Genomic DNA, 55,467 nt, shown 5'->3' on the forward strand with positions numbered 1-55,467 from the left:
TGGGCGACGTAGCCGATCCGTTCGCCGTCGTCGAAACGGTCGGCGCGCTCGCCGAACAGGTGGGCCGTGCCCGTGTCCGGTTCGAGCAGTCCGACCATCAGCTGCATCAGCGTCGACTTCCCCGAGCCGTTCGGCCCCACGATGGCGACGTACTCGCCCGGGTCGACGGTCAGCGACACGGCCTCGACGACTGGCGTCGCCGTGTAGCCGAAGGTGACGCCCGCGAGGTCGATCACCGGCACGGCGTCGGCGTCCCGGGTCATACCGGCTCGAAGTTCCGCCACCGTTCGACCCAGCCCGCCGACGGGGCCGCGTCCTCGGGACGCTCGTTGCCGAGGACGATGTCGAACGTGGGCATGTTGATGTTGTACGCGATCTCCTCGTATCCCCAGTCCTCCGCGACCCACTCCTCGCGAACGCCGGCGTACGGCGTCACGGGGAAGTACGACTCCACGGCCGTCTCGCGGACGAGTTGCTGGGCCGGGCGCTGGGATTCGAAGACGCCGTTGGCGATGTAGCGGATGTCGTTCTCGCGGATGACGCGCGCCGCCTCGCGAATGTCGGCGGGCTTGACGTCACCGCTCGCCGCGAGGTTCGTCACGAGCGGCCGCATCCGCACCCCGTAGCGCACGCCGACGTACTGGAAGGCGTTGTGCGCGGCCAGCTGGACGATGTCGCGGTCGGCGCGGTCGAAGATGGCCTCGTAGTCCGCGTCGATGCGGTCGAGGACGTCGGCGGTGTACGCCCCGGCGTTGTCGCGGAAGGTGTCGGCGTACTCCGGCACCAGTTCGGCGAACCCCTCGGCGATGTTGTCGACGGAGCGCTTCGCGCGCTGGGGATCCAGCCAGAAGTGCGGGTCCTTCCCCCGCTGGGAACCGACGCCCTCCTCGTCGCGGTCGAGCGTCGCGGCGAGGTCGACCAGTTCGACGCCCTCCCGGGCGTTGATGAGTGCCGTCTCGACGTCGTCGCCCTCGATCGTTTCGATTGCTCGGTCGGCCCAAGGTTGGAAGTCCGCCCCGACGTGGACGAACGCGTCCGCTTCGATGATCCGCTGGGTGATACTGGCGTTCGGCTCCCAGCCGTGCCCGTGCAGTCCCGTCGGGACGAGGTTCTCCACCGTCAGCGGGGTCCCGTCGGCGACCTGCCGGCCGAAATCGAAGAACGTGAAAAACGAGGCCACCGCGACCGGGCCGTCGCTCCCGGCGTCGCCGTCTCCCCCCGACGGGTCCGGAGCGCTCGGCAGCGCCGTACACCCGGCTATCCCCGCAAGCGCCGCCGCACCGCCGGCACGAAGCGCGTCCCGTCGCGTCACCGCTCGCTCGCTACGTGTATCGAGTGACATAGGTTATCATCGAATCCATGGATTAGATGTGTCTAATTCTATGGTTGGCCCACTCGTATTTGTAGGTTGTGGTGCCAGCCCCCTGGTGGGACGCCTCGCGGCTCCGCTCCGGCGCGTCGGCGGCGGCTCCCGGCGTTCCGTCGCCGTTCGCGAGGGTTAGTCGTCGAACGCGTCTGCGAGCGTCTCGTGGACCCCGACGACCATCGTCGGCACGATCAGCATGAACAGGTGTTCCTCCAGCGGGATGCCGAGCAGATCGATCCCCGTCCGCATCGGGATGGCGAAGACGCCGACGGTGAGGGTGTACCAGTCCCAGACGTAGGCGACGGGGTAGAGCACGGCGACGGTCCGCGCGGCGGCACGGACCGCGTCGGCGCGAACCACCAGCGCGACGGCGACGACCCCCCACAGCACCTCCGTCGCGAGGTAGGTGTAGGGGCCGAGCGCCGTGACGTCGGGCCCCGCGAGGCCGGCGAGGGGACGGAGCCAGACGGCGACGACGAGGAGGGCGAAAAAGAGGTAGGAGGCCCGCACGAGCAGCATGGTCGCGGTTTCGGGGTCGGCCCGGCGGGCGAACAGCGCGACGGCGACGAAGGGGACGACGGCGAACGCGGAGCCACGCGGGACGACGCCGGTCGCCGAGAGCGCGAGGACGGCGACCATCCCCGCACCCATGAGCGTGCCGGCGACGGTCCGCGCCCCGTCGCGGCCGAGGACGACCGCCACGGTTCGCTTGTCGACCGAGCGGTCGTAGTCGTAGTCGGTCGCGTCGTCGACGACCTTGATCCCGGCGAGGACGACGACGAAGACGGCGGCGAAGGCGACGACGGCCGTCGAGAGGGTGCGGGTCTGGACGTAGTACCCGCCGAGGAGGGCGAAGCCGATGCCGACCGGGTAGCCGAGGGTCGCACCGAGGGGGCTGGTGTCGAGTTGCGGCGCGTGGAGGACGGCGACCAGCCACCCGGGCAGGGCGAGGGCGGCGGCGACGGGGTCGACGCGGACGACGAGGGCGGCGACGCCGGCGAAGAAGGCGGCGCTCGACCCGAGGATCGCGAGGTGACAGCCGCGTCGGGTCAGCGGGTGGTCGTCGTCCTCGCCGCGGCGGTGGAAGTCGACGAGGCCGTCCTTGACGTGGGCGGTGTAGAGCGCGGTGAAGGCGACGGCGAGGTGGAGGAGGGCGAGTCGGGGGAGTTCGAATCCACCGAAGACGGCGCCGAACCCGGAGGCGGCGAGCGGCGGGGCCATGAACACGGGGTGGACCTGCGAGGCGACGGCGCCGACGGCCGCTCGCGGGCCGGAACCGTGTCGGGAGATGGACATGATACGCTCGTACGTACCACACCCACATATACTGCCGGCCGCGACGTTTTACGTGACAGCGGCGACGACGTCCGGGCGTGGCCGGAACCCCCCATCACGCGCTCGGCGATCCGCTCCTGACGGGAGCGGTCGCGACGGCGGTGGCCACCGTCGTCACCGGCGTGGCCTGCCGGTCGCGTCGGGCGGACGCCCGGGCGGCCGCGCTCCGCGGCGGGGTAGCGTACGGGGTCGGGTTCCTGCTCCTGTGGGCGGGGGTCCGCCTCCTGTTCTGGCGGTTCGCGGTCGACCCGCGCGACTCGCCGCTCGTCGCGGTCCTGATCGTCGGGGGCGCGACGCTCGCGCTCGCGGTCCAGGGTGGCCTGCCCCTGTTCCTCCACGCGAGCCGGGGGTTGTGGACGCCCGTCGCCTGGCTGTTCGGGGCGAGCTGGGTCTGTGCGTACACCTTCCTGCGGGTCGGGGGCGAGGCCGGGGCCTTCTTCCTGCTCGCGCTCTGGACGCTCGCCGTCGTTCCGGGCGCGCTTTTGGGCCTCGCGGCCCTCTGTGGCCTGGAACTCGGCGGCCGACGGGTCCGACGGGGCGGGTGGCCGTGGTCGTGAGCGGTGACGAGGAGCGCACCGCTTATGCCGACCGGCGAGCACCGACCGTTCATGACGACCGCACGGGAACGGCAGGGGCCGCTCGACGGGCTACGGGTGGTCGACTGCTCGGGCATGATCGCCGGCGGGTTCGCCACGACACAGCTCGCGGACTTCGGCGCCGACGTCATCAAGGTGGAACATCCGGAAGGGAACGATCCGCTTCGGGAGTGGCCACCTTACGACGAGGGCGTGTCGCTCTGGTGGAAGTCGATCGGCCGGAACAAACGCTGCGTGACGCTGGATCTGAGCACCGCCGAGGGGAGCGCCCTCCTGCTCGACTTGCTCGCCGACGCCGACGTGCTCTTCGAGAACTTCCGGCCGGGGACGATGGAGAAGTGGGGGCTCGGTCCCGAGCGACTGCACGAGGAGAACCCGGGACTGATCGTCGTCCGGCAGTCGGGGTACGGACAGACGGGACCGAAGTCGGACAAGCCCGGGTTCGGGACCGTCGCCGAGGGCATCTCGAACTGGGCGCACGTCAACGGCTTCCCGGACAGCAAGCCACTCTTGCCGCCGATCAGTCTCGCGGACCTCACCGCCGCGAACTGCGCCGTCCAAGGCGTCATGTTCGCGGTCTTCGAGCGTGACGTGGGTCGATCGGGGGGTAGCGGCGAGGGGCAGGTGATCGACATGAGCCTCTACGAGCCCCTCTTCAGGCTCTTCCTCTCGGAGGTGGAGGCGTACGACCGGCTGGGCGAGGTCCGGGAACGGATCGGGAACCACCACGAGAGCGCGGCGCCGCGAAACGTCTACGAGACGGCCGACGGCTACATGACCCTCTCGGCGTCGGCGCAGTCCATCTTCGAGAACGTTGCCGCGGCCATCGACCGGCCGGACCTCGTCGACGACCCGCGCTTTGCCGACAACGAGGCCCGCGTCGAGCACGCGGACGAACTCGACGAGGTGATCGAGTCCTGGACCCGGGAGCGCTCGACCGAGGCGGCCATCGCGGAGATGGAGGCCGCGGACGCCATCGTGGGGCCCGTCTACGACATGGCCGACATCTTCGAGGACGAGCAGTACGCGGCTAGGGGGAACATCGTGGAGGTCGAGGACGAGGATCTGGGATCGCTGAAGACCGCGGCACCCGTCCCACGGTTCACCCGGACGCCCGGCACGGTCGAACACGCCGGACCGAGACACGGGCAGCACAACGACGAGGTGTACCTGTCCGAACTCGGGCTCGACGAGTCGGAGTACGACCGCCTCCGCGACGCGGGCGTGATCTGATGCCGGTCTCGCTCCGCGACGTGACGATCAGGGAGGGCGCACAGATGCCCGGCCGGGAGTACGCCGTCGACGACCGGGTGACCGCCGGGCGGGCGCTCGACCGGCTGGGCGTCGACGCCGTCCAGGCCGGCTTCCCCGCCGTCGGCGAGACGGATCGGGCGGCGATCCGCCGACTCGCCGCCGCGGGCGACGTGACGGCCGACGTCGTCGGTATCGCCCGCGCGAGGGTCGCCGACGTCGAGGCCGCCCTCGACGCCGAGGCCGACGTGATCGAGGTGTTCGTCCCCACGTCCGAACGTCAACTCGAACACGTCCTCGGGACGTCCCGCGCCGAGGCGATGGAGATGGCGAGCGAGGCGCTCGACCGGGCCCGCGAGGGCGGGGCCGCGGTCCACCTCACGCTCGTCGACGGCTTCCGGACCGATCCCGAACACCTCGCGGCGACCGTCGACGCCGTCCCGTCGGTGCCGACGGTCACCGTCGCGGACACGGTGGGCGCGCGGACGCCGGACCGGGTGCGGGCGGTGGTGACCGACCTCCTGGACCGCGGGGTCGACGGGGACCGTCTGGGCGTCCACTTCCACGACGACCTCGGGGTGGCGACGGCGAACACGCTCGCGGCCGTCGACGCGGGCGCGACGACGGCCGACGTGAGCGTCGCGTCGCTGGGCGAGCGGGCGGGCAACGCGGCGCTGGAACAGGTGGTTATCGCCGACGAGGTGGACGGCACCGGCGACTGCGCGGCCGCCGTCGACGGGGCCGAACTCGTCCCCGCGTGTGAGGCGGTGCTCGACGCGCTCGGCGAGTCGGTCGACCCGCGGACGCCCGTCCTCGGCGCGGACGTGACGACCCACGAGTCGGGTATCCACACGGCGGCGATGCTGCGGGATCCGGGGACCTTCGAGCCGTTCGATCCCGCCGACTTCGGCGGCGAGCGACGCCTCGTCTTCGGCCCGGGGAGCGGCCGCGGGAGCGCCCGCGCGCTCTTAACGGAGGCGGGGATCGATCCGACCGACGAGCGGGTCGAGCGGCTGCTCGGCCTGCTGGCCGACCGCGGGCCGATGAACGCCGACGCGGCCGCGACGCTCGTCGCGGAGGCGTTCGATCCGTGACGTGACGTGTGAGCGCGGCTCACGGAACGGATTTAGGACGCCGGACCCTTTCGAGTCCATGAACTACGATACCGCCCTCGACCGGGCCTACGACACGTTGCCGGAGCGGACACGCGAGGCGGGCGACCGCCTACAGGTGCCGGATCCGGAGGGCCAGACCGACGGCGCCTTCACCCGGCTGACGAACCTCGGCGACATCGCGGCGGCGCTGGGTCGCGAGCCGGAACACCTCCACCGCTCGATCCAGCGCGAACTCGGGACCAACGGTCAGTTCGACGGCGACCGGGCGCGGTACAACGGCTCCTTCACCGTCGACGACTTCGACGCCGCCGTCGACGCCTACGTCACCGAGTACGTCACCTGCTCGGAGTGTGGCCTGCCGGACACCAACCTCGTCCGCGAGGACGGCGTCGACATGCTCCGCTGTACGGCCTGTGGGGCGTTCCGACCGGTCGCCAAGCGGCCGAAACAGAGCGCCGACGCGGGTCAGCCGACCCTGGAGGAAGGGAAAACCTACCAGCTCCAGATCACGGGCACGGGCCGGAAGGGCGACGGCGTGGCCGAACGCGGCAAGTACACCATCTTCGTCCCCGGCGCCCAGGAGGGGCAGGTCGTCGAGGCGTACATCGACAACATCAGCGGGACGCTCGCGTTCGCGCAGCTGGCCTGACGTTCACACGAATCGAAACGCATAGCCCGGCGGCCGGCGTCGTCGGCCCATGCGACTGGCACGCATCTCCACCCCGCACGGTACGCTCACCGGCGAGTACGTGGACGGCGTCGTCCACGCCGACGGCGACAGCTACGCCGTCGGCGAGGACGCACACCTGATGGCGCCCTGTGACCCGACGGCCGTCTTCTGTACCGGCCGGAACTTCGGAGCGAAGATCGACCAGATGGGCGAGGGCGACCGGCCGGATCGCCCGGACTGGTTCGTCAAGCCGCCCCACGCGCTCCACCCGCCGGAGCAGCCGATCGAGTATCCCGACTGGGTGGACTCGTTCACCTACGCGGGCGAGTTGGCGGCCGTGATCGACGAGCGGTGTCACGACCTCTCGGTCGGCGACGTCGACGACGCCCTGCGGGGGTATACGATCCTGAACGACCTCGACGCCTACGAGCAGGACCGGCGGACGGCCCGGAAGGCGTTCGACGGGTCGGCACCGCTCGGGCCGTGGATCGAGACCGACGTCGACCTCGACGGGATGGCGATGGAGACGGTCATCTCGGGGGAGCGACGGCAGTCGGCGACGACCGACGAGATGCTCTTCTCGCCGCCGGAGATCATCGCCTTCCTCTCGGAGCGGTACACGTTCCGCCCGGGCGACGTCATCTCCTTCGGCAGTCCCGCCAACCCGGGGCTGATCGAGCGTGGCGACACGGTCGAGATCACCTACGAGGGCGTCGGGACGCTGCGAAACACGGTCGCGTAGGCCGTAACGCCTTTCGCCGCCGGGGACGCCGGAGGCACATGGCCGAACGTCTCGACCTATCGGACGGGTTCGACGTCCACGACTACCGGTCGCGGCTGAAACTCCACACCCAGGACGGATCGTCGATGTACCTCGAAAACCGGGAGGGGCTCGGCTGTCCCGCCTGTGGCCGCGCGTTCGACCGCCTGTTCGTCTCCGAGGACGACCGGGTCACCTTCGGCAACCCGCCGGACGCGCCGTTCTGTCTCGCGCGGACGCCCGAGAAGCTGTTGCTGTTGACTCACTAGCCGGGACGGAACCGAAAAGCGTGAAGGGGTACGGCCTGAATCGGTCGAACGATGTACGAGGATGTTCTGGTCCCGACGGACGGGAGCGAGTCGATGGACGCGGTGGTCGAACACGCCGCCGACATCGCGGCACGACGAGACGCGACGGTCCACGTGCTGTACGTGATCGACGACCGCTCGTTCCTGACGCTACAGGACGGGATGAAGTCGGACGTCGAGGACGAACTCCGGGCCGAGGGCGAGACGGCGACCACGTCGGTCACGGACCGACTGGAGCGCGACGGCCTCGCGGTCCGGACGGAGATCAGGAAGGGCAACCCCGCCGACGAGGTGCTCGCCTACGCCGACGAGGCGGGGATCGACCTCGTCGTGATGGGGACCCACGGGGCCGACTACCAGCGGAACATGCTCGGCAGCGTCTCACAGAAGGTCGTGACGATGTCCGACGTGCCGGTGCTCACCGTCAACATCGGCGAGCGGACCTAGTCCTCTGGCTCGAAGTCGAGCGCGACGGAGTTGATGCAGTAGCGCTTCCCGGTGGGGTCGGGGCCGTCCTCGAAGACGTGGCCGAGGTGGCCGCCACAGGTGGCACACAGCACCTCGGTCCGCCGCATCCCGTGCCGGGTGTCCGTCTCCAGCTCCACGCCGCCGGCGGCGGCGTCACCAGACGTTGTCTGGTTGCCCGTCGAGCCGTGATCGACGGCGTCACCAGACGTTGTCTGGTTGCCCGTCGAGCCGTGATCGGCGGCGTCACCAGACGTTGTCTGGTTGCCCGTCGAATCGCGTTCGACGGCGTCGTAGAAGCTCGGCCAGCCGGTGCCGGAGCCGAACTTGGTGTCCGAATCGAAGAGGGTGGCGCCACAGCCCGCACAGGCGTAGACGCCGTCCGCCTTGCGGTCGAGGTGGTCGCCGCTGAACTTGGGTTCGGTTCCACGCTCGCGCAGGACGTGGTATTCGTCCTCGTCGAGGCGCTCGCGCCACTCTTCGTCGGACAGATCGGTCGCGTCATCGGTCATGGAACCCGCTAGGGGAGCCAGACACATAGCCTCGGCGCCCCCGGACGTAGCGATCAGGCCCCGCCCCGGGTCGGGACGCCCTCGACGTCGAGCAGGTCGGTCAGCCCGCCGAGTTCGTAGGTCGGCTCGGCCGACAGATCGTACGACTCGCGGTGGGGGCGGCGGACGAAGGCGGCGTCGAGGCCGGCGGCCCGCGCCGCGAGCACGTCGGACTCGCTGTCGCCGACGAACAGGGCCGTCTCGACGTCGAGGTCGGCGAGCGCTCGACGGAGGTAGTAGGGTTCGGGCTTCTTGCGGTCCAGACTGCGGACCGTCGGGGCGCGTCCGTAGGCCGTCTCGAAGAGGTCGCGCGTGGCGAAGAAGTCGTGCATGAACTCGACGGTATCCTGCTGGTTCGAGCTGACGATACCGCGGGGGGCGTCGATGGCGCGGACGGCATCGAAGTCGTCGTAGAGCGTCGCCCGGCCGTCGCGGAGCGCCGCCCGCTGGGCGTGCGAGGAGTGGTAGTCGCGGGCGCGCCAGAACCGCTCGGGGTCGAGGTCGTACTGCTCGCACACCGTCGCGAGGAGGTCGGGCGTGACGCCGACCGCGAGTCGGTCGACGTCGTCGGGGTCGGGGTCGGGGACGCCGAGGGCGTCGAAGGCCTCCCACGTGGCCCGCCGGAGGACCGAACGACCGATCGGTTCCACGAGGACGCCGTCGTTGTCGAACAGGACCGCCTCGTAACCCATACGACGACGTAGGGGCCGGCGACGAAAAACGTTTCACCGGCGGCGTGCCGCGGGGTTTAATCCGTTCGCCCACGATGTCCGCGTCGATGGTCGACAACCGCGTCGGACGGCGGACGCTCCTCGGCGTCGGCGTCGGGCTCCTGTCGTCGCTCGCCGGCTGCTCGGGGTTGTTCATCGAACCGGAGCCGACGACGACGACCACGCCCGACGGCACACGGACCCGGACGGGGACGCCGACGCCGACGCCCACGGCCGCCGACACGGCCGGGTCGACGGCGAGGGCCACGTCGACCGCCGCCCCCCTGCCGAACGACATCATCGAGGTGCGGAACCACACGCTCGCCGTCCGACGGAGTCCGCTGGAGACGGTCGCGTTCGTCGACTACCGGTTCGACGTGGAGAACGTCGGCGGCCGAACGATCAGGGACGTCGAGTTCCGGGTCGACGTCCGGTACGAACACGAGGACGTCTCCCGGATCGTCGCCACGGACGTCCACCGGTTCGTGTTCGATCCGCGGGCGGAGACCGACGACGAGGGGGACGTCGGCCTCCAGGTCGACGAAACCCGCCGGATCCGCGAGACGGTCCGGTTCGAACGCGACGGGCGGGACGAGGACTGGATGGACACCGAGCGGTACGACCTCGAACTCGCGGTCCGCCGGATTCGGTACCGCTGAGTGACCTCCAGAAGATACTTACTGTGGAATGTGATACCTTTTCACGATGGGGAGGGAGTCACGACGACGACGGGCGATCCGGCGAGCGGTCGTCGGACTCGTCGTCTGTAGCCTCCTGTTCACCGCGGGCGTCGGGAGCGGCGGCGCGGCCGCACAGGGCGCCGACGGCCCCGTCTTCGCCGACGCGGTGACGACGGAACCGCGTGGCGACGTGGCTCGACTCTCGATGCGGATCGGTGACCACGACCGGGTGACGCTGATGGTGCGCGCCCCCGACGGGGCGTACGACACGCGGGTCCGCGCCACCGACGCGGACGGCGACGGGCGGGTGACGGTGTCGCTCAACACGTTCCGGGCCGGCTGGACGGCGGACGAGTCGGCCGCGTACGCCGTCGGCTCCGAGGACCGCCTCACGTCGGTCAGACGCCGCACCGACCGCCTCGACGGGCCGTTGCCCTCGGGCCGGTACAACCTCGTCGCGGTCGCGGGGACCGACAGCACGTCCGCGACGCTGGTCGTGGAGCCGAACGGGGTCGGATCGGCGACGGCGGCGACCGTGCCGCGGGACCGACTCGACGGCGACGCCGCCACCGTTCCCGGGACGGAACGAGTCGAGACGGGGCGTGTCGCGGTCGGCGATCACGCCGTCGTCGCGATCAACGCCAGCGGCCTCGGTGGCGTCCTGGCGTCGACCCGACCACCCGGGCGGAACCTCGTCTATCCGACCGACAGCACGCCGGGCGCGTCGACGACCCACACCGTCGGGATCGACGCCGACCGGTCGGTCGACCCGGAGACGGTCACCGTCGAGTACGCGACCGGCGCACCGCGGGGGTTCGATCACGTCGGGACCGACCACATCCGTCACCTCGGGATCGACGTGGACGGCGACGGCATCGTCGAGAGGGACCTCGAGTCCGCCGTCACGGCGGTCGAGACGACCGACGACGCCCTGCGGATCGACCTGGCGACCGACGCCACCCTCGCCGCGAACGAGACGCTGCTCGTGCAGTACCGGGCGACGAACCCGTCGGGGGCGGGGCCCCACGAGGTCCGCGCCTCGGTCGACGGGACCGTCGAGCGCGAGGGGCAGGTGGTGTACGGTGTCGCGGGTCGCGGCACGCTGGGATACGGGGTCGACCTCGGCCTGACCGCCGCGGGCGACCGGACGGTCGTCGATCCGCTCGCCGCCGTCGACTACCACTACGCGGACGGTCGCCTGTACGCGCTCGTGAACACGTCGACGCTCTCGGTGGGCGAGCGGTACGGCGTCGGCCTGATCCGGTGGGGTGTGAGTCCGCTGGCCACGGAGACGGGGGCGGCCGCGGCGAGCGTCGAACTCACGGAACGGCGGGCGACGGTCGTGACGCCGAGCGCCGACGACCCCCCCATCGCGGGCGGCGAGACGGTCGTCCGCGCCGAGACGACGCTCGCACCCACCACCGAGGTGGTCGTCGAGGTGGCCGGGACGGGGCCGGACGCGTTCCTGTTCCAGCGGCCCACGCGCGTCGGCCCCGACCGACGCCTCGCGGCGACGTTCGAGTTGCCGCCGACCGCCGAGGGACGGCCGATCACGATCCGAATCGTCGACGACGGGCGGGTCGTGGGCGAGCGGCGGGCGACCGCCGAGGCGAATCGTTAAGTCGATCGGTTCCCGACACCCGCTATCCCGGCACCAGCCGGCATCGTATCCATGCTCCCTCTCGCCGGCGTCGCGTTCGGCATCGCACTCCTCATCGGCACGGGCGCGTACGCCGTGGCCAGGGTCGACGCCGTCGACAGTCGGCGAGCGCTCGTCGGCGGCGTCGCCCTGCTGGCCGTGGGCGGTGCGCTCGCGGTGGCGGTGCCCGCCGCCCCCGGCGCCGGCGCCGGCACCGCGGACGGGACGGACGCGAGCGCGAACGCGAGCGGGGATCCGTTGACGACCGTCGAGGGACGGGCGGCGGACCCGCTGACGGCGACGGGGAGCGTGAACGCGACGGCGACAGCCACCGTCGTCGCCGCCGCGTCGGGCGACCGGATCACCTACCGCACGGCGTCCGGAAGTCGCCGGACGGTTCGCCTCGCCGGCGTCGACGCACCGGGGGTCGGGGGCGACGCTCCCGAGCGGTTCGACGGCGTCGTGACCGGAAGTCGGGGCCGGACGTGTCTCGCCGACCACGGGCGGCGGGCGCTGGTGTCGTTGCGGACGCTCGTGGGCGAGTCGGTGACCGTCGAGGCCGTCACGGACCGGCCGGCCGGCCCCGTCGCGGTCCTACACGCGGACGGGCGATCGATCAACCGCCGGGTCGTCGAGCGCGGTCACGCACGGGCCACCGACGACCGGTACGCCGACGCGGAGGAGGCCGCACGGAGCGCGAAGCGGGGTCTCTGGTCGTGTGGCGTCGTCACCAACGACCGCCCGCTCCGAGGACCCAACGCCACGGGGGTTCGGATCGCCGCGGTGCGCCCGAACCCGCCCGGCGACGACGCCGACTCGCTGGCCGAGGAGTACGTCGTCGTCGAGAACGCCGGTCGGACGACGGTCGATCTCTCGGACTGGCACCTCGCCGACGACGACGGCAACCGGTATTTCTTCTTCGACGGCCGGGAACTCCGCCCGGGCGAGCGGCTGGTGCTCCACGTCGGCGCCGGACGGAACCGGGAGGGCCACCTGTACTGGGACGCCACGACCCCGGTGCTCGACAACGACCACGAGTCGCTGCGGCTCGTCGATGGCGACACTGACCGAGTGGTCAAATTCTCCTACTGAGCGAACTGCGACGAGCGGCGCTCTCCGTCGTCTCAAACGCTGAAAAACCCTGTTTCCGTTTAACTACGTTTTCGTTTTATTCTGGTAATCGTCATCGTTATCATCGGCCGACCGCAGGTGCGACCATGAGACGGATCACGATCCTGGCGGTCGTCGGCCTGCTGGTGGTCGCACCGGTAGTCCCCGGCACCGCGTCGAGCGTCGTCACGGGAAACCCGGAGTTGAGTTACAGCGTCGCCGACGACACGTTCGGGCCGAACGAGGAGGCCAGGCTCACCGTCGTCGCCACCAACGACGGGAACATCGAGGACGGCGGCGTCGGCCGCTTCGAGGACCAGGTTCAGACCGCACGGAGCGTCCAGATGGACGTGCAAGAGGGACGGATAAACGCGCCGATCGAGGTGAAGTCGGGGACGGTGACGGCCGGGAGCATCGGGCCGGGCGGCGCCGCCGAGTTCGGCTTCGACCTGGAGATCGGTGACGCCGAACCGGGGAGCTACACCGTCCCGGTCGAGGTCACCTACCGCCACGCCCGGGCGGTGATCTACGAGGGATCGGTGTCGGCGCCGAGCGAGACCGAGTACGTCTGGCTCGACAAGGAGCGGACGGTCGACCTGACGATCCGGATCGAGGAGACGTCCACGTTCGACATCGTCTCGGAGGGATCGAACGAGCTGTTCGCCGGCGACACCGGCTCGATGGCGTTCACGATCGAAAACACCGGGAGCCAGACGGCACGGAACGCGACGATCCGACTCTTTTCCCGGGCCTCGGGGCTCTACTTCGGGAGTCCCGCCGCTCCGTCGGCGGAGAACGGAGTGTTCGTCGAGAGCCTGGCGCCGGGCGAGACCGAGCGCGTGTCGGTTCAGGTGGGCGCGACCGACGACCTCTCGCCGGGGAACTACCCGGTCGATGCCGTCGTCGCCTACCGTGACGAGAGCGACATCGGGCGTGAGTCGGATACGCTGACCGCCGGGGTGCGGGTCCGTCCCGAGCGCACCTTCTCGATGGAGGGGCTGAAGACGCGGAACTTCCGGGTCGACGAGTCCGAGGCACGGATCTCGGGACGGATCGTCAACACGGGTCCCGCCGTCGCGCGGAACGTGGTCGTCAGGATGAGCGGTCAGGGTATCGTGGCGCCGACGAACGGCGAGACGGCGGTCGGGACGCTCGACCCCGGCGAGTCCGCGCCGGTGAACTTCACGGCGGCCATCCCCAGCGAAGCCGAACCCGGCTCGAACTCCTTTGCCTTCGAGGTGGAGTACGAGAACGCCGACGGCGACGTGCGGACGGCCGCGAACCCGCTCCGCAAGACGCTGGCCATCGGCGCCGAGCGCGACCGGTTCGAGGTGACGGACGTCGAGACGTCGGTGACCCCGGGCGGGACGGCACGCCTCAGCGCGGACGTGCGCTACGTCGGTGACGACCCCATCTCGGCGGTCAACGCCAAACTGTTCACGAGCGACCCGCTCTCGTCGTCCGACGACGGGGCCTACCTCGGGACGATGCAGCCGGGCGACACCACCACGGCCACGTTCCGGATCAGCGCGACGAGCGACGCCCTCCCCAAGCAGTACGCCGCGTCGATCGAGGTCCGGTACGACGAATCGGACGGCGACACCGAGTTCACGGACGGCATAGCCATCGGCGTCGGCGTCGAGGAACCGTCCGGCGGCCCGCCGGTCGTCCCCATCGCCCTGGGCGTGGTCCTGCTGCTCGTGATCGGCGGCGGCGTGTGGTACCGCCGACGATGAACGGAACGTCGACGGTCGCGACCGCGAGCACCGAAGGCCGTCGACGGTCGGAGGTGGACTGAGATGGACGCGCTGCGATCGGTGTTCCGCACGATCGGTCACGAGATTCAGGCCCATCCGGTCGCCACGCTCCTGATCGCGGCCGTGTTGCTGTTCGCCGCGCTCGGCGGTGCGGCACAGATCACGAGCGTCACCGGGGATCAGGCGTTCACCGGCGACAACCCCACCCTGGAGACGTACAACGACGCGTTCGACCGGGGCTCGATCTCGGTGTTGCTCCGGGGTGAGACGACCGATCCGGCGACGCTCAGAGCAGTCGCCAGGTTCGACGACCGGATGTCGAGCGTGGCGGACGTCGCCTACGTCACCAGTCCGGCGGACCCCGTCAGGGAGGAGTACGGGCGCATCCCCGACTCGCAGGCGAAGATCGAACGCGTCCTCGGCTCCCCCGACGTCACGTTCGTGCGGGTGGTGTTCGAACCCGGCCTCACACAGCCCGAGGAGCGCCCCATCTACACGGAGGCGCTGGCCGCCGAGGAGTGGGCGCGCTTCCCCGCCGGCGTCGACGTGATCATCACCGGTTCCGCGGCCTTCTCGGCCCAACTATCGGAGCTCATCGGCCAGAGCACGAACCAGTTGCTCGGCCTGGCGGTGGGGCTGATGATCGTCGCCCTCTTTTTCCTCTTCCGGGGCGTGCGGTTGCGGCTTCTCCCCATCGTCGCGGTGTTCACGGGCGTGCTCTACACGTTCGGCGCCATCGGGTACGCGGGCATCCCCAACTCGACGCTGACGAGTTCCGTGTTCCCCATCCTGATCGGCCTCGGCATCGACTACTCCGTGCAGTTCCACGAACGCTACGAGGAGGAGTTGGAGTCGGCACCGCCACGCGAGGCGCTACCGCAAGCGCTGTCAGGTATCGGCCCGCCGGTGTTCGTCGCGATGCTCGCCGCCGCCCTCGGGTTCGGGGCGACCTGGATCTCGACGGTCGGAACGCCCGCGTTCGTCTGGTTCGCCCAGACCTCGATGTTCGGGGTCCTGCTCACGTTCCTCGCGGGCATCCTGGTCCTGCTCCCGATCCTGACGCTGTACGCGCGGTTCCGCCGGCGCGGCGTCGGCGAACTCGACCACCACGACTTCGACGGCGACGGCGACGGTGACGGCGACGGCGACGGTGACGGGCCGGAGGGGGGAACGACCGACCCGACCGACCCGACCGACTCCGACCGGGTCGGTGCCTTCGGCCGGATGCTCGGGCGGACCTCCCGGACGCTCGCGGCCAACCCGGGTATCGTCCTCCTCGTCGCGCTGCTGTTGATGGGCGCCGGCTTCCAGGCCGGCCAGGGGCTCGACACCCTCGCCGATACCGAGGAGTTCGTCCCGCAGGACCTGCCGGCGTACGTCGACCTCCAGCAGTTTCGCTCCCAGACCGGCGGGGGGTCCGCCGTGCAGTACGACGTGCTCGTCACGGGGGGCGAACTCACCCATCCGGAGGTGTTACACTGGATGCAACGCTTCGAGCGGGTGGCCGTTGGCGCGCCACTGATCGAGGGTATCGACTCGCCGGCGACGCTCGTCGCGGAGCACAACGGGGGGGAGATCCCCGAGACGCAGGCGGGCGTCGAGCGGGTCCTGTCGACGGTGCCCGAACGCGAGCGGGCCCAGTATTACAACGACGGCGTAGCCCACATCACGGTCATCGGCGCCCAGGACATGTCGACCGACCAGACGCTCTCGTTCATCTCGAACGTCCAGGACGCGATCCGGTTCAGCAACCCGCCGCCGGGCGTCGATGCGACCCTCACGGGGACGGCGGCGATCACGCCGCCGTCGGTCGTCGAGCAGATCGAGAGCCGGAACGTGACGACGGGGCTCGGGGTCCTGTTCGTCTTCGGCCTCCTGCTGGCGTACTACCGGAACCTCGTGAAAGCGGTCGCCCCGCTGGTGCCGATGCTCTTCGTCATCGGGTGGCAGAACCTCTACATGGCGGCGCTGGACATCCCCGTCTCGCCGCTGGGTGCCTCCCTCGGCGCCATGACCGTCGGGATCGGCGCCGAGTACACCATCATCGTGATGGAGCGGTACTACGAGGAGAAAACGCAGGTGGGCGTGAGCAAACTCGACGCCGTCGAGACGGCCGCCACCCGCGTCGGCAAGGCCATCTCCGTCTCGGGGATGACCACCGTGTTCGGGTTCTCGGCGCTGACGCTGTCGCCGTTCCCCATCCTCGCCGACTTCGGCTACCTGACCGTCGGCGTCATCTTCCTGACGCTCGTGGCCGCGCTGGCGACGCTCCCGCCGACGCTGATCGTCCTCGACGGCCTCGCGGAGCGGCTCTCGCCCCTGCTGGGCGGCCGCGGGACCGATCCCGAGCCACAGGGGAACGCCTAACTGGGCGGGTGTCGAACCGACACCTATGCCTACCGCACCCGCGGATTCGGAGTACGGAACGACGCTGGTCCCGACGGTCACGCCCTTCTCGGACGGCTCGGTCGATGCCGAGGCGGTGGCGGATCTCTCGGAGTTCGTCCTGTCGAACGGGGCCGACGGCCTCATCCCCTGTGGGACGACCGGCGAGTTCGCCAGCCTCTCGCTCGACGAGTACGAGACGGTCGTCTCCGCGAGTGTCGACGCCGCCGACGGCGCGCCGGTCCTCCCCGGTGCCGGTCACACCAGCGTCGCCGGCACGCTCGAACGGATCGACATCGCGGCCGACTGCGGTGCCGACGCCGTCCTCGTCGTCCTGCCGTACTTCCACGGCGAGAACGGTGCGGGCGGCAACGAACGGTTCGTCCGCGCGGTCCTCGCGGAGACGGAACTGCCCCTGATTCTCTACAACATTCCCTCCTGTGTCGGCCAGACGATCGACGCCGATCTGATCGAGGCGGTCGCGGACCACCCGGACCTCGCGGGGATGAAAGACACCAGCGGCGACCTGACACACCTTCTGGAGATCATCCGCCGGACGGGCGAGGACTTCCACCTGTTCCAGGGCTGGGACAGCCAGCTCGTTCCCGCCATCTCGATGGGCGCCACCGGCGGGATCAACGCGGTGACGAACTACTTCCCCGGCATGATGGCGGAGACGATCGACGCGGCGGCGAACGACCTCGACCGTGCGCGCGACCTCCAGTTGGACCACATCGCGCCCCTGTTCAACGCCTCCCTCGAGTTCGGCTTCGCGCCGACGACGAAGACGATCCTGGTCGAACGGGGCGTCATCGACGACGACGCGGTGCGACCGCCGCTGGTCGAACTGGACGACGACCAGAAGGCGGCGGTGCGTGACGTCCTCGATGCCACCCGCGGCGTCGCCGCCGAGTAGAGCCGCGAGGCTTATCCTTCCACCCGCCGAACGTGGCGTGTGAGCCAGACGACGATCCGAATCGATCCACACGTCCACTCGTCGGCCTCCTACGACGGCCACGACCCCGTCGAGTTGCTACTGGAGCAGGCGGCCGAAATCGGCCTGGATGGGATCGTCGTCACCGATCACGACGTGATCCACGAGTCGGTCCGGGCGGCCGAACTCGCCCCGGAGTACGGCCTGTTCGGTATCCCCGGCGTGGAGGTGTCGACGTCGGTGGGCCACCTGCTGGCCATCGGCGTCTCGGAGATGCCGCCCCGACGCGCACCGCTCGACGAGACGATCGACTGGGTCCGGGACCACGGTGGCGTAGCCGTCGTTCCCCACCCGTTCCAGCGCTCGCGACACGGGATCCCGCGGCGCCACCTCGTCGACTGTGACGCGATCGAGGTGTTCAACTCGTGGCTGTTCACCGGCTTCCGGAACCGACGGGCGCGGCGGTTCGCGACGGAGAACGGTTACCCGGCGCTCGCCGCCAGCGACGCCCACTCGGTGCCCCACGTGGGCCGGGCGTACACGGAACTCGTCATCGAGGGCGTCGACCGCGCGGACCTCGACGGGGAGTCGGTCCTGAAGGCGGTCCGCGAGGGGTCGATGCGGATGCGCGGCCGCCGACAGCCGATCCCGGCCTCGGCACACCACTACGCGGTGGGCACGGCGCGAAAGAGCGGCTACTACGCGAAGGTCGGCGCGCTCAGAGGGCGGGCGGCGGCCAAGGCGAGCGCGATCCGCGGCGTCCAGCTGTTGTCCGAACTTCCCGGTCGCTGACCGGTCGGCCGACGTTTTTTGTAGTGGTGAGCCAACACCCACCCATGGCGAACAGAACCCGCGCCCTCCTGTCACGGATCGCACGGTCGTACGTGCTGTTCGTGGCCGTGGGCGTCGTCGTGGGACTCGCGCTGGCCCCCGTCGCGTGGAACGCCACGTCCTCGGAGGGGACGGTCGCGGTCGTCCCGGTCGCGGGCACCATCGACGGGTCGACCTCCGCGTCGGTCACGGCGATGCTTCAGCAGGCCCGGAACGACCCCGACGTGAAGGCAGTCGTGTTGCTCGTAAACAGCGGGGGTGGTGGCGCCGCCGCGAGCGAGGAGTTGTACCTGCAGACCAAGCGAACGGCCGCGGAGATGCCGCTCGTGACCAGCGTCGACGCCGCGGCGGCCTCGGGCGCGTACTACACCATCGCGCCGAGCGACCGCATCTACACCAAGCCGGCCTCGACCGTCGGGAGCGTGGGGGTGTTGGCGACGGCACCACAGCCGCTCGAACCGACGGACCTCGTCGCCACCACGGGGCCGAACAAGCTGACCGGCGGCGACGAGCGCGAGTTCAACTACATCCTGGAATCCCTGGGTAATGCCTTCATCGGCGCCGTGTTCGAACAGCGCGGCGACCGGCTGGAGCTGACCCGCACCGAGGTCGAACAGGCCCGCATCTACAGCGGCACTCAGGCGGTCCGCAACGGCCTCGCCGACTCCATCGGCGGGCGGCAGGCGGCGGTCGAACACGCGGCCGACGAAGCCGGGCTCGACAACTACGACGTGCGTGTCATGCGACCGGACGGCACCGCGCGGTTCCTCTCGCGGTCGAACTACCTCGCGTCGACCGCGCCGGACAAGGAGATGGTCTCGGCGGAGTACCTCTACGGCGAGGACCCCGGCGGCCCCGTCTTCCTGATGGTGCCCGCGACGTATCTCGACACGGCGAACGACGACGCGGACTCGCCGGCCCCGCGGACGAACGGCACGGAGCGGGACGTCGACAACCGGACAAGGCCGGCCGCCGCGGCGGCTCCGGGAGGGACCCATGTGGTTGCGTGAGGTGGGCAAGCGGCTGGCCGTACTGCTCCTGACGGTGGCCGTCGTGGTGGCCGTCGCCAGCGTCGGGCCGACGCTCCTCTCGTCCGACGACGGCGGCGACGAGACGCTCCAGAACCCCGAGTACGCGCCCGAAAGCGTCGCGCCCGACCCGCTCCCCGCGACGGGGACCATCGACGTGTCGGGGGCCGACCCCACGACGAACGGGACGGTCCTCATCGATCGGGGACACGCCAACCGGTTCTCCCGGGCGGACATCGAACCGCTCGTGGACGCGCTGATCCGACAGGGGTTCACCGTCGAGTTCTACAGCGACGGTGACCTGGCGAGCCGTCTCGAGGACGCCGACGTCTTCCTCGTGATCGATCCGGGGTCGGAGTACCTCCCGGGTGACGTCGACGACGTGCGGCAGTTCACGGGCAACGGCGGGCATTTGGTGATGGTCGGCGAACCGGACCGGACCGCGATCAGCAGCAGTCTCCTCGGCACCTCGATCCAGAACCAGGAGAGCCGCCTCACGACGCTCGCCTCCGCGTACGGGATGAGCGTCGACACGCAGTACCTCTACAACCAGGAACACGCCGACGGCACGTTCAAACACATCGTCGCCCGGCCGACGGGAGGGGGCGGAGTGGACGGCGTCGAGCGGGTGACGATGTACACGGCGGCGTCGGTCACCACCCAGCGGGGAACGGTCCTCCTGCGGAGCGCCCCGAACACCCACAAGTCCGGGAGCGACGAGGTGACCGGCGAGTATCCGGTCGCGGTGCGCACGGAGAACACGGTGTTGCTCGGCGACAAGACCTTCCTGCGCGGGGATCGGTTCAACGTCGCCGACAACGAGGCGTTCATCGCCTACCTCGTGGAGTTCATGCTCGACGGCGATCACCAACCGGCAGGCGGGACTGAAGGAGACACCGGGCGAACGCCGACGGCGACGCCGACAGCCACGCCGACCGAGACGCCGGCGTCGACCCCCACGCCGACGGCGACGCCGACACCCACGCCGAGCGACGGGGACTGATACGGATTATTGTAACTGTTCACCGGTGGTTCACCGGACGCTGGGCGAACCACCGGTAATGACTTACAATAACCGTATGACCGGTCGCGCGGTCAGCAACGTTATCCCGACGGGCCGCCAGGGACGTGTATGAGCGATCCCACCGCGACGCTGCGGACGACACACGGGGACATCACGGTCGAACTGTTCGCCGATCGGGCGCCGCGAACCGTCGAGAACTTCGTCGGCCTGGCGGAAGGCACCGACGATCCGGACGCGCCGATCGAAGCCGGGACGGGCGCCTGGGAGGACCCCGAGACGGGCGAGAAGCGAACCGATCCGCTCTACAGCGACGTTCCCTTCCATCGGATCATCTCCGGGTTCATGCTCCAGTGTGGCGATCCGACCGGCACCGGCCGCGGGGGTCCCGGCTACACGTTCGACGACGAGTTCCACGACGAACTCCGTCACGACGGCCCGGGTGTCCTCTCGATGGCGAACCGTGGCCCCGACACCAACGGCTCGCAGTTCTTCATCACGCTGGACGCCCAACCGCACCTGGACGGCGACCACGCCGTCTTCGGCGAGGTCGTCGACGGGATGGACGTCGTCGAGGAGATCGGGGCCGTGCGGACGGATCCGAACGACCAGCCGACCGAAGACGTGCGCCTGACGTCCGTGGATGTGGAGCACTGAGCGGGCAGGGACGACGGCGAGCGATCGACCGGTCGAGCCGAGGCGCCGGAGGGTGGGCCCGTGAGCCCGACGGTCGAGACGTCGCGCGACGCCTTCCACGCGGCGGCCGCGGGGGCGACGGCGGGGACGCGCGTGCCCGTCGAGGTGACCCTCGATGTCGATCCCTTCATGGCCTACCGCCGGGCACGCGGGGAGGCGCCCTCGGTGTTCTTCGAGACCGGCGGCGGACAGCCGGGATGGGGATACTTCGGCGTCGATCCCGACGTCGTCCACGAGGTCGGCGACGACGGGGCGCTGGCGGCGATCACGGACCTGGTCGCGTCGGAGTCGCTGGCGCGTGGGGACTGTACGGTGCCGTACCCCGGCGGCTTCTTCGGGTGGCTCTCCTACGACGTCGCCCGAGAGATCGAGGATCTGCCGGCGACGACCGTCGACGACCGGGGGCTGCCACGCCTCCAGCTCGCCCGGTACACCTGCCTCGCGGCGTGGCGGGCGGGCGAGTCGACGCTGCGGCTCGTCGCGACGCCGCGGGTCGACGACGACCCCGACGCCGCCTACGAGGCGGGGGTGGACCGCGCGCTCGACCTCGCGGCGGCGGCGCGGACGGGCGACCCGTCGGTGGCCCCGCCGCCGACCACGGGACCGGTCACGTTCGAGAGCTCCTGCGAGCGGGGGGCGTACGGCGACCGGGTGCGGCGGGTCAAGGAGTACATCCGCGACGGCGACACCTTCCAGGCGAACGTCTCCCACCGGCTGACCGCGCCGGCGGCGGTCCATCCGGTCGAGGCCTTCGCCGCGGTCAGGGAGGTGAACCCGGCGCCGTACTCGGGACTGATCGAGTTCCCGGGCGTCGACCTGGTGAGCGCGAGCCCGGAACTCCTGTTGGATCGGGCGGGCGACCGCCTGGAGACCGAACCCATCGCCGGCACGCGGCCGCGCGGCGAGGACGCGGCGGCGGACCGCCGCCTGCGGGCCGACCTCCGGAACGACGAGAAAGAGCGGGCGGAACACGCGATGTTGGTCGACCTCGAACGCAACGACCTGGGGAAGGTGAGCGAGTACGGATCGGTCACGGTCGACGAGTACCGCCGGATCGACCGCTACTCCGAGGTGTTCCACCTGGTCTCGACGGTGTCGGGGCAACTCCGTGACGACTGTGACCTGGGTGACGCCATCGGCGCGGCGTTCCCCGGCGGGACGATCACGGGCGCGCCCAAACCGCGGACGATGGAGATCATCGACGAGGTGGAACGGCACCGCCGCGGCCCGTACACGGGGAGTATGGCGGCGGTGGGGTTCGACGGCCGGGCGACGCTGAACATCATCATCCGGACGCTGGTCCGGCACGGCGACGAGTACCACCTGCGGGTCGGCGGCGGCGTCGTCCACGACTCGGTGCCCGACCGCGAGTACGACGAGACGCTGGCGAAAGCGCGGGCGCTGATCACCGCCGTCGACACCGCCATCGGTGACGACGCCGAGATGGACGTGGAGGTGGGTGCCCGGTGACGCGGGTCCTGGTCGTCGACAACTACGACTCCTTCGCGTACAACCTGGTCCAGTACGTCGGCGAGGCGGCCGACGAGGTGATCGTCCGCCGGAACGACGCAGTCGACCTCGCGGGGATCCAGGCGATCGACCCGGACGCCGTCGTCGTTTCGCCCGGTCCGGGAACGCCGGCGGAGGCGGGCGTGTCGATGCCGATCTTCGCCGACCTGGAGTACCCCACGCTCGGCGTCTGTCTTGGCCACCAGGCGCTGTGTGCGGTCCACGGCGCCGAGGTCCGCCACGCCCCGGCGGTGGTCCACGGCAAGCGCTCGACCGTCCACCACGACGGCAGAGGGGTGTTCGCCGGCCTCCCCGACCGGATCGAGGTGGGGCGGTACCACTCGCTCTCGGTCGACACCGGAGACGTCCCGTCGGCCCTGGAGCCGACGGCCCACACCGACGACGAGGACGGCGTCGTGATGGGCGTCCGCCATCGGTCGAAACCCCACGTCGGCGTTCAGTTCCACCCGGAGAGCATCCTGACCGACGACGGCAAGCAACTCGTCCGCAACTTCCTGGATCGATGCAGTACCACGTGAACGGTCGGCTGGTGCCCGCGACGGAGGCGACGGTTCGGGTCGACGACCGCGGGTTCCGCTACGGCGACGCCGGCTTCGAGACCTGCCGGGCCTACGGCGGAACGGTCTTCGAGTGGGCGGCCCACCGCGACCGTCTCGTCGACACCTGCGAGACCCTCGGGATGGGCGGGGCCGTCCCGGAGGACCTCCGGGAGCGCGTCGCGGCGACGCTCGACGCGAACGACCTCGCGGACGCCTACGTTCGGGTCTCGGTAACGCGGGGGGTCCAGACCGGGAAGCTCACCCCCGATTCCGAGGTGGATCCGACGGTGGTCGTGGTCGTCAAACCGCTCCCCCGGGGCGGCGTCGACGGGGAACCGGTGTGGGACGGTCCGGCCACGGTGCGGACGGTCGAACGCCGGCGGATCCCGGAGGCGTCGATGCCCGCGGCCGCCAAGACCCACAACTACCTCGACGGGATACTGGCCCGACTGGAGCTACGGGGGACCGACGCCGACGAGGCCCTCGTCCGCGACGTCGACGGGTTCGTCGCCGAGGGGGCGACGAGCAACGTCTTCTTCATCGACGACGGTGTCCTACGGACGCCGTCCCTGTCCGGACCGATCCTGCCCGGGGTGACTCGGCGTGTCGTCCTCGACCTGGCGGCGGATCTGGACGTCCCCGTCGAGACGGGACGGTACGGCGTCGACGCGGTGAGGGACGCCGACGAGGCGTTCCTGACGAACACGACGTGGGAGGTCCGACCCGTAGCGACCGTCGACGGGCGGGCCGTCGGCGGCGGCCCGGTGACCGACCGCCTCGCGACGGCGTTCGACCGCCGGGTCGAACGCGACCACTACCCGGCTGAGTGAACCGACGTCGCTCCCGCGGCATAAGTGACAATTTCGTTATTATTGTCTGACGATGGTTTATGATCGGCGGGCTCCGTATCGGAACCATGGACGTGGACCCCATGAACGCGGGCCGAACCGAGGCGGACGGAACGCTCGACGCCGACGAGGCGGAGGCGACGGCGACGGTCGTCGACGCGGACGAGTCGGGGAGCGAGTCGGTGGACGCCGACGAGGCGGCGGACGACACCGCCGACGCGGAGCCGCTGACGATCACGTTGCCCGACGGGAGCGAGAGCGTCTCGGAGGCGATCCTCTCGCACCGGCGGATGTTGACGAACCCGTCCGAGCACGGACTGGTGGCGGCCGCGGAGGGCGAGGAGATCCTCGACGCGGTCGAGGCGCTGTCGTCGGACGTTCCCGAGGACCTCGACGAGGAGCTGACGACGCTCGAACGGTCGGTCGAGGGGATGGTCGACCGGATGGACCGCCAGGAGCGACGGATCGAGGAGCTCCAGGACACCGTCGAGTCGCTGGCGGAGATCCTCGGTGCGTCGGTCGAGTTCGAGGAGCAGGCGTAGGGTATCGAAAGCCACTTGCGGCGGTGCGGGGAACGGGGACCCGGGCGAGGGTGGCCGAGCCGGGCCAAAGGCGGCGGGCTTAAGACCCGCTCTCGAAGGAGTTCGGGGGTTCGAATCCCCTCCCTCGCACTGCCGCTCCGAACGAACGTGAGGAGCGTGCCGTGCGTCCAGGGGATTCGAATCAGGGAGTGAAACGACCGTGGTTCGAATCCCCTCTCACTGTCTTCGACCGAACGTGAGGAGCGTGCCGTGCGTCCAGGGGATTCGAATCAGGGAGTGAAACGACCGTGGTTCGAATCCCCTCCCTCACACGGAAAGGGTGACGTGGTTCGGCGTCGAGGTGGCAGTAGCTCCGTGGCGTCGTACGAAAGCGAAAAGCGACGTACGGGGAAAGAGGGGTCCGTACGATCGCTTGCCGCCCTGAATTGGTCCCCGCTGACGCTTCGGCCCTCCAGACGAAGCGTCACCTGAACCAAACGGGGGGAGAAACTTAAGCGTGCCGCCGGCGGCAGGGCGGGCGGGGAGCCGAAAGCGCCCGCCGGGGCGACACGGGGGACTTTTTGCCGCTCACGCCCTCCCTTGGGACATGACCGAGGCATCCCGGGCGACGCGGGCGTTTCGCGACCACGCGGACTTCGACCGCGTCGACGATGGGCGGTTCGAGGCGACGACGACACCCTTCGACGCGGTGGTGGAGGCACGCGAGGTCGACGGGCGGATCGAGTACGACCTGACGGTCCGGGCGCCGTCGCTCTCGGCGGCCGTCGAGGAGGACGTGGCGGCGGTCGTCGAGGAGGGGTGGCTGGAGACGTTCGAGTTGCGGGTGGCCGACGCCGACGGCGTCGTTCGGGGGGAGCACGACTTCGACCCGACGGTGCGGCTGACCGAGGAGGCGGTGATCGTCGAGCTGACGTTCACCGACATCGACGAGCGACGGGGTGTCGACGACGCCGCCGCGGTCGTCAACTACGTCGAGGGCACCTACGTCCAAGGGATCATCCCGGGATACGAGTATACGGGTACGGCGGCGCAACTGATCGACCGGGCGCGGGGACAGTAGAAGCGACAGGGCAAAGCCGGTCGAGACCCCACGTCCGCCATGGCGACGCTTCTGGATTTCGCCCTGATGGGCGCCGTCTTCGTGGGTAACACCCTCGTCGCGGCGGTCATGACCCGCTTTTTCCGCATCCAACTTCGCACCCGGTGGGGGCCGGTCGTGTACACGGCCCTGCTGGTGCCGGTCGCACTCGTGATCACGACCATCGTCGCGTTCAGCCTCGGCGTCGGCGTCGATCTCGGGAGCGCGGGGGCCGTGATCGGCCTGATGGTCGGCCTCCCGACGATCCTCGGTGCGACCATCGACGTGCTGTACGTGCCCGCGCCCGACGAGTACGAACTGCCCGACACGACAGGCTAGTCGACCAGCCGGTCGACGGCGGCCGTCACGTCGTCCAGGACGGCCGCCTGCGGCCGGTCGGCGTCGATGCGGACGAACCGCTCGGGGTCCGCGTCGAGCAGTCGCTCGTAGCCGTCGCGGACCTTTCGGAGGTGGGCGACCCGTTCGAACTTGTTCGTCCGGCCGCTGCGCTCGGCGGCCGTCTCGGGGTCGACGTCGAGGTAGAGCGTCGCGTCCGGCCGACGGGAGACGGGGTCGTGGATCGAGCGCACGTACGCGAAGGGGTCGGGAATCGACGAGTCGGCGAGCGTCGCCGCCTGGTAGGCCACCCGCGAATCCGAGTAGCGATCGGAGACGACGAGCGAGCCGTCGGCGAGCGCGGGGCGGATCACCCGGTCGAGGTGGTCGGCGTGGTCGGCCATATAGAGGAAGAGTTCGGCCAGCGGATCGGCGTCGTCGTCGTCGATGGAGCGGGCGACGACCTCCCCGTACCAGGAGTCGGTCGGTTCGCGCGTGAACACGGCCTCGGGGTGACGGTCGCGGAGCGCCCGCCAGGCCGTCGTCTTGCCGCTCCCGTCGAGTCCCTCCAGCGTGATGAGCATACCCGTGCTACCGGAGCGAGGGTGGTTAACGGTCGGGGTCCGTCGCGGCGTCCGTCGCCCATCGTATTCCGTCGTTGATATGACCGAAGATCGCGGCGCGGTGGCGATGTGCGCCGTGCGAACGGTTCACAGCGCGTTAGCTTTAGGTCGATTCGCGGATATGTATCGGCTATGAAGATTCTTGTAACCGGCGGGACCGGGTTCGTGGGCCGACACCTGTGTCGCGAGTTGAAATCGCGGGGCCACTCAGTGACGGCGCTCGCGCGACGGCCGAGCGAGGGCGAGTTGCCCGGCGGCGTCGAGAAGGCGATGGGGGACGTCACCGCGTACGATTCGCTGGTCGAACCCATGGAGGGGATGGACGCGGTCGTCAATCTGGTCGCGCTCTCGCCGCTGTTCAAGCCCTCCGGGGGCGACGAGATGCACGACCGCGTCCATCGCCAGGGGACCGAGAACGTCGTGCGCGCGGCCGAGGAGACGGGCGTCGAGAAGATCCTACAGATGAGCGCGCTCGGCGCGGACCCGAACGGCGCGACGGCGTACATCCGTGCCAAGGGCGCCGCGGAGGAGATCGTCAAGTCGTCGTCGCTGCGCTACGTCATCTTCCGGCCGTCGGTGATCTTCGGTGACGGCGGTGAGTTCGTCCCCTTCACGAAGAAGCTCGCCCCGCCGTATTTCACCCCCCTGCCGGGCGGCGGGAAGACGCGTTTCCAGCCCGTCTGGATCGGTGACCTCGCGCCCATCCTCGCGGACGGGCTCGAGGACGAAGCCTACGACGGCGGCATCTACGAGATCGGCGGTCCGGAGCGACTCACGCTCGCCGAGGTCGCGCGGACTGTCCACGGGAGCGAAGGCCGATCCGCGACGGTGATCCCCGTCCCGATGGGCCTGGCCAAGATCGGCCTGTCGGTGCTCGGATCGCTCCCCGGCGCGCCGATGGGCGCCGACCAGTACCGCTCGCTCCAGTTCGACAACACGACCGATCACAACGACGTGGAGGCGTTCGACGTGAGCGAGAGCGACCTGCGGACCCTCGGGGACTACCTCGCGGATCGCTGACGGACGGCAGACGCACGTCGGACGGCGGCCGGTCGCCGAGGACACCGCCGCTGTCTGGCGATCCGACGCGTCGAACCGTCGGGTGACGGACCGCTCGCCCACAAGGTTTATGTCCGCAATACACCTGCGTTATTCCCAATGAAGAGGGGTCTGAAACGATGAAACTGGCCATGATCGGTTTCGGGCAGGCCGGCGGCAAGATCGTCGATAAGTTCCTCGAGTACGATCAGCGGACGGGGAGCGAGATCGTCCGGGCGGCGGTCGCGGTCAACACGGCCAAGGCCGACCTGATGGGGCTCGAACACATTCCCCAGGACCAGCGCGTGCTCATCGGCCAGTCCCGCGTGAAGGGACACGGCGTGGGCGCGGACAACGAACTCGGCGCGGAGATCGCCGAGGAGGACATCGGCGAGGTACAGGGGGCCATCGACGGCATCCCGGTCCACGAGGTCGACGCCTTTCTCGTCGTCGCCGGTCTCGGGGGCGGCACCGGGAGTGGTGGCGCGCCGGTCCTCGCGAAACACCTCAAGCGCATCTACACGGAACCCGTCTACGGTCTCGGTATCCTCCCCGGGAGCGACGAAGGGGGGATCTACACGCTCAACGCCGCCCGCTCCTTCCAGACGCTCGTCAACGAGGTCGACAACCTGCTCGTGTTCGACAACGACGCCTGGCGGAAGACGGGCGAGTCCGTCCAGAGCGGCTACGACGAGATCAACGACGAGATCGTCCGCCGGTTCGGCATCCTGTTCGGCGCGGGCGAGGTCAAGCAAGGCCAGGAGGTCGCGGAGTCCGTCGTCGACAGTTCCGAGATCATCAACACCCTCTCGGGCGGCGGCGTCTCGACCGTCGGCTACGCCTCGGAGACGGTCGAGCGCAAGGGGAACTCGGGCGGACTCCTCTCGAAACTCACCGGCAACGACGAATCGATCGAGGACCAACTCGACTCGGCGAACACAACCAACCGCATCACGAGCCTCGTCCGCAAGGCGGCGCTCGGCCGCCTGACCCTCCCCTGTGAGATCGACGGGACGGAGCGTGCCCTCCTCGTGATGGCCGGGCCCTCGGCGTACCTCAACCGGAAAGGCATCGAACGCGGGCGGAAGTGGCTCGAAGAGCAGACCGGGAGCATGGAGGTCCGCGGCGGCGACTACCCCGTCAACGACAGCGACTTCGTCGCCTCGGCCATCCTGCTGTCCGGGGTCACGAACGTCCCCCGCATCAAGGAGCTCCAGCAGGTCGCCATCGAGGCACAGGACAACATCAGCGAAATCCGCGAAGAGAGCGAAGCCAATCTCCAGAATCTAGTCGAAGATGACGAGGACGAACTCGAATCGCTCTTCTAGGGTCGTCCTCGCCACACTCGTCGTTCTGCTCGCCGCGACCGTTCCGGCGGCGGCAGTGTCCGTCACTGGCGAGGACGTCCCCGAGGAGGCACAGGTCGGTACGCAGGTCTCGGCGACCGTCACGCTCGACGAACTGTACCAGAACCCGGAGAGCGAACGGTGGCAGCTGTCGGGGTCGACCGAACTGACCGACGTCTCGTGGACGGTCGTGTTCTACGATCAGACCGGCTCGCAGGTCGACCTCGTCGAACCCACCGGCCAGTCGTTCGCCGGGGTCGACATCGCCGCGGAGACCGGTACGGCCGAAGTCGAGGTGCGTGTCACCGGCACGGTCCCCGAGGTGGCTTCGTACAGCTACGACCCGGCCCAGGAGTTCCAGCTGATGGAGGTGACCCGCGGCCAGCAGGGCGGCGCCAGCAACACGGTCGATAGCTGGACGACTCATCACTACACCGAGCGGAGCGCCGCGGCCCGGGAGGCCATCGACGAGGCGGGGGCCGCCATCGAAACGGCGCGGTCGAACGGCGCCACCCCCTCGGACGCCCAGGCCAACTACGAGGACGCCGTCGCCGCCTACGAGGACGGCAGCTTCGACGTGGCGACCAACCTCGCAAACCGGGCGACAGAGCAGGCGAACCAGGCCCAGCAGTCCCGGCAGACTCGGCAGTTGATCATCTACGCCGTCGCGGGACTGCTCGTCCTCGGTCTGCTGGTCGGGGGCGTCGTCTACTGGCGCTCCCAGCAGGGTCCCGAGGACCCGCTCGGCTGAATGCGGTTTCTCGTTCCGTTCGAGGCGACCCGGCCCAAGACGCGACTGGACCCGGTGCTCGACGCCGACGAACGGGCGGCCTTCGCGCGGGCGATGCTCCGCGACGTCCTCGACGCGCTCCGCACCGCCGGCCACGACCCGACGGTCGTCGCGACGCGGGCGCTCGACGAGGGCGACGTCCCGGTCGCGGTCGACGAGCGTCCGCTCTCGGCGGCGGTGAACGCCCGACTCGGCGAGAGCCTGCCGGTCGGGGTCCTCGTCGCCGACCTCGGTCTGGTGACGCCGGCGGCGGTGGGGTCGCTGGTCGACGCGGGCCGCGACGCCGACGTGGCCGTGGCTCCCGGGCGCGGCGGCGGAACGAACGGGCTCGTCGTCTCCCACCCCGACTTCCGGGTCGACTTCCACGGCGTCTCCGTGCGCGATCACCTGACCGCCGCGCGGGACGTGGGCGCCACGACCCGGGTCGTCGACTCGATGCGGCTGGCGACGGACGTCGACGAACCGGCGGACCTGGTGGAGGTGTTGCTCCACGGCGACGGCGAGGCGGCGGCGTGGCTCCGGGCGGCGGGGTTCACGCTCGACGCGGGCGACGGACGGGTCGGGATCGACCGAACGGCCTGACGGCCGATCAGGACTGCTTCCAGTCGGGCTCCGAGCGGGGCGGCGAGAGGACGCCGATACCGACCGCGGGTTCGTCGCCCCGGTTTTCGGCGCCGTGGAGTTCGTCGCTGGTGAAGAGATACGAGTCGCCCGGGCGGAGCGTCACCTCCTCGTCCTCGGTGATCGCCGTGAGTGTCCCCCGAATCATGTAGCCGATCTGTTCGTTGTCGTGTCGATGCACGGGAAGCGTCGCGCCCGGTTCGACCCGCCAGTGTTTCATCGACGCGCGCTCCCCCGACGCGAGGTCCGCGAGGTACACGCCGTCGGCGACCTCGTCGCCGTCGGCCGTCTCGTCGCTGATGCGCCTCATTGATTCCTATCACGGGGATATGATCGGTTAGTAATAAAGGTTCCTGAGGAACTTTTATATGGGTACGGTCGTACCGTGCGGGTATGCCAGGCGACGACACGATCAGAGTGTTCCACCTCCCGTTCTCGTTCATGCTGCCACAGCGCGTCGCGGCCGACCGCGGCTACTTCGCCGAGGAAGGACTGGACGTCGAGTTGATCGAACGGGACCGGACCTGCGTGACGAACAAGTATATCCCGGCCGAGGAGACGCTGACCGGCGACAACGACGTCGACCTCTACCCCATCTGTAAGTGGGAGAGCCTCAAGCGGACCTGGGAGTTCGACGACGGACGAATCGTCGCCAAAGGGACCTTCGCCGACCAGCCCTACGCCGTGTTCGTGCGCCCCGACTCCGACATCGAAGCGCCCGCCGACCTGGCGAACACGCCCGTCGGCGTCAATCGCCGGACGGGGCAGGAGTACACCGCGATCCGGGCGCTCGAGGAACACATGGACGAGGACGAGGTGGTGATCGAGGGCCACGGGATGCCGACCGACCGCCTGCGCGCGCTCCGCGACGGCGACGTCGAGGCCGTCACCCTGCTCGATCCCCACATTACCCTCGCCGAACACCTCGGCTTCGAGAAGGTCCTGGAGTTCGAGAACCACATGGGCGTCGTCGGCGCAGACGGCCTGGAAGGCGAGACCCTCGACGCCTTCATGGCCGCCTACCGGCGGGCGGTCGAGACCATCAACGCCGACCCGTCGGCCTACCGCGACCGGTACCTCGACATGCTCTGGAAGGACAGCGAGGTGGCCCCGGACCTCTTCGAGGACGTGGATACCGAGGCCGTCCGCGAGTCGATCGAGGTGCCGGAGTACGAGGTGCCGGAACTCGCCGACCGCGAGGATCTGGACTACCACCTGTCGTGGATGAAGCAACGGCAGTTGATCGACGACGACGCCGACATCGACGCCATCGTCTCCCCGGTACGGTGAGCCGCCGTCACATCGACGTCCAGCGGGCGGCGTTCGACGAACACGGCGACGACCCCGGGGACCTGCCGACGATGCGTGCCCGGTTCGAACACAACGGCAGCCCTCGGTATCTCCTCTATACGATCAAGCGGTTCGGCCTCGACCGTGACTACGGCTTCCACCTCGACGTCGAACTCGTCTCGGACGACCTCGAAAGCGGGATGGAGACGATCCGGGAGCGGTTGGACGGGGGCGGGACCGACCTGGTCGACACCGACTTCATCTCGGTGGCACGGGAGCGGGCGGCGGGCGCGAACGTCGTCGCCGTCCACCCCTACGGCCGGACCGTGGGCGGCCTGGTCGCCCCCGAGGACACCGACCTCGGGGGGATCGAGGACCTGTCGGGCCACCGGATCGGCGTCACCCGGCGGCTGGACAAGAACTGGATCCTGACGCGGGCGGCCTGCCGCGAGTTCCACGGCTTCGACCCCGACGAGACGACCACGCTCGTCGAGGCCGGATCGCGGGACGGGCTGACGCGGATGATCCGCGAGGGCGAGGTCGACGCCGGGTTCCAGTTCTGGCCGCTCGTGCCCGAACTCACCCGCACGGGACCGTACACCGAGGTCCAGTCCGTGTCGGCCCTAGTCCAGCGGCTCTCCGGAACCGAGCGGAAACTCCCGGTCGCGACCTTCGTCACCGGCGAGTCGTACCTGGACGAACGGCGGGAGACGGTACGGGCGTTCGCCGCGGCCTCCCGCGACGCCGTCGACCGCCTCGTCGCGGACGACGGCCTCTGGGTCGAGATCGGCGACCGACTGATGGCCGACGACGATCCCGCGGTCGTCCGGGCGGTCCGCGACGGTTGGCGGGGGATGGTCGTCCGCGACTGGGACGAAGGGACCGTCGAGGGGATGTGCCGGCTGTTCGATCACCTGGAGGCCGTCGCGGGATCCGAGGCGCTCGGCGTCGAGGCGATCCCCGCGGGTACCTTCGAGCCCGACCCCTGAGACGGATTATCGTAACTGTGTAGGTGGGTCGCCAGGACGGTCCGGCGACCCACCGGTACGGACGTACAATAGACGGTGTGGGTCCGCCCCGGGCCGTCGGTGGAACTCATAAACCTTTCCGAGGAAATTTTATCAGGATACGGTCGTACTTGCGGGTATGCCGATCCACCAGACGCGCGTGCCACGCCGCCGTGAACCGACACGTCCCGGCGTCGGACGTCCCGACGACGAGTCGCCACGGACCGCACCGCCCGCGGGTCGACGATGACCCGGAGCCACGTCGACACACAGCAGGCCGCCCTCGACGAGTACCACGACGATCCGGGGGATCTACCGACGATGCGCGCCCGGTTCGAACACAACGGCAGTCCGCGCTACCTGCTGTATACGATCAAGCGGTTCGGCTTCGACCGCGACCACGGCTTCCACCTCGACGTCGAACTCGTCTCCGACGCCTTGGAGGACGGCATCGAGACGGTCGAGGCCCAGCTACAGGAGGGGCACGCCGACCTCATCGACATCGACTACATCTCGATCGCCCGGGAGCGGGCGGCGGGCGCCGACATCGTCGCCTTCCACCCCTACGGCCGGACCGTGGGGGGGCTGGTCGCCCCCGAGGACTCCGACATCGAGGGGCTGACGGACCTGTCGGGCCACCGGATCGGCGTCGTTCGTCGCCTCGACAAGAACTGGATCCTGACGCGGGCGGCCTGCCGCGAGTTCCACGACTTCGACCCGGACGAGACGGCTACGCCCGTCGAGGCCGGCTCGAAGGTCGAACTGACGCGGATGATCCGCGAGGGCGAGGTCGACGCCGGGTTCCAGTTCTGGCAGATCGTCCCGGAGATCACCGAAACGGGACCGTTCGAGAACGTCCTGCCCGTCTCGGAGCTGGTCCAGCGCCTCTCGGAGACGGAGAACAAACTTCCCATCGCCGCCTTCCTCACGAGCGGTGACTACCTCGACGAGCAACGCGGGACCGTGCGGGCGTTCGCGGACGCCTACCGGGACGCGGTCGACAAACTCGTCGAGAACGACGAGATCTGGGAGGAGATCAGCACGAAGCTGATGACCTACGACGACCCCGACGTGATGCGTGCGGTGCGTGACGGCTGGCGCGACATGGTCGTCCGCGACTGGGACGAGGAGAGCGTCGAGGGGATGTATCGGCTGTTCGACCACCTCAAGGCCGTCGCGGGTGCGGACGCGCTCGGCGTCGAGGAGATCCCCGAAGGAACCTTCGAGACCGATCCATGACCGAGACAGTCACCTTCCAGCTGAACTGGGAACCGAACGGCTTTCAGGCACCGTACTTCCTCGCGCGCCGTGAGGGCTTCTTCGCGGACGAGGGGCTCGACGTGGAGTTCGTCGAGGGGCACGGCTCGCCGTTCGCCGCCGAACAGACCGCCAAGGGGCGGAGCGATCTGGGCCTCGCCGGCGGGAGCGCCGTCCTCTCGGTGCGAAGCCAGGGGCTCGATCCGCTAGCTGTCGCCGCCGTGAGCCAGAAGACTCCCGCGACGATATACAGCCTCCGGGACACCTTCGGCGAACCCTTCACCGAACCCGAACAGCTCCGGGGACGGACGGTCGCGCCCTCGGCGACGAAAACCCGCATCCTGACGCTCCAGTTGCTCGAGGACCGGGGGATCCGGGACGACGTCGGGGTCCACGACGTCCAGAAACACACCCACCACCGCGTCGAACACCAGCTGCTCGACGGCGACGTCGACGCCGCGGTGGGCGTGGTCACCAACGGCAGGGAACTCGAACGCGAGTACGACCGGACGGCCGACGAACTCCTCATCGGCGACTACCTCGACGTCTACGGCATGACGGTCGTCGCCAACCCCGAGTTCGCCGAGTCGAACCCCGAGACGGTGCGGTCGTTCCTCCGGGCGACCGCGCGGGGCTGGGAGGCGGCGACGAACGACCCCGAACGGGCCGTCGAGGCCCTGATCGATCGGAACGCACAGCTAGAGCACAACCGCGAGGTCGAGCACATGAAGTTCCTGGCCTCCGCCGAGGATCTGCAGTTCACCGAGTTCGTCCGCGAGGCGGGCTGGGGACACTTCGACGAACGGCGCTGGGAGAACCTGGCCGAGATGCTGGCAGAGACCGACCTGCTCGAATCGTCGGTCGACCCCGCGGCGGCGTGGACGAACGAGTTCGTCGACGACGCGGACCCGGTGATCGCCGACTACGCCGAGCGGATCGGTCGGTGAGGGGCGATCAGGCACCGAGACGCCAGAGGGCGCGGTACACCGTCCACGGGTCGCGGTCGACCCGGTCGGCCACCCCCGTCACCGCGTCGAGATACCGCCAGTAGTCCGCGGGCGCGAACGACGGCGGCGGGGAGTCCGGGAGTTCCCGCACGTCGTAGAGCGCTTCCCACTCCCGGTCGCCGACGGCGACGTACGCCTCCGGATGGAGGAACGCGAGGAACGCCGAGGCGACGGCGACGTCGACACCGGTTAACGACGTCAACCGATCCAGCTTTCGCTCGCGGTCAGCCGCCGCGGCCGCGTCGGTGATGGCCTCGACCATCGCCTCGTAGTCGTTGTCGAGGAATCGCTCCTCGGCGGCCCGCCGGTCGGCGTCGGGGATGGCGCGGCGCCGGTAGTACCACTGGACGACCCATTCGGCGTCGCGCCGCCCGAAATCGCCGTCCGCCAACGTCGCCGGCAGGGTCTCGACGTGTTCGCGTTCGACCAGGTTGAACGGTTCCTCCCGCTCGTAGGCCGCCGTCAGGTCGTCGACCGTCGCCGCGGTGAGGGCGTCGTCGGCGTCAGCGGCGTCGTGGTCGCTCATACGGTATCGTACGCCTCCGAACGGGTGAACGTTTCCGTTTGCCAAGATATCCGCGCGTGCCGACGCGAACCGCCGCTTGAGCGACGTTTGCACGGTACTGGATGACAACATTGATGTTCGACCGTCCGGATTTTTACGTACGATGTCATCCGAATCAAGCGGCGAATCGGACGGGCCGACCAAGACGATCTGTCCGTACTGCGGAGTGGGATGCGGGATCCAGATCGCACAGGACGACGACGGCGAAGTGACGTTTCGTCCGTGGGGCGACGCCCCCGTCAACGAGGGAAGTATCTGTATCAAGGGTGGCGCGGCCACCCAGTCGGTCAACCACGAGGATCGGCTGACGGATCCGCTGATCCGGGGCGACGACGGCGAGTTCCACGAGGCCACGTGGGAGGAGGCCTACGACCTAGTCGTCGAGAACATGGAGCGCATCCGCGACGACTACAGCCCGCAGGCGATGGGCTTCTACGGCTGTTCGAAGGCCATGAACGAGGAGAACTACCTCATCCAGAAGCTCGCCCGGCGCTACGGCACCAACAGCGTCGACACGTGTACGCGGATGTGTCACTCCTCGACGGTGTACGCGCTCAAGAACAGCCTCGGCGAGGGCGCGATGACGAACAGCATGGCCGACCTGGAGGAGGCGGCCGACGTGTTCTGGATCCAGGGTGCCAACCCCGGCGAACAGCACCCCATCGCCAACAGCCAGTACTTCCGGCAGGCAGTGCTGGAGGGCGCGACCGTCATCCAGGTCGACCCCCACGCCAACAAGACGACGCGGTCGTTCGAGATCACCGAGACCGACCGCCACATGCACCTCCAGCTGGAGCCGGGCACGGACATCCCGCTGCTCAACGTCGTCCTCAAGACGGTCCTGGAGAACGACTGGGTCGACGAGGAGTTCGTCGCCGAGCGCACGGAGGGCTTCGAGGATCTGAAGGAGACCCTCGAGGACTTCGACAAGGAAGCGGCCGCCGAGGAGTGTGGCGTCCCCCTGGAGGATATCGAACGCGCCGCCGAGAAGTACGCGATGGCGAACAACGCGGCCATCTTCACCGGCATGGGGATGAGCCAGCACACCTGTGGCGTCGACAACGTCCAAAACGAGATCAACCTCGCGCTGGTCACCGGCAACCTCGGCCGCCCCGGCACGGGCGTCAACCCGCTCCGCGGACAGAACAACGTCCAGGGCGCCTCCGACGTGGGCGCGATGCCGAACGTCCTGCCCGGCTACCGGGACGTGTCCGACCCCGAGGTCCGCGCGGACGTCGAGGAGGTCTGGGACTTCGAGATCCCGTCCGAACCCGGGCTGACGAACGTCGAGGTGTCCCACGAGATCGGCAACACGATCCAGGGGCTCTACATCATGGGCGAGAACCCCGTGATGAGCGAACCCGACACCAACGAGGTCGAGAAGCGCTTAGAGGAACTCGACTTCATGGTGGTCCAGGACATCTACAAGACCGAAACCGCCGAGTACGCCGACGTGATCCTGCCCGCCACCTCGTGGGCGGAGCGCGACGGCACCGTCGTCAACACGGACCGCCGTACCCAGCGGATGCGCGGCGTCGACAAGGTCCACCCGAACACGAAAGACGACCTCGAGATCCTGTGTGACGTGGGCAACCGCCTGTTCGGCGACGGCTCCTTCGAGTTCGAGGGGCCCGAGGAAGTGTTCGAGGAACTCCGTCAGGTCGCGCCCATCTTCCACGGGATGACCTACGACCGCCTGGGCGAGGAGGGCATCCACTGGCCCTGCTACGAACCCGGCGACGAAGGTGACGACTACCTCTACGGGGACGGCTTCACGACCGAGAGCGGGCGCGGACGGATCGAGGGCGTCCGCCACCAGCCGCCCAAGGAGGTGCCCGACGAGGAGTACCCGCTGATCCTCACCACCGGCCGGATCATCGAACATTACAACACGGGGACGATGAGCCGTCGGTCCGACACGCTCAACCGCGTCGAACCGGAGAACTTCGTCGACGTCCACCCGAACGACGCCGAGGAGTACGGGATCGAGGACGGCGACTACGTGACGCTCAAATCCCGGCGCGGCGAGATCGAAGTCGAGGCCCGCGTCACCGACGACATCAAGGAGGGCACGGTCTGGACCACGCCCCACTTCGCCGACGCGGCGGGCAACCGCCTCACCAACGACGTGCTCGACGAGCGCGCGAAGATTCCCGAGTACAAGGCCGCTGCCGCGGAGATCGAAGTCACCGTCGAACCGGACGCGTCCGACGCGCCGGCCGACGACTAACGCTCCCCGAGGTCCTCGATCAGCCGGACGTCACAGTCCAGGCAGGTCGCCATCAGGACCCGTTCGGACTCCGTACAGCAGGTTTCGACCGTCTCGGTCTCCTCCTCGTCGAGGTCACCGCCACAGCGCGGACAGTAGGTCAGAAGCTTCCGGAGGTCACGGAGCGTCGCGACCCGTTCGTCGGGGGAGAGGGCCTCCCACGCCTCGCCGCCACGCGCGTCGAGGACGGCCGCGGCCGCGGCGTCGGCGAGGAGCGCCGACTCCGAGAGCCACCGTCTGAGGCCGCCGTCGACGACGTAGGCCACGTCGCCCGACACGCTCGATGCCGTCTCGACGCCGAGCACCGTCGCCACGTCATCGTCCGAGACGCCCGCGTCGCGCATCCGCTCGATCCGGTCGTCCCACGCGTCGGCGAAGGAGTCGATCAGGCGCCCGCCCTCGGCCGTCGCGCGGACGGCCACGCCCTCGACTGGCACGAGCGTCTCGCGGAGTTCGAGCTCCTTCCCGAACAGTTCGAGCAGCCACGGCGGGAAATAGCGCATCGTCAGCGTGGGCGTGCCGGGGACGAGGTATCCCCGGAAGTAGACGGCCCCGAGGCCGACGAGGAGAACGGCGAGGCCGGCGGGCGGACCGAGCGGAACGGTCGCGGCCGCGGCGGCCACGACCGTGAGACACACGTTCACGACGGTACACGGGAGACACCGGTTCTCACCCGTATACTCCGGACGGCGTAGCCGGTCTCCGACCGAGCGAATACTCATCACTCCCCGTTGGCGGTACGTCTCGAAAAAAGCTACGTGCGAAGTCGACTACTCGTCGCTACTGCGCCGGAGTGCGCCGTACGCGCCCGCGCCGATGGCGGTCAGGGCCGCACCGACGCCGAAGCCGGGGCCGCCGCCGGAGGTTTCTTCGCCGTCACCGCCGTCTCCACCGTCGCCGCCGTCTCCACCGTCGCCACCGTCTCCACCGTCGCCGCCGTCGCCGCCGTCCATGTCGCCGCCGTCTCCACCGTCGCTACCGCCGTCACCGCCGTCCATATCGCCGCCGTCGCCGCCGTCGCTACCGCCGTCGCCGCCGTCCATGTCGCCACCGCCGGCGACGTCGAACTCGCCGCCCTCGCCCATGTGTTCCTCACAGAAGTACTCCGCGAGGTTGGATCGGGCCTGGAACTGGATCGTTCGGCTCTGTCCCGTCTCGAACACGTACTCGCCCCGGCGCACGACGCCGTCGGAGGTCGTGACCACGAGGTTGTGTCGCGCGGGCAGCCCCTCGCTCTCGGGGTTGTAGCTGTTCGTCCACTGGATGGCGTAGTTCTGGCCCGCCTCCACTTCCAGCGTCGGGTTGGCCTCGCCCTCGATGCCGGAGGGAGCACGGCCGACGAACCCTTCCTGGGTCAGTTCGAGTTCGAAGGTCTCTGACTGAGCCGTTGCCGAACCCACGGCACCGGCTAATCCCGCCGTCGTTGCTGCAGCGCCGATCAGGAACGTTCTTCGCGTCGCCATATCCGTCCCGTGTATCCCACATCAAATAAAATTACGGGATATTAACCGTGAGTTTCAGGTTCACAGTAGCTAAATCCGGCGCCTCAGGCCGTGAAAAAACGGAGAAGTCGGTCGGTGTCGCTACTCGCTGAGGCCGAAGACGGCGACGGTGGAGCCACGGCGACCGCCGTGGAGCCAGCCGGAGCCGCCGACCTGGACCGCGACGTACTGCTTGCCCTCGCCGGGGTCGTACCAGCTGGACAGCGACGAGCAGATCGGCGCGCCGAGTTGGAACTGCCAGAGCCGGTCGCCGTTCTCGCCGTCGTAGGCGATGATGTTGCCGTTCTGGGTGCCGGTGAACGTCAGGCCGGTCGCGGTCGTGATGGAGCCACCCCAGAGGTAGTCGCTCGTGGTGTCCGAGGAGATCCAGTCACGCCAGACGCGCTCGCCGGTCGCCGGATCGACGGCGACGACGGCGCTCAGGTTGCCGTTCCAGTCGTCCGGCTCGTCGACGTCGGGCCAGTCGTTGAGGCCGCCGCCCCAGTAGGTCTGCCCCGCCTCGTACTGGGCCTCTTTCCAGAAGATCTCGTGGGGAGAGTTGTTCTGGTTCATGTACATCAGCCCAGTCTCGGGGTTGTACGACGGCGGCTGCCAGTCGTTGCCACCGTGTGCGCCCGGCACGAAGGCGACCCGCCGGTCCTCGTCGGCGTGCGGGACCATCTTCCACATGTTGATGTGCTGGGTCGTCTCCTGGGACCGCTCGAGGAGCTGCCCGTTCTCGGCGTCCATGGTGTAGACCCAGGCGGTCTTGCCGGGGCTGAGGACGACGTCGCGCGTCTCGCCGTCGCCCATCTCCATGTCGTTGACACGGATCTTGGTCGCCGAGGAGTCGTAGTCCCAGACGTCGTGGGGGGACTCGCCGTAGTGCCACTGGACGGAGCCGTCGGTGGCGTCCAGGGTCAGGGTGCCGATGGTGTAGCGGTTCGGACCGGGACGGACCGTACCGTCGAAGTCCGGACCGGGGTTGCCCACCGGCGCGTGGAGCATCCCGGTGTCGGGATCGAGCGTCGGCGTCATCCAGACGGTGCCGGCGCCGTGTTCGTGGGAGTCGCCGGCCCACTCCTCGGCGGGCGTCGTATTCGTGCGCCACATCTCGTCGCCGCTCTCGGGGTCGAGGGCCGCGACGAAGCCGCTGACGCCGTACTCGCCGCCGGCCGAGCCGGTGATGACCTGACCGTCGTAGACGATGGGCGCCCACGTCGCGGAGTACCCGATCTCGTGGTCGCCGGTCGAGGTGTACCACGCCTCTTCGCCGGTGTAGCGGTCGAGCGCCACGATCCCGGAGTCGAGGGTGGTCATGAACACCTTGTCGCCGTGGACGGCGAACCCGCGGTTGTTCGCGTCACAGCAGAGAAGCAGCCCCTGCGGGTTGGCGTACGTGTAACTCCACAGCGTCTCGCCGGTCCGGGCGTTGATCGCCTTCGCGTGGTTCGGCCCGTTGGTCTGGTACATGACCGGCGGATCGCCGGGCACGACGATCGGGACACCCTCCATGCTGGAGGCGACGCCGCTCTGGACCAGATACTCGAGTTCCAGATCCTCGACGTTGTCCGGCGTGATCACGTCCGCCGACGTGTGGCGCTGCTGCTGATAGCCGCCGCCGTACATCAGCCAGGATTCGGGGTCCTCCTTCGCGGAGGCCGTCAGGTCTTCCTGGGTGACGTCGCGCTGGGGGATCTGGTCGATGTCGAACTGCTGCGTGATCGACTCGTCGGGGAGGTTGGTCAGCGTATAGCCGTCCTCGACCTCCACCATCTCGATGTTCTGTGCCGCCTGTACCGCCTTGTCGTGTTCGTGAATGCTAGCCATGCGTTACGCACCTCCCGTGCGTGGGGCGCGCATTTCGTCCGTGATGCGCATCACGTCGTTGGTCAGGTCCTCCTGGCCGACGATCATCATGGCCGCGCCCGCCGAGAGCGCGGCGGTGAGCTGTGCGTCGCCGAGTTCCTGACTGCCCGCGAGGTCCTCGGCGGCGTTGGCCAGCAGATGCAGTCCGGCGTACATCTGCTTGAGGTCTCCGTAGTTGTTGTCGAGGATGGTGTCGGTCAGGAGTACCTCGTTCTGCCAGAGGTACGTATCCAGGTAATCCGTCCACAACAGGACGCCGGCAGCCGCTCGCTGGTGGAGCGGGGCGACGTTCTCGGGGTCGAACCCTTCGACGCCGGCGGGGATGTTCTTCGTGGGCACCCACATCGCCAGGCGTTCCTTGTTGTTGACGACGTTGACCATCGTCGAGGTCAGTTCGGACTCGGTGTAGCCGAGTTCGAGCAGTGCGGAGGCCAGGACGGGCGTGTCGATGAACTCCCGAGCGGTCGCCCCGATGTGCTCGGGGGTGAACTCGGGGAGGTGCTCCTCGACGCTCCCGAAGAAGCCGACTTCCACGAGATGCTCGTGGATGGCCCACCCGGGCTCGGCGAGCTCCTGATAGGCCGTACTGTCCTCGGCCGGGACGCCCATGGCCCGCAGCTCGTCCAGCTGGGCGATCTGTTCTTCCAGGGCCGCGAGTTCGCTACCGAGCAGACCCGCGTCGAGTTCGCCCGTCAGGTCGTCGCTGATGGCCTCCCCCATAGCGGCGAGTTCCCCCGCCGTCTCCCCTTCTACTTCTCCCCTGAGGTCGCTCAGGGTGAACTCACTACCTGCTGCCACTGCGCCGGTCAACCCGACGACCTTGAGGAACTGCCGTCGATCCTCCTGGTCGATCTGGGGCATTCCGTCTGTTACATATTGCGACATGCCATACCACTCCGTACGTAGGGAAGGAATTGTCTATATTTAACTTTGTGATATATTTCATTATTTAGGACGTAAATTAAAGTAAATGACCGACGATCGTATCTAGGAGGTGTCACGAGCGCGAGAACGGAGGGCGACTCGCCGTTGTCGGATTACCGGTCGCGGACCGTGAGGTTGCCGACCATCCCCGAGGACACGTGGGGGACACAGACGTAGGTGTACTGGCCGGTAACCTCGAACGTGTGCCGGTAAGTCGTCCCGGCCTCGTTGAGCGAGAGGTGGTTGATGTCGTCGCCGGAGATGTCGTAGCTCGCGAACGGCTCCGCACCCTCCGGAAGCTCCACCTGGCTCGCGGCGTCCGGGTGACCCGAGACGTTGTGGCCGCCGGAGTCGAAGACGAACTCGACGGTATCGCCCTGCGAGACGGCGGTCGTCTCCGGTTCGAACTGGAGACTGCCGCCGGGACCCACGGTGATCGTCGCGTCCGCCTCGCCGGCCGGCGTGGACGTCGCCGTGGCCGTCGCCGTCGCCGTCGCCGTCGGCTCCGGGGTGTCGGTCGCCGTCGCCGTCGCTTCGTCGCCACCGTCGCCACCGTCGCCGCCGTTGCCGCCGCATCCGGCGAGGCCGGCGAGCACGGCGCCGCTGAACGTGGCTGCGAATTTCCGTCGCGACAGGAACTCCTTCGACTGCTTTGAGACCATCGAGTCGAACTTCGGTTTTGATCTATTAAACCTGATGAAGTCCCGCCAGGGACTCCCACGCACGCGGAGGAACGTGTACGATCCGTGACTCGATCGCCGAGCGTTCGCCTGCAGTTTATATATGGACCGGACCGAATGGGGGGACGTGCGAGTTCGAGAGTTTCCGGTCCTCGGCGACGAGGACGAACGAGCGGTCGAGGCGTTCGCCGCGGGGCTCGACCGCGAGGCGGCGCGCGTCCTCGCCTACCTGGTCGGCCGCGAGGAGTCCGACCGCTTCTCCGGCGAGGCGGCGTCCCGACTGGCCGTCCGCGTGGGCGTCGACCTGGGCCGTGACCGCGTCTCGGACGTGCTCGCGACCCTCACCGACCACGGCCTGATCACCGAGACGACCGTCCGGAGCGAGGCGCCGGGGCGACCGCCCAAGGGGTGGCGGGCCGACGGCGGCTTCGATCGGACGGTCGCCCGCGTGCGCGCCTGCCACTCCGAGGCGCTGCTCGACCGGGCCGCGACGGTCGCCGCGACCCTCGGCGACGATGTCGACGTCGACGCCGACGCCCGGACCGACGATGGGAGCCCCGTCGAGGTTGGCCTGAACTGGGATCCGAACGGGCTTCACGCCCCACTGTTCGCGGGGACGTACGAGGCAGACGTGAGCTTCGACGGACGTCGCGGCTCCGCCGCCGCGCTGTCGGCCGTCGCCGACGGCGACGTGGACGTGGGGCTCACCGGTGCGGCCACCTTCCTGCGCGCTCACGCGGACGGGAGCGACGTGGTCCCGCTGGCACTCTACTACCAGCGGGCGATGGTCGTCCTCTACACCACTCGCGAGACGTTCGGTGCCCCGCTCCGGAGCGTCGAGGACGTCCGCGGTCGGCGGGTCGCCATGCCCGCCGGCTCCGAGACCGGTGCGCTCGGGCGCCTCTTCCTGTCGCAGGCCGGCGTCGTCGACGACGTGACCGTCGTCCGCGCCGAGGGCGAAGAGCGCGAGGCGCTCCTCGACGGCGACGCCGACGTCGCGACCGGCGTGTTCACCGACCCGCTGGAGTTGGCGGCCGACGGCCACGACGTCGACTCGGTGCTCGTCGCCGAGCACTTCCCGGTCCCGGGCCCCGCCTTCGTGGTTCGTCGGGAGACGCTCCGGGACCGCCCCGGGGCGCTTCGGGCGTTCCTCGAGGGCTCGATGGACGGGTGGAGCACCGCACGGACCGATCCCGCGGCGGCGGTCGAGGCCGTCGGCGACCGGAGCGACGAACCGGCCGCGGCCGAGCGGCGCAAACTCACGCAGGCGCTCGATCGCTTCGCAGGCAGCGACGCCGTCGAAAAGAACGGCTGGGGGTGGCACTCGGGGGAGACGTGGCAGCGCCTCCGGATCGCCCTCGATCAGGCCGACGCACTATGATCCACGCCGAGAACCTGTCGGTCAGTTACGGTGACCTGCGCGCGCTCGCCGACGTCGACCTCGACGTCGCCGACGGCGAGTTCGTCACCGTCGTCGGCCCCTCCGGCTGTGGCAAGACCACGCTGTTGCGGACCATCGGCGGGCTGGAGGAGCCGACGACCGGCGAGGTCACCGTCGACGGCGACCCGCCGGCGGTCGCACAGTCGGCGGCCCGCCTCGGGTTCGTCTTTCAGGAACACACGCTCCTCCCCTGGAAGACGGCCATCGAGAACGTCACCTTCCTCCGGCGGATGGCGGGGAAGGATGCCGACTCGGCGGGGGCGCGGGACCTCCTCGCGACGACCGGCCTCGACGGCTTCGAGGACGCCCGTCCGTCCGAACTCTCGGGCGGCATGAAACAGCGGGTCGCCATCGCCCGCGCCATCCACCTCGGCGCCGACGTGTTGCTCATGGACGAGCCGTTCGGCGAACTCGACGAAATCACCCGCGACGAGATGAGCGTCGAGATCCTCCGCCTCTGGCGCGAGAACCGCAAGACCGTCGTGTTCGTCACCCACAGCGTTCCCGAAGCGGTGTTCCTCGGCGACCGCTGCCTCGTGGTCGCGGCCGACACCGAGGGCGATCCGACCGCCGACGGGGCGCCCGGGCGTGTGGTCGCCGAGTTCGACGTCGACCTCCCGCGCCCCCGCGACGAGTCGGTCTTCGGATCGGAGGCCTTCGGGGCGCAGGTCGCCCGGGTCCGCGGGGCGCTCCACGGCGACACATGAGCGTCGCCGACCGCGTGCCGGCCCCCGACGCGACGTTGCCGGTCGCGGGGTTGGTCGCCGCCGTCGCCTGCTGGTGGGCGATCACCGTCGCCTTCGCCGTCCCGGCCTTCCTGTTGCCGTCGCCGACCGCCGTCCTCGCCCGCCTGGTCGGCAATCCCGGCTTGTATCTGACCCACGCCGTCGAGACGCTCCGGAAGATCCTCGTCGGCGGCGCCGCCGGCGTCCTCGCCGGCTTCACGCTCGCCGTCGTGGTCTCGGCGGTCCCCCTGCTCAGACGGGCGCTCTACCCCTACCTCGTCGCCGCCCGCGTCCTCCCGAAGATCGCCGTCGCCCCCATTTTCCTCATCTACTTCGGGGTCGGCTTCGAAACGGCCGTCCTCTTCGTCGCCCTCGTCGTCTTCTTCCCCGTCGTGGTCGGGACCGCCGCCGGCCTGTCGCGGACGCCCGAGGCACACCTCGACTTGCTCCGCTCCGTGGACGCCGACCCCCTCCGGACCTTCCTTTCGGTCCGTCTCCCACACGCCCTCCCGGACGTGTTCGCGGGGCTGAAACAGTCGGTGACGCTCTCGGTCGTCGGCGCCGTCGTCGCCGAGTGGATCCTCTCGAACGACGGACTGGGCGCGCTGATCCTGGCCGCCTCCGAGAACGTGCAGGCGGACGTGATGCTCGCGGCGCTCGCGGTCCTCCTGCCGATCGGGCTGGGGCTCTACGGCGGCGTGACGCTCTGTCAGCGCGCGGTGACCTGGAACTAGCCCCAGTCCAGCCGCCGTTCGACCGCCGCGGGGACGAGATAGAAGACGAGACCGAGGAGCGTGAGCGTCCCGAGGGCGGCGAAGGTGGTGCTGGTCTGCAGGAACTCCGCGGTGTGAAAGAGTCGGTAGCCAAGCCCGGACTGCAGGGTGAGAAACTCCGCGACGACGGTCCCGACGACCGACAGCGCCGCCGCGAGTTTCACGCCCGCGAAGACGCTCGGGGCGGCCGCCGGGATCCGGACCCGAAGGAAGGTCCGGACCGGCGGCGCCCGGACCGATCGGGCGAGGTCGGTGTACTCCCGGGGAACCGACCGAAGGCCGTCGACCGACGCGATGGCGACCGGAAACACCGTCATCGTCGTGACGAGCGTCGCCCGCGAGAGGACGCCGTCGCCGATCCAGAGGAAGAGGAGGGGCGCGATGGCGACGAGCGGGGCGATCCGCAGCGCGATCAGGTAGGGGTGGAGGACCGCCGACGCGGCCCGCGACCCGACCATCGCGAAGGCGAGGGTGAGGCCGACGACGACCCCGCCGGCCAGTCCGAGGGCCGCGGTCAGCGCCGTCACCCCCGCCGCCGCGAGCAGGGTCCCGCGGGCGACGAGAAACGCCGTCGCGACGTCCGTCGGTCCGGGGAGGACGACGGTCGGCACACCCGTCGCCGTCACGAACCACTGCCAGCAGGCGATGACGACGACGAACACCGCGGTCGGCGGCCAGACGTGACCGAGGACGGTCCGGACGGCGCCGCCGCTCGCCGTGGGGGCGTCGACCGACGGGAGACGCCGGTCGGAGGTCGCCATCAGACTTGGTCCGCGTACGAGCCGACGAACTCGTCGTCGGTGTCGAGGTAGTCGTTGGTCCAGACGGCGTTCGGGTCGACCTCACCACCGAGGGCGTCGGCGTCCGCCAGGGCGTCGTGGACGACGCGCCAGGGTTCGGCCTCGCTCCAGCCCCAGCCGTGCTCCCTGACGGCGTCGCCGAGCATGAAGTCCCGAGCCATGGTCTCCCACTTGCGTCGCTGCTGCTCGCGGGACTCCGCGAGGACCCCGTTGGCCTCGACGAGCAGGTCGGTCGCCTCGGCCGGCCGCCGCTGGGCCCACGCGGCGCCGCGGGCGGTCGCCCGCAGGAAGGCCCGGACCGCCTCGCCGTTCGCGTCCGCCCACTCCCGGTTCACCGCGACGACGTGCCCGTAGGAGGGGATGGTGTCGCCGACGGGGAGGCTATCGACCGTATACCCCTGGGCCTCGGCGCTGATGGCGTCGCCGAAGACGCCGCCTGCGGCGTCGATTTCGCCGGCGAGGAGCTGCTGGACGGTGTCGTATCCGGTGTCGACCATCTCGACGTCCTCGCGGACGCCCGCCTCCTCCAGGAGCAGCGACGTGAGCATCCGCACCATCCCGGGGCCGGTGCCGACCGTCTTGCCGGCGAGCCCCTCGACGTCGCTCAGCTCCCCGCCGAAGGTCTCGCGGGTGGAGAACACCACCGCCGGGCTCTTCTGCATCACGACCCCGACCGACAGCGGCGAGAGGTCGCGGCTGTTGACGTTCAACACCTGGTCGCCGCTGGTGACCGCGAAGTCGACGTTGCCGAGGCCGACCTGCTTCGCCGAGAAGGTCGACCCCTCGCCCGTCTCGATGGCCGAGAGCGTCAGCCCCTCCTCCTCGTAGAAGCCCCGTGCCTTCGCGGTGAAGTAGGGGACGTGCAGGCCGCTCGGCTTCCAGTTGAGCAGCAGCGACGATTCACCCGGAATCGGCGTTCCCGTGGCGGTTCCGGTCGGTGTCGCCGTTCCGTCGTCGGCGCCGCCGCCGGTCCCGCCGAGACAGCCCGCGAGTCCCGTCGCTCCCGTCGCCCCCGCCGCGACGAGAAACGACCGCCTCGTCGGAGTCCGTTGCATGCGCGGCTATCAGGACACGGGTGGGATAAAAATTCCGGAGGAATGTTTATCAGTTGACTCCGATCTTGTCCTCGGGCGGCGACCACTCGAACTCCAACTCCAGTTCCAGTTGGCGGTGGGTCTCGCCGACGAACTCGACTTCCACCTCGATGGGTTCGTCGAACTCGAAGGGAATCTCCCACTCGTCGGTCGAGATGGTGAGTCGTGGCTCCGATTCGATCTGATCGGCGAGGTCACGCAGGAACGCCGCCGTGGACTCCCGGGAGAGGCGAACCTCCCGCTCGAAGTAGCCGTCGGAGACGGTTCGTGGCCCGTCGTTCGCGTCCGGCAGGTCGGCCATGGGGAAGCTATAGAGGAGAGGGGTAAAATAGTGTGCGTCCCAAGGGCCGACGATCGATGTCCCTGTTCGACGTTCTCGGCAGCAAGGCGCGCCTGCAGATCATCCGGGAGTTGGCCACGGAGCCACGGTACGTCTCAGAACTCGCCGATCGGGTGGGGATGGACGGCAAGACGGCTGTCCACCACCTCTCGACGCTCGAAGAAGCGGGTATCGTCGAGAGCTACCGGACCAGCCGACGGAAGTACTACCGGCTGACCAAGCGCATCGAACTCCGGGCGTCGCCCGAACCGGACCCCATGTTCCTCCTCCACGCCGACGACGTCGAGGAGGCCGAATCGTCGTCGGACTGACGCTACCATCCGGCGAATCCGCCGCATGTATAATAATTCAACGTACACCGATACCCGCGTACCAACCTACATAATAGTCCACTCCTTTCGACGCCCTATGGTTCGAACGCGGATGGTTGTCGGTATCGTGTTGATACTGTCGCTGCTCGTCGCCTCGCCGGCGGCACCCGCGATCGCGGACGACCTCGGCGTGGGCGCGAACGGCCCCGTCGACCTCGTCGGTGCTCAAGAAGAGGGTGAGGAGGCGGGCGAGGAAGGCGAAGAGGGTGAAGAAGAAGAGGGCGGCATCGAGGGGGCCATCGAAGGCTTCATCGAGGCCCAAGGGACCATCGGGGCAGCCATCATACTCCTCGGTGGTATCCTCTTACTGACCGCTTCGACCGAGAAGCTGATCAGCTACCTCGCCCGCGCGTCGATCAACATGAAGATGTCGCTGTTCGCGCTCGCCATCGTCTTCACCGGCTTCGAGTTCGACGACACGATCCTCGCACTCGTGCTCTCGGGCGGCGGTCTGGAGGAAGCCGCGCTGGGGACGGCGCTCGGGACGGGACTGGCGATCATCGGTATCACGCTCGCGCTCGCGGCGATCATCAAGCCGTTCCCGGTCGATCTGCCGACCGACTACGTCGTCATCTTCGCGCTCTCGCCGCTGATCCTCGTTCCCTTCGCCCTGCTCGGAACGCTGACGTTCGTCCACGGGCTGGTCCTGACGGCCTTCTTCGTGTTCGCCTTCGGCTACTTCATCGTGCGGGAGCGCCAGCGTGAGATTCCGGTGTTCCGTGACACGGAACTCGGGAAGGACCTGCAGCCGGACGGCGGCGTTGCCCGTCCCCAGTCGATGGACGAGATCCCGGAGGACCGCATCCTCGGCGACCTGGCCGACTCCGGACTCGTGTGGATCGTCCTCTCGATCGTCGCGCTCGTCGGCATCGTCTTCGCCGCCATGTTGCTCGAAGGCGGCTCCGAAGTCGTCATCGAGGGGTTCGGCATCTCGGAGACGGTCTTCGGCGCGACCTTCCTCACTCTCCTCCTTACCGGGGAGGACCTCCTGCTCACCATCGAACCGGTCCGCCGGGGCTTCCCCGAGATCGGCGTCGGCAACGTCATCGGGAGCGTCCTGTTCTCGGTTACGGGGAACATCGGCGTCATCATGTTCCTCAGCGAGGTGGCCATCTCGCCGTCCGTGCTGACCTTCCACCTCCCGGCGATGATCATCGTCACCGCGCTAGCCGCGTACTTCTTCTACCGAGGGGAGATGAAGCGCTGGCACGGCTACCTGCTCGGCGGCCTCTACGTCGCCTACTGGGTGATCGCGCTCGTCGTGTTCAGCGGGGTGCCGATCGGGGAGTGAGCCACACGGATCGTCGTAACCGTTCACCGGTGGTTCGTCAGGTCCGGCGAACCACCGATACCGACACACAATAAACGGGCTCACACCGCGTAGTTCGCGACCCAGTAGGCGACGTACGCGCCGAGGAGGAGGACGCCGGTGGGACGCCCCACTTTCCCCCGGTAGAAGGCGGCGGCGACGATCAGCAGCGTGCCGAAGAAGAAGGGCCAGTGGACGGTCATCACCGCCCCCGTGGTATCGAGGGGGCGGACCAGCGCGATCAGCCCCGCGTTGGCGCTGACGAAAAAGAGCATGCTCCCGACGACGTTGCCGACGCCGATGTGGGGGCGCCCCCGGCGGACCGGTTCGACCGTCAGGAACAGTTCCTCCAGCGACGCGATGAAGCTCATGACCGTCGCGCCGAAGGCGAGGCCGGTCACGCCCAAGAGAGTGAGCAGGCCCTGTGCCCCCTCGACGGCGATCTCGGAGCCGACGGTCATGCCGACGGTGGCGAGGAGGGCGATTCCGAGAAACGCCGCCCCCTCGTGGCGCTCGGGGACGTGTTCCTCGACGAAGTCGTCGACGTCCAGATCGAGGTCGACGTCGAACCACTCGTCGTCCTCGTCGATGCCCGGGTCCTCGTCCTCCATGATCTCGACTTCCTCCGCCGAGAGATAGCGGGTGTCGGTGTAGCGTTCGAGCGTGTAGATGACGGCGAGGTAGGGGACGAACGTCGCGGTGAGGACGGCGCCGTCGAACCGCGAGAGCGTGCCGTCGAGCGCGAGGCCGAAGAAGAGAAACGGAGCGAGGAGGGTGATCCCGAGGTAGTTCCGGGGGACGTCCGTCTCGAAGGGGACCAACACGCCGGCGAGGCCGACGGCCGCCCCGAGGATGAACAGCGCCTCGCCGAAGACGGTGCCGAGCGCCAGGTCGGGCAACTGGTCGTACGCCGCCGCGACTCCGAGGATCACGTTCTCGAGGTCCGTCCCCGCGAGGACGACGGTGAGGAAGAAACCGGAGACGCCGAGGGCGAGCGCTCCCTCGGCGACGGCCTCGATGAACGTCTCGACGCTGACGATGACGACGGCGACACCGACCAGGAACAGCACGACCGAGACGAGTTCGCCCGAGGGTCCGAGTACCATGCGAGTTGCAGGGAGAAACGGAGGGGCCGACATAAATCCCGGCGACACGGCAACCCGCCGTCGACGCCGCCCGTCGGCGGATTTTATATCGGGGGCGGGAATACTACGCCCGATGCGCTTGGGTCAGTTCAGTACGTCGGCGTCGGAGCGGCCGTGGTGTGGCGTGATCGTGGACGACGAGACGGTGGTCGACCTCGCGTCGGCGGGCCACGCGGCGGGCATCGACGTACCGCGTCGGCTGTCGTCGCTGCTCGACCGGTGGAACTGGGCGGAGAAGGCGTCGATGGCGGTGGCGTACGCCACCGAGACCGGGACGGGGCTGGTGTCCCGCGAGGACTGTCGCCGGCACGCCCCGGTGACCGATCCGGGGAAGGTCGTCTGTGTGGGCTTGAACTACGAGGACCACGCGCGGGAACTGGACCTGGCGATCCCCGACGAGCCCGTGCTCTTCTCGAAGTTCCCGACGGCGGTCACGGGGCCCGGCGACGAAGTCACCTGGGATCCGACGTACACCTCACAGGTCGACTACGAGGCGGAGCTCGTCGGCGTCGTCGGCCGGGAGGCCCGCGACGTCCCGGTCGAGGACGCGTGGGAGTACCTCGCCGGGATCACCGTCGGCAACGACGTGACCGCCCGCGACCTCCAGGAGCGCGACGGGCAGTGGGTCCGGGGCAAGAGTCTCGACACCTTCGCCCCGATCGGGCCGGACCTGGTGACGCTGGACGAGGTCGACGACCCCCACGACCTCGACGTCTGGACGGAACTCGACGGGGAGCGCCTGCAGGACTCGACGACGGCGAACTTCATCTTCGGGCTGGACGAACTCCTCGCCGCGTGTAGCCGGGCGTTCACCCTCCATCCCGGCGACCTCCTGTTCACGGGGACACCGCCCGGCGTCGGGACGTCCCGCGACCCGCCGGTCTCCCTCGACGACGGCGACCACGTGACCGTCGGCCTCGAAGGCGTCGGCGAACTCACCAACGTCTGTCGCCACCGGTCTCCCCAACGGTAAAGTCGATCGGCCACCCGAGGGAGGATATGCACGGGCCCGTGGGGGGAAGGGTCGCCGGCCGCGCGGACGCGACACGCGGGGTGGTACGGTGAGCCTCATCGCCGTCGTCGAGATTGATCACCCGGACCTGGCGCTCGCGCCCACCGTCCGCGAGACGGCGGCGTCGATCCAGGTAGTCTCCCACACGGCGACCGACCCCGAGACGGGGATGTTCTTCTTTCTCGTCGAATCCGACTCCTTCCGGACGTTCGAGGCGGCACTCGGCCGCGACCACACCGTCGAGGAGTCGACGCTGATCGCCGAAGCGTCGACGACCCGGATCTACCGACTCCAGCACACCCCGGGGACGAAGCTCGTCTCGCCCATCACGACCGAGATGGGCGGTCTCACCCTCGAAGCCGGGAGCACCGACACCGGGTGGTCGGTCCGGTTACAGCTCCCGGACCGGGAGACGCTGAGCACGATCTGGGAGTACTGCGACCGCGAGGGTATCGACTTTCGGATCGACCACATCTACAGCCTCGACGAGTTCGCCGTCGACGACGGGGTGGGGCTCACCGACCCCCAGCGCGAGACGCTGGTGACCGCCTACGAGGCCGGCTACTTCGAGGAACCCCGCGACACCTCGCTACAGGAACTGGCGGACGAACTCGGCATCTCCCCGACGGCCGTCGGCGGCCGCATCCGACGCGGAACCTCGCGGCTCATCGAGCGGACGCTCCTGTCGGACGAGTGATCTCATAAACGCCACAGGTGAGACACCCGCAGAGTCAACGGGCTGCTCGAACATCTTCGCCCATGAGCACTGCTACCACGGATCCCGAGCGGATCCACCACGTGCACCACGACGGGACGGACGGCCCCCTGAGTGACACCCTCGTCGACGCCGTCGCCGCGCTCGCGGACACCGATCCGGAGGACCTCCCACCGCTCGACTCCCGAATCAACGTGGCCGCCCTCGACGGACTGTGGAACACGGCGGGCGACGAGCGACCACCCGACGGCTGTCTCACCTTCACCTACGGCGGCTTCGCCGTCGTCGTCCGGAGCACCGGCACCGTGTTCCTGCGCGAGACGGAGTGATCGAAATAGTTCGAATAACATATATTAATACCTAATATTCTATGTATTGATACGGCGTCCCGCGAGTCGCCGTCACAGTGGAGACAAGATTCGTTGTACCATTCCGTCTAAAAGTGAATATCACTCGACTGTTCTCGGTGTGAACTGCGTTTCATGTTCCGTTAGCCGAATGTTTCCTCCGCCGTCGATGGGCTATCGGTAACCTATCGGCTCAGGATGAGTATATATAATTTGGTAGTTCCGGTCAGACGAGGGCGACGTGGTCGTCACGTGGCTCCCAGAGGGCACCGGTCAGCCGCCGGTCGTGGACCGCATCGAGCGTCTCGCCGACGGTCCAGCCCCACTCGCTCGCGGCCGCGCTGACGGCACCGAGGGCGACGTCGGGGTCACCCAGCGCAGCGACGACGGCGTCGACGTCGGGGTCGGCGGGGACGTCGGCGGCGAGCGGTGGCGTCCGCTCCCACGACACGTCGTGGCCGGTGACCGCGTGGTGGCGGCGGTAGAAAGCCACCACCTCGTTCGGGTCGGTCGCCGTCGTCCGCTCGGTGCAATCCGGACAGCACGCCACGAACGGGACGTCGTCGGCCGTCACGCGTTGTAGGCCTCCTGGGCGAGTCGGTGGAAGCGGTGGAGGGTGTGTTCGTTCGGGCCGAGCTGTCCCTGTCCGAGCGCGCCGGACCGGAGCCCCTCGTACTGGCGTTCGACCAGTTCGAAGTCCTCCTCCTGGAGCTGGCGGCTGGTCCGGACGAACTCCTCTTCGGCCTCGGTGAGCTCCGGCTCCGCGAAGTAGTAGTCCGCGATCAACTGGAAGCGCTCCTCGTCGATGGGGTCGACGATGTAGGTGCCGTAGCCGTCGGCGGTACCGTACATGTTGACGGTGAAGTTGGGCCAGAAGTAGTGGAACTGTGCCTCGTGTTCGTCGTGGATGCGGAGTTCGTCCTCGACGTCCTCCTCGTGGGTGTAGTGGAGCACCCAGTGGTAGTCGTTGACCTCCAGCGCCGACTCGTCGAGCTGGATGCCCGTGATCCAGTCCTGGTGGTTCGCTTGGCAGTGGTCACACTCCGAGTAGTTCCCCCCGAAGGTCTTCCAGTTGCACGCCACCTCCGAGACGTACCGGCGGGCGTGCTGGTACTCCTCGAGCGGCAGGGACTCCAGACGCGTCTTCAGCTTCCCGGCCTGTTCGGCGAGGGAGAGCGGCGGATCGTCGGCGAAGTTCAGGAAGACCAGCGGCCCGATGCTGTCGGTCCGGACCTCCAGTAACCCGTTCTCGTCGGGGTCGAGGCCGGCCACGTCCGAATCGTCGAGGTCCGGGTTGAGACTCGCCTCCTCGAAGCTCCGCGGCGTGCTCCGCAGGTCCCCGTCGAGGTCGTACGTCCAGAGGTGGTACGGACACTGGATCCGACCCATGTTCCCGGGGTCGGTCATCGGCGTGTCCGCGACCATCTTCGACCCGCGGTGCGCACAGACGTTGTAGAACGCGCGCACGTCGCCGTCCTCGTCGCGGGCGACGATCACCTGCTTGTCGCCGACGGTGCGGGTGAAGTAATCGCCGGCGTCGGGGATGCAGTTCTCGTGGCCGGCGTACACCCAGTACCGGGAGAACACTTTCTCTTTCTCCATCTCCCACACGTCGGGGTCGGTGAAGTATTTCGCCGGCAGGGCATTCGTCTCGTCGGTGATATCGGGGCTCACGGCCTGCACCTCGTCGACGTCCTCGTTCCACCGTGTCATGTACCGACACGTCGACGGCGGGACCCCAAAGTCCCTAACCTGTCTCACGTGAGGTGCTTAAGTACCCGATTCGTGTTATTACAGCAACACGGTATCGCAGCGACGGTTCGTTCGATATTCAGTCGAAAAGCGACTGTTCGGTCGGTCGTAAGGCGTTCGGTTCGTCACCCGTCGATTCGGCTGCGGCGCCACGTTTCGGTGTCGTCCACCTGGTTGAAGGTGTAGATGTGGAGCCCCCGGATGCCGTAGTCGGGGTCGGCGGCGTACGGTGCCAGTCCGTCGACCAGGTCGTCTGGGGTGTACTTCCCGCGCGACCCGACGAGTTGGCGGACGAACCCCACGATCCCGCTGGTCTTCCGGAGGAAGCGCACCGAATCCCCGACGCCGACCTTCTGTGAGATGCTCAGCAGGCGCTGATACTTCATCACGCCGGGGATGCCGACCTCGACGGGGAGGTCGATCCCGCGGTCCCGAACCGTCTCGATCCACCGCCGGACCGCCTCGGGGTCGTAACAGAGTTGCGTCGTGAGATACGTCGCGTGGGGAGCCTTCCGCTCCATGGCCTCGGCCAGCGTCCGATCGTCGAGGAAGTCGTGTCCCTCGGGGTAGCCGGTGATGCCGACCTCCTCGAAGGCGTAGCCGAGGTCCTCGAGCGCCACGAGGAGGTCGTGAGCCGATTCGAACTCGCCGATCGGGTCCTCGCGGTCCCCGCCCGGCACGAAGATATCGGTGATACCCGCGTCGGCGAGTCGGCCGGCGACCTCGTCGAGGTGATCCCCGTCGCGCACGTAGCGTGCGGCGACGTGGGGGATGGGGTCGTAGCCGCGGGCCGCC

Annotated in this window: 60 protein-coding genes and 1 tRNA gene (2 of these 61 running past the window's edge); 41 read left to right on the plus strand and 20 right to left on the minus strand. The window is 69.0% G+C overall.

All coding sequences use genetic code 11. The annotated features are described in order from the left end of the window. The 3 genes from NO364_RS12240 to NO364_RS12250 form a co-directional block, all read right to left on the minus strand. Positions 1 to 263, minus strand: partial view of a metal ABC transporter ATP-binding protein gene (locus NO364_RS12240; RefSeq protein WP_157690567.1) — the start only. Its footprint begins 496 nt before the window's first position; the window shows 263 of its 759 coding nt (coding positions 1-263); its start codon is at positions 261 to 263; the stop codon falls past the left edge of the window. Next, positions 260 to 1,312, minus strand: coding sequence for a metal ABC transporter substrate-binding protein (locus tag NO364_RS12245; protein WP_157691257.1), 1,053 nt, complete (start codon positions 1,310 to 1,312; stop codon positions 260 to 262). Before NO364_RS12245 ends, NO364_RS12240 begins: the two co-directional genes overlap by 4 nt. 186 nt (positions 1,313 to 1,498) lie before the next feature. Beyond that, entirely contained in the window at positions 1,499 to 2,662 is a 1,164-nt protein-coding gene (locus NO364_RS12250) for a lycopene cyclase domain-containing protein (protein WP_257627655.1), read from the minus strand. A gap of 77 nt (positions 2,663 to 2,739) precedes the next feature. Here NO364_RS12250 and NO364_RS12255 point away from each other — a divergent pair, with 77 nt between their 5' ends. From NO364_RS12255 to NO364_RS12285, 7 genes are read left to right on the plus strand one after another with little or no spacing between them, the layout of a single operon-like run. Next, positions 2,740 to 3,258, plus strand: a complete 519-nt coding sequence (locus tag NO364_RS12255; protein ID WP_157690565.1) for a hypothetical protein — start codon at positions 2,740 to 2,742, stop codon at positions 3,256 to 3,258. 51 nt (positions 3,259 to 3,309) lie between these two features. Then, positions 3,310 to 4,530: a CaiB/BaiF CoA transferase family protein gene (locus NO364_RS12260; protein ID WP_257627656.1), complete on the plus strand. Its 1,221-nt coding sequence runs from the start codon at positions 3,310 to 3,312 to the stop codon at positions 4,528 to 4,530. Continuing rightward, complete coding sequence (locus NO364_RS12265) at positions 4,530 to 5,642, plus strand: LeuA family protein (protein WP_257627657.1); 1,113 nt, start codon at positions 4,530 to 4,532, stop codon at positions 5,640 to 5,642. The genes NO364_RS12260 and NO364_RS12265 overlap by 1 nt, the downstream gene beginning before the upstream one ends. A 58-nt stretch (positions 5,643 to 5,700) precedes the next feature. Continuing rightward, a complete protein-coding gene (locus tag NO364_RS12270) occupies positions 5,701 to 6,312 on the plus strand; it encodes a translation initiation factor IF-2 subunit beta (protein ID WP_157690562.1) in 612 nt (203 codons plus the stop codon). Between the two features lie 49 nt (positions 6,313 to 6,361). Beyond that, a complete protein-coding gene (locus NO364_RS12275) occupies positions 6,362 to 7,075 on the plus strand; it encodes a fumarylacetoacetate hydrolase family protein (protein WP_157690561.1) in 714 nt (237 codons plus the stop codon). Positions 7,076 to 7,113: 38 nt separating this feature from the next. Next, the gene (locus tag NO364_RS12280) at positions 7,114 to 7,362 is read left to right on the plus strand and encodes a DUF7385 family protein (RefSeq protein ID WP_157690560.1); all 249 of its coding nucleotides are present in this window, start codon (positions 7,114 to 7,116) and stop codon (positions 7,360 to 7,362) included. Between the two features lie 51 nt (positions 7,363 to 7,413). After that, positions 7,414 to 7,848, plus strand: coding sequence for a universal stress protein (locus NO364_RS12285; RefSeq protein ID WP_157690559.1), 435 nt, complete (start codon positions 7,414 to 7,416; stop codon positions 7,846 to 7,848). Here the strand turns inward: NO364_RS12285 and msrB are convergent. Both msrB and NO364_RS12295 read right to left on the minus strand, forming a co-directional pair. Continuing rightward, positions 7,845 to 8,378 carry a peptide-methionine (R)-S-oxide reductase gene (gene msrB, locus NO364_RS12290; protein ID WP_257627658.1) on the minus strand — a complete coding sequence of 178 codons (534 nt, stop codon included), beginning with the start codon at positions 8,376 to 8,378 and terminating at the stop codon, positions 7,845 to 7,847. The genes NO364_RS12285 and msrB overlap by 4 nt on opposite strands. 53 nt (positions 8,379 to 8,431) lie before the next feature. Further along, positions 8,432 to 9,109 carry an HAD family hydrolase gene (locus NO364_RS12295; RefSeq protein WP_157690557.1) on the minus strand — a complete coding sequence of 226 codons (678 nt, stop codon included), beginning with the start codon at positions 9,107 to 9,109 and terminating at the stop codon, positions 8,432 to 8,434. An 86-nt stretch (positions 9,110 to 9,195) separates the two neighbouring features. On the opposite strand from NO364_RS12295, the gene NO364_RS12300 reads away from it, so the two are divergent. From NO364_RS12300 to NO364_RS12380, 17 genes are all read left to right on the plus strand, one after another. Beyond that, the gene (locus tag NO364_RS12300) at positions 9,196 to 9,786 is read left to right on the plus strand and encodes a hypothetical protein (RefSeq protein ID WP_157690556.1); all 591 of its coding nucleotides are present in this window, start codon (positions 9,196 to 9,198) and stop codon (positions 9,784 to 9,786) included. 46 nt (positions 9,787 to 9,832) lie between these two features. Next, positions 9,833 to 11,428 (plus strand): DUF7827 domain-containing protein, encoded by a 1,596-nt coding sequence (locus NO364_RS12305; RefSeq protein ID WP_257627659.1) that lies wholly within the window; start codon positions 9,833 to 9,835, stop codon positions 11,426 to 11,428. 51 nt (positions 11,429 to 11,479) lie between these two features. Next, entirely contained in the window at positions 11,480 to 12,538 is a 1,059-nt protein-coding gene (locus NO364_RS12310) for a lamin tail domain-containing protein (RefSeq protein WP_257627660.1), read from the plus strand. Positions 12,539 to 12,663: 125 nt separating this feature from the next. Next, the gene (locus tag NO364_RS12315; RefSeq protein ID WP_257627661.1) at positions 12,664 to 14,292 is read left to right on the plus strand and encodes a COG1361 S-layer family protein; all 1,629 of its coding nucleotides are present in this window, start codon (positions 12,664 to 12,666) and stop codon (positions 14,290 to 14,292) included. 63 nt (positions 14,293 to 14,355) lie between these two features. After that, positions 14,356 to 16,680, plus strand: a complete 2,325-nt coding sequence (locus tag NO364_RS12320) for an efflux RND transporter permease subunit (RefSeq protein WP_257627662.1) — start codon at positions 14,356 to 14,358, stop codon at positions 16,678 to 16,680. Positions 16,681 to 16,705: 25 nt separating this feature from the next. Next, positions 16,706 to 17,614: a dihydrodipicolinate synthase family protein gene (locus NO364_RS12325; protein WP_257627663.1), complete on the plus strand. Its 909-nt coding sequence runs from the start codon at positions 16,706 to 16,708 to the stop codon at positions 17,612 to 17,614. A 39-nt stretch (positions 17,615 to 17,653) separates the two neighbouring features. After that, entirely contained in the window at positions 17,654 to 18,424 is a 771-nt protein-coding gene (locus tag NO364_RS12330) for a CehA/McbA family metallohydrolase (protein WP_157690550.1), read from the plus strand. 44 nt (positions 18,425 to 18,468) lie between these two features. Further along, positions 18,469 to 19,473: a S49 family peptidase gene (locus tag NO364_RS12335; protein WP_157690549.1), complete on the plus strand. Its 1,005-nt coding sequence runs from the start codon at positions 18,469 to 18,471 to the stop codon at positions 19,471 to 19,473. Beyond that, on the plus strand, positions 19,460 to 20,494 hold the full coding sequence (locus tag NO364_RS12340) for a DUF4350 domain-containing protein (RefSeq protein WP_157690548.1): 1,035 nt from the start codon (positions 19,460 to 19,462) through the stop codon (positions 20,492 to 20,494). The genes NO364_RS12335 and NO364_RS12340 overlap by 14 nt, the downstream gene beginning before the upstream one ends. A gap of 129 nt (positions 20,495 to 20,623) precedes the next feature. Further along, positions 20,624 to 21,169, plus strand: a complete 546-nt coding sequence (locus NO364_RS12345; RefSeq protein WP_157690547.1) for a peptidylprolyl isomerase — start codon at positions 20,624 to 20,626, stop codon at positions 21,167 to 21,169. A 60-nt stretch (positions 21,170 to 21,229) separates the two neighbouring features. Next, the gene (gene pabB, locus NO364_RS12350; protein ID WP_257627664.1) at positions 21,230 to 22,678 is read left to right on the plus strand and encodes an aminodeoxychorismate synthase, component I; all 1,449 of its coding nucleotides are present in this window, start codon (positions 21,230 to 21,232) and stop codon (positions 22,676 to 22,678) included. Next, positions 22,675 to 23,256 carry an anthranilate synthase component II gene (locus NO364_RS12355; RefSeq protein WP_157690545.1) on the plus strand — a complete coding sequence of 194 codons (582 nt, stop codon included), beginning with the start codon at positions 22,675 to 22,677 and terminating at the stop codon, positions 23,254 to 23,256. The genes pabB and NO364_RS12355 overlap by 4 nt, the downstream gene beginning before the upstream one ends. Then, positions 23,241 to 24,107, plus strand: a complete 867-nt coding sequence (locus tag NO364_RS12360; protein ID WP_257627665.1) for an aminotransferase class IV — start codon at positions 23,241 to 23,243, stop codon at positions 24,105 to 24,107. The genes NO364_RS12355 and NO364_RS12360 overlap by 16 nt, the downstream gene beginning before the upstream one ends. Positions 24,108 to 24,193: 86 nt before the next feature. Continuing rightward, the gene (locus tag NO364_RS12365) at positions 24,194 to 24,667 is read left to right on the plus strand and encodes a hypothetical protein (protein ID WP_157690543.1); all 474 of its coding nucleotides are present in this window, start codon (positions 24,194 to 24,196) and stop codon (positions 24,665 to 24,667) included. 44 nt (positions 24,668 to 24,711) lie between these two features. Continuing rightward, positions 24,712 to 24,796: transfer RNA gene (locus NO364_RS12370), tRNA-Leu, on the plus strand. A 457-nt stretch (positions 24,797 to 25,253) separates the two neighbouring features. Further along, complete coding sequence (locus NO364_RS12375; protein WP_157690542.1) at positions 25,254 to 25,727, plus strand: DUF5813 family protein; 474 nt, start codon at positions 25,254 to 25,256, stop codon at positions 25,725 to 25,727. 39 nt (positions 25,728 to 25,766) lie between these two features. Beyond that, positions 25,767 to 26,084, plus strand: coding sequence for a DUF7991 family protein (locus NO364_RS12380; protein ID WP_257627666.1), 318 nt, complete (start codon positions 25,767 to 25,769; stop codon positions 26,082 to 26,084). Here NO364_RS12380 and tmk read toward each other — a convergent pair. Continuing rightward, positions 26,081 to 26,665, minus strand: coding sequence for a dTMP kinase (tmk, locus tag NO364_RS12385; protein WP_257627667.1), 585 nt, complete (start codon positions 26,663 to 26,665; stop codon positions 26,081 to 26,083). The two genes, NO364_RS12380 and tmk, sit on opposite strands and share 4 nt — an antisense overlap. Before the next feature lie 171 nt (positions 26,666 to 26,836). Here tmk and NO364_RS12390 point away from each other — a divergent pair, with 171 nt between their 5' ends. The 4 genes from NO364_RS12390 to cofC all read left to right on the plus strand — a co-directional run bounded on the left by NO364_RS12390 (position 26,837) and on the right by cofC (position 30,460). Further along, on the plus strand, positions 26,837 to 27,724 hold the full coding sequence (locus tag NO364_RS12390; RefSeq protein WP_257627668.1) for a complex I NDUFA9 subunit family protein: 888 nt from the start codon (positions 26,837 to 26,839) through the stop codon (positions 27,722 to 27,724). A gap of 158 nt (positions 27,725 to 27,882) precedes the next feature. Continuing rightward, positions 27,883 to 29,070: a tubulin/FtsZ family protein gene (locus NO364_RS12395; protein WP_199243663.1), complete on the plus strand. Its 1,188-nt coding sequence runs from the start codon at positions 27,883 to 27,885 to the stop codon at positions 29,068 to 29,070. Continuing rightward, positions 29,039 to 29,839, plus strand: a complete 801-nt coding sequence (locus NO364_RS12400) for a hypothetical protein (protein WP_257627669.1) — start codon at positions 29,039 to 29,041, stop codon at positions 29,837 to 29,839. The genes NO364_RS12395 and NO364_RS12400 overlap by 32 nt, the downstream gene beginning before the upstream one ends. After that, the gene (gene cofC, locus NO364_RS12405) at positions 29,840 to 30,460 is read left to right on the plus strand and encodes a 2-phospho-L-lactate guanylyltransferase (RefSeq protein WP_257627670.1); all 621 of its coding nucleotides are present in this window, start codon (positions 29,840 to 29,842) and stop codon (positions 30,458 to 30,460) included. 7 nt (positions 30,461 to 30,467) lie between these two features. Here cofC and NO364_RS12410 read toward each other — a convergent pair whose 3' ends face one another. After that, on the minus strand, positions 30,468 to 30,809 hold the full coding sequence (locus NO364_RS12410; protein ID WP_157690536.1) for a cupin domain-containing protein: 342 nt from the start codon (positions 30,807 to 30,809) through the stop codon (positions 30,468 to 30,470). Positions 30,810 to 30,892: 83 nt separating this feature from the next. Here NO364_RS12410 and NO364_RS12415 point away from each other — a divergent pair, with 83 nt between their 5' ends. The 4 genes from NO364_RS12415 (at position 30,893) to NO364_RS12430 (ending at position 35,000) form a co-directional block, all read left to right on the plus strand. Beyond that, on the plus strand, positions 30,893 to 31,789 hold the full coding sequence (locus NO364_RS12415) for an ABC transporter substrate-binding protein (protein WP_157690535.1): 897 nt from the start codon (positions 30,893 to 30,895) through the stop codon (positions 31,787 to 31,789). Beyond that, positions 31,786 to 32,778 carry an ABC transporter substrate-binding protein gene (locus NO364_RS12420; RefSeq protein WP_199243662.1) on the plus strand — a complete coding sequence of 331 codons (993 nt, stop codon included), beginning with the start codon at positions 31,786 to 31,788 and terminating at the stop codon, positions 32,776 to 32,778. Before NO364_RS12415 ends, NO364_RS12420 begins: the two co-directional genes overlap by 4 nt. A gap of 264 nt (positions 32,779 to 33,042) precedes the next feature. Beyond that, complete coding sequence (locus NO364_RS12425; RefSeq protein WP_257627671.1) at positions 33,043 to 34,035, plus strand: ABC transporter substrate-binding protein; 993 nt, start codon at positions 33,043 to 33,045, stop codon at positions 34,033 to 34,035. Then, on the plus strand, positions 34,032 to 35,000 hold the full coding sequence (locus tag NO364_RS12430; RefSeq protein ID WP_257627672.1) for an ABC transporter substrate-binding protein: 969 nt from the start codon (positions 34,032 to 34,034) through the stop codon (positions 34,998 to 35,000). Before NO364_RS12425 ends, NO364_RS12430 begins: the two co-directional genes overlap by 4 nt. A 7-nt stretch (positions 35,001 to 35,007) precedes the next feature. Here NO364_RS12430 and NO364_RS12435 read toward each other — a convergent pair whose 3' ends face one another. Further along, positions 35,008 to 35,586, minus strand: coding sequence for a hypothetical protein (locus tag NO364_RS12435; RefSeq protein ID WP_199243661.1), 579 nt, complete (start codon positions 35,584 to 35,586; stop codon positions 35,008 to 35,010). 142 nt (positions 35,587 to 35,728) lie between these two features. Between NO364_RS12435 and fdhF the strand changes: the two genes are divergently transcribed. Further along, positions 35,729 to 37,855 carry a formate dehydrogenase subunit alpha gene (gene fdhF, locus NO364_RS12440; protein WP_157690532.1) on the plus strand — a complete coding sequence of 709 codons (2,127 nt, stop codon included), beginning with the start codon at positions 35,729 to 35,731 and terminating at the stop codon, positions 37,853 to 37,855. Here fdhF and NO364_RS12445 read toward each other — a convergent pair. From NO364_RS12445 to NO364_RS12465, 5 genes are all read right to left on the minus strand, one after another. Further along, complete coding sequence (locus NO364_RS12445) at positions 37,852 to 38,616, minus strand: DUF8054 domain-containing protein (protein WP_257627673.1); 765 nt, start codon at positions 38,614 to 38,616, stop codon at positions 37,852 to 37,854. The genes fdhF and NO364_RS12445 overlap by 4 nt on opposite strands. A gap of 48 nt (positions 38,617 to 38,664) precedes the next feature. Then, complete coding sequence (locus tag NO364_RS12450; RefSeq protein WP_257627674.1) at positions 38,665 to 39,357, minus strand: PGF-CTERM sorting domain-containing protein; 693 nt, start codon at positions 39,355 to 39,357, stop codon at positions 38,665 to 38,667. A 120-nt stretch (positions 39,358 to 39,477) separates the two neighbouring features. Next, positions 39,478 to 41,205, minus strand: a complete 1,728-nt coding sequence (locus NO364_RS12455) for a pyrroloquinoline quinone-dependent dehydrogenase (RefSeq protein WP_257627675.1) — start codon at positions 41,203 to 41,205, stop codon at positions 39,478 to 39,480. Between the two features lie 3 nt (positions 41,206 to 41,208). Beyond that, positions 41,209 to 42,105, minus strand: coding sequence for a hypothetical protein (locus NO364_RS12460; protein ID WP_199243660.1), 897 nt, complete (start codon positions 42,103 to 42,105; stop codon positions 41,209 to 41,211). Positions 42,106 to 42,281: 176 nt separating this feature from the next. Next, entirely contained in the window at positions 42,282 to 42,830 is a 549-nt protein-coding gene (locus NO364_RS12465; RefSeq protein ID WP_257627676.1) for a plastocyanin/azurin family copper-binding protein, read from the minus strand. Between the two features lie 145 nt (positions 42,831 to 42,975). Between NO364_RS12465 and NO364_RS12470 the strand changes: the two genes are divergently transcribed. The 3 genes from NO364_RS12470 to NO364_RS12480 are packed head-to-tail and all read left to right on the plus strand — an operon-like array spanning position 42,976 to position 45,748. Next, positions 42,976 to 44,229 (plus strand): ABC transporter substrate-binding protein, encoded by a 1,254-nt coding sequence (locus NO364_RS12470; protein WP_257627677.1) that lies wholly within the window; start codon positions 42,976 to 42,978, stop codon positions 44,227 to 44,229. Continuing rightward, entirely contained in the window at positions 44,226 to 44,996 is a 771-nt protein-coding gene (locus NO364_RS12475; protein WP_157690525.1) for an ABC transporter ATP-binding protein, read from the plus strand. Before NO364_RS12470 ends, NO364_RS12475 begins: the two co-directional genes overlap by 4 nt. Beyond that, complete coding sequence (locus tag NO364_RS12480) at positions 44,993 to 45,748, plus strand: ABC transporter permease (RefSeq protein WP_257627678.1); 756 nt, start codon at positions 44,993 to 44,995, stop codon at positions 45,746 to 45,748. Before NO364_RS12475 ends, NO364_RS12480 begins: the two co-directional genes overlap by 4 nt. Here NO364_RS12480 and NO364_RS12485 read toward each other — a convergent pair. The 3 genes from NO364_RS12485 to NO364_RS12495 are packed head-to-tail and all read right to left on the minus strand — an operon-like array spanning position 45,745 to position 47,982. Then, on the minus strand, positions 45,745 to 46,548 hold the full coding sequence (locus tag NO364_RS12485) for an ABC transporter permease (protein WP_157690523.1): 804 nt from the start codon (positions 46,546 to 46,548) through the stop codon (positions 45,745 to 45,747). The genes NO364_RS12480 and NO364_RS12485 overlap by 4 nt on opposite strands. After that, on the minus strand, positions 46,548 to 47,642 hold the full coding sequence (locus NO364_RS12490) for an ABC transporter substrate-binding protein (protein WP_157690522.1): 1,095 nt from the start codon (positions 47,640 to 47,642) through the stop codon (positions 46,548 to 46,550). Before NO364_RS12490 ends, NO364_RS12485 begins: the two co-directional genes overlap by 1 nt. Before the next feature lie 49 nt (positions 47,643 to 47,691). Then, positions 47,692 to 47,982 carry an amphi-Trp domain-containing protein gene (locus NO364_RS12495; RefSeq protein ID WP_157690521.1) on the minus strand — a complete coding sequence of 97 codons (291 nt, stop codon included), beginning with the start codon at positions 47,980 to 47,982 and terminating at the stop codon, positions 47,692 to 47,694. Positions 47,983 to 48,038: 56 nt separating this feature from the next. Between NO364_RS12495 and NO364_RS12500 the strand changes: the two genes are divergently transcribed. Next, positions 48,039 to 48,332 (plus strand): ArsR/SmtB family transcription factor, encoded by a 294-nt coding sequence (locus NO364_RS12500; RefSeq protein ID WP_257627679.1) that lies wholly within the window; start codon positions 48,039 to 48,041, stop codon positions 48,330 to 48,332. Between the two features lie 112 nt (positions 48,333 to 48,444). After that, on the plus strand, positions 48,445 to 49,683 hold the full coding sequence (locus NO364_RS12505) for a sodium:calcium antiporter (RefSeq protein ID WP_257627680.1): 1,239 nt from the start codon (positions 48,445 to 48,447) through the stop codon (positions 49,681 to 49,683). Between the two features lie 80 nt (positions 49,684 to 49,763). Here the strand turns inward: NO364_RS12505 and NO364_RS12510 are convergent, their stop codons facing one another. After that, the gene (locus tag NO364_RS12510) at positions 49,764 to 50,807 is read right to left on the minus strand and encodes a sodium:calcium antiporter (protein WP_257627681.1); all 1,044 of its coding nucleotides are present in this window, start codon (positions 50,805 to 50,807) and stop codon (positions 49,764 to 49,766) included. Between the two features lie 112 nt (positions 50,808 to 50,919). Between NO364_RS12510 and NO364_RS12515 the strand changes: the two genes are divergently transcribed. The 3 genes from NO364_RS12515 (at position 50,920) to ddfA (ending at position 52,902) form a co-directional block, all read left to right on the plus strand. Next, the gene (locus NO364_RS12515) at positions 50,920 to 51,819 is read left to right on the plus strand and encodes a fumarylacetoacetate hydrolase family protein (protein WP_157690516.1); all 900 of its coding nucleotides are present in this window, start codon (positions 50,920 to 50,922) and stop codon (positions 51,817 to 51,819) included. Between the two features lie 88 nt (positions 51,820 to 51,907). Then, a complete protein-coding gene (locus NO364_RS12520) occupies positions 51,908 to 52,555 on the plus strand; it encodes a helix-turn-helix domain-containing protein (RefSeq protein ID WP_257627682.1) in 648 nt (215 codons plus the stop codon). Between the two features lie 62 nt (positions 52,556 to 52,617). Further along, complete coding sequence (ddfA, locus tag NO364_RS12525; protein ID WP_257627683.1) at positions 52,618 to 52,902, plus strand: DdfA family disk-determining factor; 285 nt, start codon at positions 52,618 to 52,620, stop codon at positions 52,900 to 52,902. A 244-nt stretch (positions 52,903 to 53,146) separates the two neighbouring features. Here the strand turns inward: ddfA and NO364_RS12530 are convergent, their stop codons facing one another. The 3 genes from NO364_RS12530 to NO364_RS12540 form a co-directional block, all read right to left on the minus strand. After that, positions 53,147 to 53,494, minus strand: coding sequence for a hypothetical protein (locus tag NO364_RS12530; protein ID WP_157690513.1), 348 nt, complete (start codon positions 53,492 to 53,494; stop codon positions 53,147 to 53,149). Then, complete coding sequence (locus tag NO364_RS12535; RefSeq protein ID WP_257627684.1) at positions 53,491 to 54,633, minus strand: aromatic ring-hydroxylating oxygenase subunit alpha; 1,143 nt, start codon at positions 54,631 to 54,633, stop codon at positions 53,491 to 53,493. The genes NO364_RS12530 and NO364_RS12535 overlap by 4 nt, the downstream gene beginning before the upstream one ends. Before the next feature lie 164 nt (positions 54,634 to 54,797). Beyond that, a protein-coding gene (locus NO364_RS12540; protein WP_257627685.1) for a methylenetetrahydrofolate reductase crosses the window boundary here: on the minus strand, positions 54,798 to 55,467 show its 3' portion. Its footprint extends 179 nt past the window's final position; 670 of the gene's 849 nt are visible here — the last part of the coding sequence; the start codon falls outside the window, past its right edge; the stop codon is at positions 54,798 to 54,800.

The organism is Haloplanus salinarum (genome assembly GCF_024498175.1).
GTDB lineage: Archaea > Halobacteriota > Halobacteria > Halobacteriales > Haloferacaceae > Haloplanus > Haloplanus salinarum.

Bases quoted from the DNA above. Each gene is read 5' to 3' on its own strand.
- NO364_RS12295 (WP_157690557.1), bottom strand. From the start codon at position 9,109: ATGGGTTACGAGGCGGTCCTGTTCGACAACGACGGCGTCCTCGTGGAA.
- NO364_RS12430 (WP_257627672.1), top strand. From the start codon at position 34,032: ATGACCGAGACAGTCACCTTCCAGCTGAACTGGGAACCGAACGGCTTT.
- NO364_RS12380 (WP_257627666.1), top strand. From the start codon at position 25,767: ATGGCGACGCTTCTGGATTTCGCCCTGATGGGCGCCGTCTTCGTGGGT.
- NO364_RS12395 (WP_199243663.1), top strand. From the start codon at position 27,883: ATGAAACTGGCCATGATCGGTTTCGGGCAGGCCGGCGGCAAGATCGTC.
- NO364_RS12410 (WP_157690536.1), bottom strand. From the start codon at position 30,809: ATGAGGCGCATCAGCGACGAGACGGCCGACGGCGACGAGGTCGCCGAC.
- NO364_RS12515 (WP_157690516.1), top strand. From the start codon at position 50,920: ATGCGCTTGGGTCAGTTCAGTACGTCGGCGTCGGAGCGGCCGTGGTGT.
- NO364_RS12480 (WP_257627678.1), top strand. From the start codon at position 44,993: ATGAGCGTCGCCGACCGCGTGCCGGCCCCCGACGCGACGTTGCCGGTC.
- NO364_RS12400 (WP_257627669.1), top strand. From the start codon at position 29,039: ATGACGAGGACGAACTCGAATCGCTCTTCTAGGGTCGTCCTCGCCACA.
- NO364_RS12445 (WP_257627673.1), bottom strand. From the start codon at position 38,616: ATGAGTATTCGCTCGGTCGGAGACCGGCTACGCCGTCCGGAGTATACG.
- NO364_RS12460 (WP_199243660.1), bottom strand. From the start codon at position 42,105: ATGCCCCAGATCGACCAGGAGGATCGACGGCAGTTCCTCAAGGTCGTC.
- NO364_RS12390 (WP_257627668.1), top strand. From the start codon at position 26,837: ATGAAGATTCTTGTAACCGGCGGGACCGGGTTCGTGGGCCGACACCTG.
- NO364_RS12270 (WP_157690562.1), top strand. From the start codon at position 5,701: ATGAACTACGATACCGCCCTCGACCGGGCCTACGACACGTTGCCGGAG.
- NO364_RS12425 (WP_257627671.1), top strand. From the start codon at position 33,043: ATGACCCGGAGCCACGTCGACACACAGCAGGCCGCCCTCGACGAGTAC.
- NO364_RS12475 (WP_157690525.1), top strand. From the start codon at position 44,226: ATGATCCACGCCGAGAACCTGTCGGTCAGTTACGGTGACCTGCGCGCG.
- cofC (WP_257627670.1), top strand. From the start codon at position 29,840: ATGCGGTTTCTCGTTCCGTTCGAGGCGACCCGGCCCAAGACGCGACTG.
- NO364_RS12455 (WP_257627675.1), bottom strand. From the start codon at position 41,205: ATGGCTAGCATTCACGAACACGACAAGGCGGTACAGGCGGCACAGAAC.
- NO364_RS12325 (WP_257627663.1), top strand. From the start codon at position 16,706: ATGCCTACCGCACCCGCGGATTCGGAGTACGGAACGACGCTGGTCCCG.
- msrB (WP_257627658.1), bottom strand. From the start codon at position 8,378: ATGACCGATGACGCGACCGATCTGTCCGACGAAGAGTGGCGCGAGCGC.
- NO364_RS12485 (WP_157690523.1), bottom strand. From the start codon at position 46,548: ATGGCGACCTCCGACCGGCGTCTCCCGTCGGTCGACGCCCCCACGGCG.
- fdhF (WP_157690532.1), top strand. From the start codon at position 35,729: ATGTCATCCGAATCAAGCGGCGAATCGGACGGGCCGACCAAGACGATC.
- NO364_RS12300 (WP_157690556.1), top strand. From the start codon at position 9,196: ATGGTCGACAACCGCGTCGGACGGCGGACGCTCCTCGGCGTCGGCGTC.
- NO364_RS12310 (WP_257627660.1), top strand. From the start codon at position 11,480: ATGCTCCCTCTCGCCGGCGTCGCGTTCGGCATCGCACTCCTCATCGGC.
- NO364_RS12435 (WP_199243661.1), bottom strand. From the start codon at position 35,586: ATGAGCGACCACGACGCCGCTGACGCCGACGACGCCCTCACCGCGGCG.
- NO364_RS12285 (WP_157690559.1), top strand. From the start codon at position 7,414: ATGTACGAGGATGTTCTGGTCCCGACGGACGGGAGCGAGTCGATGGAC.
- NO364_RS12415 (WP_157690535.1), top strand. From the start codon at position 30,893: ATGCCAGGCGACGACACGATCAGAGTGTTCCACCTCCCGTTCTCGTTC.
- NO364_RS12335 (WP_157690549.1), top strand. From the start codon at position 18,469: ATGGCGAACAGAACCCGCGCCCTCCTGTCACGGATCGCACGGTCGTAC.
- NO364_RS12465 (WP_257627676.1), bottom strand. From the start codon at position 42,830: ATGGTCTCAAAGCAGTCGAAGGAGTTCCTGTCGCGACGGAAATTCGCA.
- NO364_RS12275 (WP_157690561.1), top strand. From the start codon at position 6,362: ATGCGACTGGCACGCATCTCCACCCCGCACGGTACGCTCACCGGCGAG.
- NO364_RS12315 (WP_257627661.1), top strand. From the start codon at position 12,664: ATGAGACGGATCACGATCCTGGCGGTCGTCGGCCTGCTGGTGGTCGCA.
- NO364_RS12320 (WP_257627662.1), top strand. From the start codon at position 14,356: ATGGACGCGCTGCGATCGGTGTTCCGCACGATCGGTCACGAGATTCAG.
- NO364_RS12340 (WP_157690548.1), top strand. From the start codon at position 19,460: ATGTGGTTGCGTGAGGTGGGCAAGCGGCTGGCCGTACTGCTCCTGACG.
- NO364_RS12505 (WP_257627680.1), top strand. From the start codon at position 48,445: ATGGTTGTCGGTATCGTGTTGATACTGTCGCTGCTCGTCGCCTCGCCG.
- NO364_RS12510 (WP_257627681.1), bottom strand. From the start codon at position 50,807: ATGGTACTCGGACCCTCGGGCGAACTCGTCTCGGTCGTGCTGTTCCTG.
- NO364_RS12250 (WP_257627655.1), bottom strand. From the start codon at position 2,662: ATGTCCATCTCCCGACACGGTTCCGGCCCGCGAGCGGCCGTCGGCGCC.
- NO364_RS12495 (WP_157690521.1), bottom strand. From the start codon at position 47,982: ATGGCCGACCTGCCGGACGCGAACGACGGGCCACGAACCGTCTCCGAC.
- NO364_RS12265 (WP_257627657.1), top strand. From the start codon at position 4,530: ATGCCGGTCTCGCTCCGCGACGTGACGATCAGGGAGGGCGCACAGATG.
- NO364_RS12360 (WP_257627665.1), top strand. From the start codon at position 23,241: ATGCAGTACCACGTGAACGGTCGGCTGGTGCCCGCGACGGAGGCGACG.
- NO364_RS12365 (WP_157690543.1), top strand. From the start codon at position 24,194: ATGGACGTGGACCCCATGAACGCGGGCCGAACCGAGGCGGACGGAACG.
- NO364_RS12375 (WP_157690542.1), top strand. From the start codon at position 25,254: ATGACCGAGGCATCCCGGGCGACGCGGGCGTTTCGCGACCACGCGGAC.
- NO364_RS12490 (WP_157690522.1), bottom strand. From the start codon at position 47,642: ATGCAACGGACTCCGACGAGGCGGTCGTTTCTCGTCGCGGCGGGGGCG.
- NO364_RS12280 (WP_157690560.1), top strand. From the start codon at position 7,114: ATGGCCGAACGTCTCGACCTATCGGACGGGTTCGACGTCCACGACTAC.
- NO364_RS12500 (WP_257627679.1), top strand. From the start codon at position 48,039: ATGTCCCTGTTCGACGTTCTCGGCAGCAAGGCGCGCCTGCAGATCATC.
- NO364_RS12260 (WP_257627656.1), top strand. From the start codon at position 3,310: ATGACGACCGCACGGGAACGGCAGGGGCCGCTCGACGGGCTACGGGTG.
- NO364_RS12450 (WP_257627674.1), bottom strand. From the start codon at position 39,357: ATGGCGACGCGAAGAACGTTCCTGATCGGCGCTGCAGCAACGACGGCG.
- NO364_RS12535 (WP_257627684.1), bottom strand. From the start codon at position 54,633: ATGACACGGTGGAACGAGGACGTCGACGAGGTGCAGGCCGTGAGCCCC.
- NO364_RS12305 (WP_257627659.1), top strand. From the start codon at position 9,833: ATGGGGAGGGAGTCACGACGACGACGGGCGATCCGGCGAGCGGTCGTC.
- ddfA (WP_257627683.1), top strand. From the start codon at position 52,618: ATGAGCACTGCTACCACGGATCCCGAGCGGATCCACCACGTGCACCAC.
- NO364_RS12345 (WP_157690547.1), top strand. From the start codon at position 20,624: ATGAGCGATCCCACCGCGACGCTGCGGACGACACACGGGGACATCACG.
- tmk (WP_257627667.1), bottom strand. From the start codon at position 26,665: ATGCTCATCACGCTGGAGGGACTCGACGGGAGCGGCAAGACGACGGCC.